Genomic DNA, 57,671 nt, shown 5'->3' with positions numbered 1-57,671 from the left:
CTTAGACTTCACTCCAAAGAAAAATAAGGAGCAAATAAGAACAAATTAGGTAAAATTATATAAACTGTAGAAGGTGGTCTAAAAGGTGGTCTGAAAATGGCTATTTAAAGAAAAAATCTATATATTTCAATATGTTTAAGAAATAAAATGGTGCCCCCAGAGAGACTCGAACTCCCGACCCCCTGATTACAAATCAGGTGCTCTACCAACTGAGCTATAAGGGCGTAACCATGTAGGAGTTAGCACAAACTAACAAAAAGGAAAACAGAAAATTATTAAATTTTATACATATTAAAAGAAAACTATATAAAAAATAACCAATTTATTTCCTTTTTTCCACTTTTTACAGCAAGGTTGGAACTATCCTTATGTTGATATCTTATAGAATCTTTTATAAGAATGCACCGTTTTGCTATCGAATTACGAATCTGAAGACTTTGATTGATGAGCAAGGTAATTTTCTAGCCAGTGAATATTATAATTACCATCAGCAACATCTTGATTATTAATAAGATCGCGAAAAAGAGGCAGTGTAGTTTTTATCCCATCGACGACAAATTCATCTAAAGCACGCCGTAAACGCATCATACATTCTAAACGGGTACGTCCATGAACAATCAGCTTTCCAATCATGCTATCATAGTAAGGAGGAATACGGTAACCTGAATAAGCGCCTGAATCAACACGAATCCCTAAACCTCCAGGTGTATGAAAATGTGTAATGGTTCCAGGTGATGGCGTAAAGTTAATGGGATCTTCTGCATTAATACGGCATTCAATGGCATGACCAGAAAAACAGACTTCATCTTGTGTTACTGAAAGTTTACAGCCTGATGCAATATGGATTTGTTCGTGGACTAAATCTATACCTGTAATTGCTTCAGTTACAGGATGCTCGACTTGTAAACGTGTATTCATTTCAATAAAATAAAATTCGCCATTTTCATAAAGAAATTCAATAGTACCAGCTCCACGATATCCAAGTTGGGCACAGGCATTTGCAACAATATTTCCAATTTTTTTCCGTTCAGTTTCATTAAGTGCAGGTGACGTAGCTTCTTCCCATACTTTTTGATGCCGTCGTTGAAGTGAACAATCGCGTTCTCCTAAATGAATAGCATTTCCCGCACCATCACCGATGACTTGAATTTCAATATGACGGGGTTTTTCTAAATATTTTTCTATGTAAACAGCGTCATCACCAAAAGCAGCTTTCGCTTCTGAACGCGTTGTTTTGAGAGCTATAGAAAATTCTTGTTCAGAATGAACGACTTTCATACCACGTCCGCCACCACCGGCAGAAGCTTTTATAATAACTGGATAACCAATTTCACGAGCAGTGCGTAAAGCATCTGATTCTTCAGTGACTGCTCCATCTGAACCTGGAACTACAGGAATACCAAGTTTTTTGGCGGTTTTCTTTGCTTCGATTTTATCGCCCATGATGCGGATATGAGTAGCTGTTGGACCGATGAATGTAATATCATGGGCTTCTAGAACATCTGCAAATTTTGCATTTTCAGAAAGAAAGCCATAACCTGGATGAACAGCATCCGCTCCTGTAATTTCACAAGCAGCAATAATTTGCTGAATACTCAAATAAGAATCACGAGCGGGAGGAGGGCCAATACAAACACTTTCGTCAGCAAGACGAACATGCATTGCATCTGCATCAGCGGTAGAGTGAACAGCCACGGTTTTTATGCCAAGTTCTTTACATGCACGTAAAACGCGAAGAGCAATTTCTCCTCGATTAGCAATGAGGATTTTTCGAATCATGGTTGCCCCTCGCTTTATTCAACAATAATAAGTGGTTCACCAAATTCAACAGGTTGACCATCTTTGACAAGAACAGTGGTTACCGTACCGGAGCGCGGTGATGAAATTTGATTCATTGTTTTCATGGCTTCAATAATAAGTAATGTCTCCCCTTCAGAAACATTTTGTCCTACTTCTACAAAAGGCTGTGCGCCTGGTGAGGGTGCAAGATAAGCTGTTCCAACCATTGGAGAGGTTATTGTGTTTTTTGATTTATCTTCTTGGATAGATTGTATAGGAGATTCAGCTGTTGGAACTGGAGAAGATGTTACAGAAAAAGTAGGAGTAGAAACAGGGGCATAGATTGCTTGCTCAGAAGAAGTTAAGGTATTTTGGCGTGAGACACAAATACGAAGCTCCCCTTGTTCAACTTCAATGTTCGTTAAATTTGTATCATTCAAAATTTCAGCAAGATCACGAATAATTTTCGTATCAATTGCGGTTTTTGCCGAATCCATTTTTTTTGTTGCCATTTTATTTCTAACTCCTTGATCAATGAAGATCGTCATTATCTCATTTTATGACCGAATATCTCTAGATTAGGGATGACATCTTTTGAGGCTTTAAAGATTTTTATTTCCTTTAAATCATTATACTTTGCAATTTAAAACTTGTATCTGCTTTACGTAAAATTGCACTTATAAGCCTGTTATCAAAAAAGAGAAAGCATAAAATTACCTCATTTACAGTATTCTTCCTAAAACGGATCAGGTATTCACTGTGTATTATCTATCGCTTGTTTTAGAATATCTTGTCTGGCTGCGCCGATGAATATTTTATCACCAATGATGTAAGAAGGTGTTCCCGTAATATGAAGTGCAGAGGCAATTTGAATGTTTTCTTTAAAAGCATTTTGCAGAGTGGGATCTTTTATTGCATTATGTAGTTTTTTTTCATCTGCTCCTAATGAAACAGCTACTTTAATAGCTTTAGCTTCATTTGCACGACCCTGATACATTAAAAGCGTTTTGTGAAACTGAGGATATTTCTCTGGAAATTGTTTTCGAAATGCGTAGGCAACAGTATGGGCTGCCATAGAATCAGAGCTTAAAATTGGTAAGTCCTTGATAATAACCTTTAAATCTGGATATTCTTTTATCAAGTCTTCTATATTTGAATAGGAAATTTTACAATAACCACAGTTGTAATCAAAAAAATTGACAAGCACTCTTTTACCATTTGGGTTTCCCAAAACAGCGTCATGAGGAGAATGAAAAATCTCTTTTTCTAATGAATGAATGACAGAAGTTTGTTTTTGGCTTTCGTATTCATTCTGTTTTTCCAGCTTATCTTGAAGAATAAGCTGCATTTCAATCATAATTTCTGGATGAGTAAGAAGATACTCTCTGACGATTTGTTGAATATGATGAGAATCAGTATGTGGTATCATTTTTTCTTTAAGCTTAGATAAAAAGCTAGAATCTTCCAAAAGTTGTGATTTAAGCTTTTCTAAGCTTAAATCATTTGCTGTTTTTGAGTGTGATGTTGCGTTTGATAAAGAAGGTAAAAAGATTAAAATACTCGACATAACTATGACTAAAATTTTTGAAAAAAGTGTTATTTTCGAGTTTTGAGAGTGATAATTCATTTGTATACCTTCACATTTTTTAGGGTGTCATTGAGTGAACTATATGAAAAGCGCTATCTATGTGCAATGAAGCATTTAGTTATAGTGTATCTTTAAGAATGAGAAAAAACATCAATTTTTCTCTAAAAAGATTTCATATGATAAACCTTGGCTTGGTAAGGATTATGTTTTGTAAAAGATAAAAAAATTCTCTTTAATTTGTCAAATGTTGTTTTGATGTATAAGGGTATCAAAAGCTTTTTGTGCGTGTTTATTTTAGGAAAAAGTACGTTGATAATACAATGAAGAACATTTGTATTATTTTTTCCTGTTGCTTTATTGAGTACTGAGAAACAAAATTAAATAATGAAAAGTGAAATTATGAAAACCACAACACATTATGATCTGTTTATCATTGGAGGAGGGATAAACGGCTGTGGATTGGCAAGAGATGCAGCAGGACGCGGATTTAAAGTGGGATTGGCTGAAATGAACGATCTTGCATCTGGGACCTCAAGTGCGTCAACAAAGCTTATTCATGGTGGGCTTCGTTATCTTGAACACTATGAGTTCAAACTTGTTCGTGAAGCATTGAAAGAACGCGAGATTATTTTACGTATGGCTCCACATATTGTGCGTCCTTTGCGTTTTCTCCTTCCTTATCATAAAGAATTGCGCCCTGCTTGGATGTTGCGTTTTGGACTTTTTATTTATGATTATTTAGGGAATTGGAATCAGAAATTGTGGCGCAGTAAAACGATTAATTTTTCACAAAAATTTTGCTCTACACTGAAGAAAGAATATCAGAGAGGTTTTGAATATTCTGATGCAAGAGTAGATGATGCGCGTTTAGTTATTGGCAATGCTCGTGATGCAGAAAAGTGGGGAGCTGATATAAAAGTACGAACAGAAGTTCTCTCTTTAAAAAAAGAAGACAATAAATGGCGTATCTTTCTTCAAGACAAGTTAAGTAGCAAAGAATATAGTGTCACAGCTTCTTATGTCGCGAATATGACAGGTCCTTGGATTGATCATGTTTTAGCAAGCATATTAGATTGTAAAGAACATCCACCAGTACGGCTTGTTAGAGGTTCTCATATTTTGGTTCCCAAGCTTTATACTCATGATCGTGCTTATATTTTTCAAAATGGTGATGGGCGTATTATATTTGCTATTCCGTATCAAGAAGAGTTTACCTTACTTGGAACAACAGATTGTAATTATCAAGGAGATCCGGCTGACGTTCATATTACTGATACAGAAATTGATTATATTTGTGCAGCAGCCAGTGAATATTTCATACAACCAGTGTTGCCTGAAACGATTGTCTGGTCTTACTCGGGAGTTCGTCCACTCTATGATGATGGAGCTTCAAAAGCACAAGAAATTACGCGCGATTATGTTTTAAAAGAAATGGGAACAGGAACGACACCAAAGATACTTAATCTTTATGGTGGAAAGATTACAACTTATCGTAAGTTGGCTGAAGATGCGATGAAATTTGTTGAAAAAGAGCTTGGTAAAAAGGGAGCATCATGGACGGCTAAGGCAGTACTTCCAGGGGGTGATTTTCCCTATAACAAATTAGATACAATCGAAAATAGGATTGCTCTTTTAATGCCAGATTTAGATGCTTTTACACATCGCAGGCTTGCACGCTCCTACGGTACGGAAGCATTGGTGATCTTTGCACATGGTAAGGCAAATAAAGGAAAAAATTTTGGACATGGGCTTTATGAAGTAGAAGTAAAATGGTTGATGGAAAAAGAATGGGCTAAAGTATGTGAAGATGTGTTATGGCGTCGTTCAAAACTGGGGCTCCTATTTAATGAACAAGAGGTTGATACTCTTTCTTCCTATATGCAAAGCCAACAAGAGATTGAACAACGTTTATGATCATTTCATTTTACAGATTGTATCTGCAATATTGTAAAATATTTTCCTTCGAGAGATACTGATATTAGTTATAGATATTAAAAAGGCAATGGTTGTCTATACCCTGATTTTAGTTTTTTTTTGCAAGAATCACAAAATGGCAAAATTAGATAGAATATTTAAGATGAAATTTGTCTATCTTATAAAGTGAAATCTAAGAATATTACCAAAAAGAACTCATTGATAAAAAATAATTTATAATTAGATTCGTGTGAAATAAGGGTTTTTCCTTCTTTAAGAGAAGATAAAAGCTACTTTCTGTATCGTTTATTTACACAATGAGTTAAAAAAATCTAAAGAAAATTAAATCGATCATGAAAAATTCTATAATGTGTTAGTTTAGCATTTATTATCTTAAACGCTGTACTAAATCATGTAAGGGAAGAGGCTTGAAGAGCGTAAGAAGAACTTATAAATGAGTTTTTTATATTATAGTAAAAATCTTCTTTTTTCATGTTTATATACCTGAACACTAATCTATGAGAAATGCGATATTGTGTTGTGGCATGATTGATTGTAGTAAACCTTGATATCAATTGAAAATAATGAGCTGTTATTATACTCATGATAGTATAAGAGAATAAAATTTTCCGTAAACTAAAAGTAAGTATTTTTTTATGTATAAAGAGAGAGCTATAGGGACATGAGAGTAATACCCTCATGATATTTTACAACCTTCCATCGCCTATAAAATTTGCAGTAGCACCAATGTTGGACTGGACAGACCGACATTGCAGATTTTTTTATCGTCTTTTAACGAAAAAAGCTCTCCTTTATACGGAAATGATGGTAGCAGATGCTGTCATTCATGGTGTTCGTGAACAATTGTTGGCTTTTAGCGACAAAGAATGTCCAGTTGCATTACAATTAGGGGGCGCAGATCCGAAAAAGTTAGCAGAAGCTGCACGAATTGCTGAGGATTTTGGCTACAACGAAATAAATCTCAATGTTGGTTGCCCATCAAATCGTGTTCAAGCAGGTGTCTTTGGAGCTTGTTTGATGCTACATCCAGACATTGTGGCAAATGCCGTAGAAGCGATGAAACGAGAGGTTACTATACCTGTAACTGTCAAATGTCGGATTGGAGTGGACGAACAAGATGAAGAGTTAGCGTTAGATCTTTTGGCTAATCAGGTTTGGAATGCTGGATGTGATGCGCTCTGGATACATGCACGCAAGGCATGGCTACAAGGATTGAGTCCGAAAGAAAATCGCAATATTCCGCCCCTTAATTATGAAAGGGTTTACAAATTAAAACGTCTATATTCTCATAAATTCATTGGGATAAATGGTGGAATTAAATCGATTGATGAGATCAAAGAACACTTAACTTTCTGTGATGCTGTCATGGTTGGTCGCCAAGTTTATCATGATCCAACTTTGTTAAAACATATTGATTTTGAACTCTATGGTGAGTCGCAGAATAGTCTAAGTGAGAGTGATCTTATTGAGGTTATGTGTGATTATGCGGCTCGACATATTGCATCGGGGGGGCGGCTTTCTCATGTGACGCGTCACATGATTGGTTTATTTCATGGGCGGGGTGGGGCACGTCGATGGCGGCAAATACTATCAAATGATGCGACAAAACCAAACGCAGATATATGTACTTTAAAAGAAGCTTTTTATGCTCTCATTTAATAACAGTCAGACAATTAACATATATTAAAGTTGAGATCCTTTGCGTTTTGATTTCTTTGCGATAATTTTGATCCCTTCAATTTTATAAGTTTTTGAAAGTTTATAACTTTTATTATGAATAAGAATGTTAGAATTTATATATTAAACGGCATGCTGATTATGCCTATTAAATAAAAAATAGTTTAAGGGTATCACTGTAAAGGTAGTCATAAGATATTAATAACATTTTGAATCTTGCACGTTTGTTATTGGGGTAGAAAATAGAATATAGAAATTATTGCCTTCATAGTATTTAACTTTTTTAAAGCACTGTTAAAAAAACAATAAATTATTTATATCCTGTATATATGACGTGATTTTCATAAATATTGTAGATTTTAAAAGGTATCCTTATGATCGCTAGTCCATTTGATGATTTTCGTGCTTTGCTTACAAATTTACCTGTTGCTGATGAGTTTTCTATAATTTTGGCAAAAAAACGGCAAAAAAACTTAACAAAAGAGCAAGGAACATTGGGAAAACTAGGAGATATTGCTGTTTGGTATGCGGGGTGGAGGGGTACAGAAAAACCTATCGTAACGCGACCTTTGGTTGCTATTTTTTCTGGAAACCATGGTATTGTAGAGGAGAATATTACACCATTTCCACAATCTATGACACAAAAAATGGTAGAAAATTTTGCATCTGGTGGAGCTGCTATCAATCAAATTTGTATTGCTTATGATCTTGGATTAAAAATTTTTGATTTAGCATTGGAATATCCAACAATGAATATTACGAAGGATGCCGCAATGGATGAGCGGAGTGCGGCTGCTACAATGGCATTTGGAATGGAATCCATTGCGGGTGGGACAGATCTTTTATGTATTGGAGAAATGGGAATTGGAAACACAACAATAGCTTCAGCTTTATGCTTAGCATTGTTTGGAGGGGAAGTGGAAGAATGGACAGGAAATGGTATGGAATCAGAAGGTGATTTTTATCAGCGTAAAATTGCAGCGGTTAAGACAGCCATTTCTTTGCATAAGGATTATTTTAATGATCCTTTTGAGATAATGCGTCGCTTAGGAGGACGTGAGATTGCTGCTATGGTTGGTGCTATTTTAGCAGCAAGAATAGAAAAAATACCCGTTATTTTAGATGGTTTTGTGGCAACAGCAGCTGCAGCGGTTCTTTATAAAATGCATCCAAAAGCTCTTGATCATACCCTTGTTGGACATGTTTCTTCTGAGACAGCTCATCGTAAACTTTTAAAAAAAATTGGCAAAGAACCACTTCTAGATTTAGGGATGCGTCTTGGTGAAGGGACAGGAGCAGCTATGGCAGCTGGTATTGTCAAAGCTGCTGTTTTAACACATGCACAAATGGTGGTTTTTTAACAAGAAAGTTTGAATGCCTAAAAGATCATAAGACGGATATAAAAAATCTTAAGAGCTTTGTTCATGCGTCTTGTCGTGTAATTTAATATAATTAAGTGGAAGTTCTGTTGTATATTTAATCTGTTCCATTGCGAAAGAAGAAGAGACATCACGGATGTCAATTTTAGAAATTAATTTTTTATAAAAAAGATCATAAGCTTCAATGTTGGGCACAACAACACGCAATAAATAGTCAATATCTCCACTCATTCGATAAAATTCAATGACTTCACGGAATTCTTGCACAATTTTTGAAAAACGCTTAAACCATTCATGACTATGTGTATTTGTGCGAATAGACACAAAAACAGTGACGTGTGCGTTTACTTTTTCTGGAGAAAGAACAGCAACACGACGCTGAATGACGCCATCTTCTTCAAGTTTTTGAATTCTACGCCAGCAAGGAGTGGTCGAAAGTCCCACTTTTTTAGCAATATCAGCAACAGAAAGTGTCGCATTTTCTTGCAAAAGATGTAAAATTTTTCGGTCAAGACGATCCATATTTTTTCTCAATATTTTAATTTATAAAAATTTACGCACTAAACAACGCAGATATACAATAAGCTCATCGTTAAACCATGGGTTTTTCTGTAACCAAGAAGTATTTCGCCATGACGGATGAGGCAAAGGCATAACATTATAGCCTCGAGGTTGAGGAATGGAAAGAATATTTCTCCAATCACCAACAGTTGCAGAAACGGTTTTATGTTTTAATTCTGTAATGTGCCACTTTTGCGCATAACTGCCAATAGCAAGAACAAGCTTTATTTGAGGCATTGCCTGAAATATCTTTTCATGCCATATTTCTCGACATTCACGTCTTGGTGGTAAATCAGCTTTATTTTTGTCATAACCTGGAAAACAAAATCCCATAGGAACAATAGCAAAGAGAGATTTATTATAAAATTCTTCTTTCGTGACACCCAGCCAATTACGCAATTTTTCACCAGAGCGATCATTAAAAGGGATAGAAGTTTCATGGACACGCAACCCTGGTGCTTGGCCTGCAATTGCAATCGAAGCAGTATCGGATAAATAAACGACAGGGTTTGGTTCATGAGGAAGAGGAGGAAAATAATGGGGTTGTTGGATGCAAACACGACAGGAATAGATCTCTTTTTCAAGTTTGATAATTGGGCTACATTGTTTCATTAGTAAATAAAATTTAAAAATATTTTTTTATTCTGTGCGAGGATTTGCTTTGCGCCATTCTTTTGGTCGTTGAAAACTTGATGCCCATATTCCTTTCTTTTTCTTTCTAGCTTCTTGCTCTTCTTTGGGGTATTCATAATAATTTACAGCCCAACCATTATGTACAAGTGTTGCGTTGATATTGCTAACTTGTTTTGTTTTACATGTTGCAAGAATACGGCGATATTTATCTGTTTTTTTCCAGTGACATGTAACAGTTTGATTTTTTAATAGTTGTTCTAAATATTTTTTTGCCTCAAGCCCACAAGGGTAGCGCGCTTCCTTTTTTCCACAAAATTGGTGGAGTTCAGGAGCATCAATTCCAGCTAGTCGAATCTTAATTGAAGAAATCATAATGGTATCGCCATCAATGATTAATGCATTTCCTTCAACAGAGTTTTGAGAAGAAAATTTTTCTTTTTGAGGCAACCGCTGAGTTTTCTTAAAATAAGTTGACATAATGATAAGAATGCTAGCAGCGACAAAAATACTGAAACCGATTACTTTTAGATTAAAGCTTCTTAGATTAAAATGAGAAAAAGATTTTTTCATGAAATAAAGAAACTGCTAACATTATTATAACTCTATTTTAGTATTGTTTATAATTCACCCGAGAAACTTTATTCATATGACGAAACAATGTCTCGTTTTAATGACAAAATTTTCGTTAGATATCACAATAATCAAATACTCATGCAGAATATATGTAAGCAACTTAAATAATAATTCAACTTATCCAAATCCGTACAAAAACAAATTTTAAAGTAAACTTTTTAAACTTAAGGAAATAAAAAATAGCCCTCAAAAAATAACTTTGAAGAGCAATACTCCCACATTTCTTTTGGAGTATAAAATCTATCAATTCAATGATAATTTTATTTATTTAATTTTTGTTTCTTTAAATTCAACGTGCTTTTTTACAACTGGATCATATTTACGCTTGCTCATTTTATCTGTCATTGTACGGCTGTTTTTCTTTGTTACATAGAAAAAACCAGTATCTGCAGTTGATAAAAGCTTGATCTTAATGGTTGCTGCTTTAGCCATAATGTAAGTACCCTATTTATACTGAAAAAATATTATTGCTGTCAAAACTTATTTCCGACATCATCAGATTTTCCCGCAACACTACGGATGTTCTCAAAAAAGTCAAGAGCGGATTAATTTTCTCATAAGTTGGACAAACACCAAAATGACATATAAACCGAAAAAAACAGCCATGGCTATTGAAAAACCAAAGGGTTTAAAGATATCCATGGATTTTCCGATAAAGGTCGGTCCGATGAGCATACCAATTCCATAACAAAAAATAAAAGCAGAATTAGCAGCAGCAAGCTCTTGCCCCTTGAGACGGGCTCCTAAATGTGCAAGACTAATTGTATAAAGGCTCGCTGATACACCACCCAGAAAAAACAAATCAAGCATCAGAATCCATGGATATTGAAGAATCCATGGTACTATAAAAGTTCCTATAAAACCTAAAATAGCGCAACTCATCAGCGGGTAGCGTCGATCTTTGGCGTAGTCGCTTATAATGCTGATAGGAATTAAGAGGAAAATATTCCCAAGTGCAAGGGTTGCCATAAAATGTGCTGCTTCATTCTCATTATAACCAATGGATAAACTAAAGGGTATTATAAGAGTTAATACGCCCATTTGAATGGCTCCGTAAACAAGGACCGCCATCATTGCACTTGGAACGTGAAAAAGATAACGAAAAAATGGCATATATTGATTTTTTTGAAATTCTGGACTTAATTTCCAAGCGGTAAGAATTGGTATAGTAGCAAGTATAATAAGGCTATATCCAACAGCAAAAGGAATAAATCCTTGTGTTCCCACTTTTGCTAGCAGCGTTAGACCTATTATAAACCCTAATCCTAAGACAATAGCATAAATAGAAAGGATCAAACCGCGTTTTTTTGGGGGAGCATAACTGTTGATCCAAAACTCTGACAGGATAAACATAACTGTCATGCTGAAATGTAATATAAACTTTAAAATAAACCAAACCCATATGGGATCAAAAAAATAGAATCCTAAAAAACTTAAAGATCCTATCGCCATCATAAGCAATATTGTTTGAGCGATTCCTAAGTATAAGGCAATTCGAGACGTAAAAATAGCTGCAATAATTGTGGCGATTCCACCAACTGTTCCACTATAGCCGATTGTACTGTTGGAAAGTCCTTTCTCTGCCATAAGAAGAGAGACAAGTTGTGTTCCCATTGCCAATGCTGTTCCAACAGTGCCAATGGTTGCAATAGCGGCAATAATTGCACGCAAAGAATTATTTTGAGAGTCAAAAGGTTTTTTTTTCATGAGAATGGCTTAAGGTACTCTTGTTTATTTAAACAATGAAAAGATGAGCTGAAATGAAAGGGAGCCAAAACTATCCTTTGCAGTTTCTCTCATTTTCTAAGTATAAAAAACTGCAAGATTTTTATATGGTTATTATAGACTTAACAATAAAATTTATCCTCTTGTATACTAAAGAAATAAGATTGTATATATAAATATTATATAATATAAGTCATTTCTTAAATTGAATTTATTATTCATATATATTCAATGGAGGGCAAGAAGATTAATTTTTTCTTTTCCCATAAAAAGTATACTTTTGTTTTTTTAATTTGTTTTTATGGTAGGATGTCGGTGAAAATTTTATTGGACGAGGTTTTGTTAACAGTTCAAAGCATAAAGCGCCAGCAAAAGGTTGTACCGTTATAAGTTTTACTTCTACAACATCACTGAGCTGATAGCCTTTATGGCTACGCTGTCCTACAAGAACATGTTGTGCTTCATCAAAATGATAATAATCATTTTTAAGTGTAGAAATATGGACAAAACCATCTGTATTGAGTTTATCAAGTGAGATAAAAAGACCTGCTTTTGTAACTCCGGAAATGCGGCCTGTAAAAATACGACCGATTTTATTCGTTAAATAGTGAGCAACAAGCCGATCAATCGTTTCTCTTTCAGCCATCATTGCACGGCGTTCGTATAAAGAAACTTGCGTAGCAATTTCTGCAAGATTTTGTTCTTGTGTATCTGTTAATTGATCATTTCCTAATTTGAGAGCTTTAATGAGTGCTCGATGAATAATGAGATCAGCATAACGACGGATTGGTGATGTAAAATGTGTATAGTTCTGCAAATTTAAACCAAAATGGCCACTATTTTTAGGGTTGTACTCTGCTTGTGATTGTGAACGCAAAATAACTTGATTGACTAGTTCTTGTTGTTGAGTATGAGCGACCTTTTCTAAAATTCTATTAAGGCGCGCTGAGGTAAGTTCGCTTCCGCGGGAGAGTGGTATCCCCAAACTTTGAAGAAAGCTCCGAAGTATTTCTTGCTTAGCAAGAGAAGGTTTTTCATGAATACGATAAATGAGCGGCTGGTGATGTTGTTTTAATGTTTCAGAAGCTGCAATATTAGCTTGTATCATAAACTCTTCAATTAAACGATGCGCTTCTAGTTGTGGTTCACTCACAACATCTTTTATGCATCCATTTTGATCAAGAATAATCTTTTTTTCTGCAATTTCTAATTCTAGTGGTTGGCGACGATTTCGCGCAGCTTTAAGGCATGCATAGGCTTCCCATAAGGGGTGCAAAATGCTCTCAAAAAGAGGGGTTATTTTTTCATTTATATTACCTTCAATTGCCAATTGTACTTCTTGATAAGAAAGTTTGGCTCTTACACGAATCATAGTACGATGAAAACTATGTTTTCGTTTATTACCGTTTGCATCAAAAATCATACGAACGGCTAAAGCTGGTCTTTCTTTTCCTTCACGCAGAGAACATAAATCATGAGAAAGGCGTTCAGGTAACATTGGCACAACGGTATCGGGAAAATAAACAGAATTTCCACGTTTCAATGCTTCTTTATCTAAAGCACTTCCTGTTTTGATATAATAAGAAACATCTGCAATGGCTACAATAATAATCCAACCATCATTATTTGCTGGATCCTTATCCTTGGTTGCATAAACTGCATCATCATGGTCTTTTGCATCTGGTGGATCAATTGTAATAAAGGGTAATTGTCGCCAATCTTCACGATTATCCATATTGGCAGCTTTGATATGTTTGGCTTGCTCAAGAACACTTTCAGGAAAAATATAAGGAATTCCTTTCGAAAGAAGCGCTATCATTGAGAGTGTTTTCTCACTCTTAATGTGCCCTAAAACATTCTTTATTTTTGCGCTCTTTAATCCGTAACCAGTATTTTTTTTTATTTCGACTTCAACGAGATCACCAATTTGAATCTTCATTTCTGGAGACATTTCAACAATGAGTTCATTGGTTTTGCGGTCTATAGGATCAAGGCGCCATTGATTATTTTCCAATTTTCGTACAATAGCAAATGCGCTTTTGGGAGATACATCAATTTTACGAATAATTCGTCCCGTATAAGGATGGCTTGAGCTTTCAGAATTTTTATTTCGAAAAACTTTTACAAGAATATGATCTCCAACACCAATATTACTTCCTGTTATGTGATGAAAAGAGTGTATTTCAATATTGGGCTTTGGAGAATCTTCCCATTCAAGAGGTTGTGCAATAAAACTTCCATCTTTATCACGTCCACTAATTTTTACTAAAGAAACAGGGGGTAATTTTCCTTTGTTTATTGCTCTTTTGTGGTGTTTAGATATGAGATTTTGATCCTTTAACTCACGTAACATATCTCTAAGCCAGATACGAGAATCGCCTTTTAAGTTAAAAGCTTTAGCGATTTCTCGTTTACTTGAGTGGTTAGGATTCTCAATTATAAAGGAAAGGATTGCTTCCTTATTGGGAAAAGTTTTCCCCTTGAATGAAGAGAGATATTTTATGTTTTTTTCACCTTTAGCCAAAATTTATGTCTCTTTTATTTTGCTTTTGTTTTAGAAGAAGCTCTTTTTGAAGTTGTTTTTTTACTCGATGCTTTAGCCGATATAAGTTCTAGTGCCTCTGGAAGTGTTACACTAATGGGATCTTTATCTTTTGGCAATGTTGCATTAATTTTACCCCAATTGACATAAGGACCATAACGCCCGTTGCGCACGGTAATGGTTCCTCCTTCGGGATGCTCTCCTAATGTTGCCAATGCTTCAGGTGTTGTTCTGCTTTGCCTGGTTTTGTTTTCTTGTTGTTCTGCTAATACTGTAACAGCACGATTGATACCAATATCAAAAACTTCATCTGTATGAAGAAGGCGCGCAGATTTTCCATTATGGCTAAGATAGGGACCATATCGTCCAATCGTAGCCGTGATTGTTTTTCCGGTTTCAGGATGAATGCCAATTTCACGGGGAAGGGATAGTAAAGCCAAGGCTTTATCAAGGGTTACATTTTCTGCCTGCCATTCTTTTGGTAATCCTGCACGCTTAACTTCTTTGCTTTCACCAAGTTGAATATAGGGACCAAACCGGCCATTACGAAGAGAGATCTCTTTTCCTGTTTCAGGGTCAATACCAAGTATAACAGGTTCATCATTGCGTACAGCTTCATTCTCTTCTCCAGTATCTGTACCAAGTTGGTGTGTGTATTTACATTCGGGATAATTGGAACAGCCAACAAAAGCACCATAACGCCCAAGTTTTAATGATAATTGACCATTTTTACAAAGAGGACAGGAACGCACATCACTTCCATCTTCGCGTTCAGGAAAGGCGAGAGGTGCTAATGTTACATTTAAAGCATCAAGAACATTGGTTATACGGAGTTCTTGGATATTGCTAATAGATGCATTAAATCCATCCCAAAAATCTCGCAATACGTCTTTCCAAGAAAGTTTGCCGTCAGAGATAAGATCCAGCTTTTCTTCAAGATCTGCTGTGAAACCATATTCTACATAGCGATTAAAAAAATTTTCAAGAAAGGCCGTAACAATACGTCCCTTGGCATCGGGAATAAGCTTTCGTTTATCAATGACAATATATCCACGGTCACACAATGTCGCCAATGTGGATGCATAAGTTGAAGGACGACCAATTCCTAACTCCTCAAGCTTTTTAATTAATGAAGCTTCAGAATAACGAGAAGGGGGTTCTGTGGTATGTTGTACAGATTCAACTTTTTCTTTTGTAAGTGCTTCACCAGTGTTTATTTGTGGTAAACGTGTTGTTTCATTTTCTTCATTATTTTCTTCGTCTCGTTGATCCGTGTAGACGGAAATAAAGCCATCAAAGCGAATAACAGATCCTGTTGCCCGTAGATTTGCACAGTTTTCTCCTGTCTGTGCTTCAATTTCAACAGTTGTACGTTCAATTTCAGCAGAGCGCATTTGGCTGGCAATGGCACGCTTCCATATCAGATCATAGAGCTTTGCTTGATCGCTATCGAGAAAATTACGGACTTGACTAGGATTGCGTTGAAAATCTGTTGGGCGGATCGCTTCATGTGCTTCCTGTGCATTTTTTGCCTTTGTTGAATAAAAACGTGGCTTTTCAGGAATATAGTCTTTTCCGAAAGTTTCATGAATAACTTTTCGTGCTGAATCAATAGCCTCTGGTGCTATCTGCACACCATCGGTACGCATATAAGTAATAAGCCCTGCCGTTTCACCATTAATTTCAATGCCTTCATAAAGCTTTTGGGCAATTTGCATAGTGCGAGAAGCTGAAAAACCTAGTTTTGAAGAAGCTGCTTGTTGTAGTGTAGAGGTTGTAAATGGAGGAAAAGGATTTCTCTTTGTAGGTTTTGCTTCAACACTGAGTGTATGATATTGAGCTTTCTCCAGCATAAAGCGAATTTGGTCTGCTTGTTCTTGAGATTGAATATCAAGCTTGCCTATTTTTCTTTGATTAAACATTGTCAATCTTGCTTGGAAACTATCATTTCGGATGGTTTTTAACTGTGTTGTAATGGACCAATAATCTTCTTTGATAAAATGTTCTATTTCTGATTCACGATCACAAATAATACGCAAAGCAACCGATTGAACCCGTCCTGCTGAACGCGCACCAGGGAGTTTACGCCATAAAACAGGTGAAAGTGTAAAACCAACGAGATAATCAAGAGCGCGACGTGCAAGATAAGCATCTACAAGTGATGTATCAATATCACGTGGATTGTTCATAGCATCAAGCACAGACTTTTTGGTGATGGCATTGAAGACAACTCTTTTAATAGGTTTATCTTTTAAAACTTTTTTTTGACGGAGAACATCCAGAATATGCCATGAAATAGCTTCCCCTTCACGATCAGGGTCTGTTGCTAATATAAGGCTATCGGCTTCTTTAACGGCTTTTGCTATTTCATTTAAACGTTTAGCGGCAGCAGAATCTATATCCCATTTCATAGAAAAATCTTGATCCGGTAAAACAGAACCATCTTTTGCAGGCAAATCACGAACATGTCCAAATGATGCGACAACTTTGTATTGAGACCCAAGATATTTATTAATTGTTTTTGCTTTTGCTGGAGATTCAACGATAACGATATTCATAATTTTACCCAAATATTGAAATAAAAATTTTTTTATAAACGCCTTTTACGCGAATAGCTAATGCCAATTGCTTAAGAGCACATAAAAAAATATTAGCCATATAAAAAACATGAATATTGTACAACTTATGATTGTCATTATTAGAGTACACCCTATATAGAATTACACGATTTATTTTCCACTGTTATTACAAAAACATACGGCGAAATACTAAGATAACGTCTATTGAGAGGTAGGAGGGGAAATGCTCAAGGATAGAGGATTATGTTTATAAATCATTTAAAAGTTATCCAATATATTACAGACATGTCAAAGCAAATGAATCAGATGGCACGTCAGGCGCACAGTCCGCTTTTAGCATTGCTTTTGGATATGGTTGCCAAAGAAGGGCAAAGCATTATTAATAGTGCTGAAGCTCTTGGGGAAGATCAAGATTCGACAATGACACACAACCACCAGAGTGTCGAATAAGCTTTCCAGCAAGGTCGAGTTCTACCAACAAGAGGTAGAGAGCTGGGAGTGAAACACCTGAGTGGATACTGAGTGTGTCTAAATCGATTGGCGTTGTTGAAAGAGCGGAGAGAACTGCTGCACGTGCTGCATCATCATCTGCTAAAGAGAGATCGCTGTTTTTTTCATCTGCTAAATTAAAATTCTCCTTTTCAAGTTGTAAGGAGGATGGTTCCTCAAAAAAATTGAGTTGCGAATTTGGAAGCGGTGAAATTAATGGCGTAAGTGTTTCTATAATGTCAGAAGGATGTGTGGTGAGTAGAGCACCGTCTTTGATAAGATTGTTTGTACCAACAGATCTTGGATCAAGTGGAGAACCGGGAATGGCAAAAATTAGCCGTCCCATTTCAGCTGCTTGACGTGCGGTAATTAAGGACCCTGAGCGCAGGGCTGCCTCTACAACCAAGAGACCAAGTGATAGAGCTGCAATAATACGGTTTCTTCTTGGAAAATCGATAGCACGCGGCTTCCAAGAAATGGGCATTTCGCTGATGATGGCTCCACCGTTGGCAATAATATCTTCATGCAACTTTTTATTTTCAGGAGGATAGATATGATCAATTCCTCCCGCCATGACTGCAACAGTTCCTGTTTTTAAACTTGCTTGATGCGCAACGCTATCAATTCCACGAGCGAGCCCAGAAATTGTTACAAAGTCTGCTTCTCCGAGAAAACGCGCAAATTGAGCTGTAAGCTTTTTTCCCGCAGCTGAAGCATTTCGAGAACCTATAATTCCAATAGAAGTTTTTTGAAAAATTGAAACATTACCTTTGATAGCAATAAGCGGCGGAGGGGCTTCTGTAACCTTAAGAAATGCTGGATAATCTGGTTCTCCCATACCGATAAACCGGACACCTAATCTTTCAGCTTCTTGCATTTCTTTTTCTGCATCTTCTAAGCTTGCTATTTTAATAGATACAGAACCACCACCTTTTCTACTAAGCTCTGGCAGTGCTGCCAGAGCATTTTCTGCTGTTTTATAATGATCAATGAGATTGCGAAAACTAACAGCTCCAATATTTTCACTGCGCAATAACCGTAACCAGCTTAGACGTTGATGATCAGTAAGCAGGATTCCTTTATTTATCTCCGTGTTGCGTACCAATCTTACTTTCTTCCCCAATTAATAATCTACCGATATTTGCAGAATGTTTTATAAACACAAATACGCTCATCACAATCAGCATACAATAGAAATAAGAAGCGGAAAAATAAAAAACAAATATCGGTGTGATCGTAACAGCAATAAGCGCAGATAATGAAGAATAACGCATGAGGAGAAAAATCGCACTCCATACAATAATAAAAATAATTGCTGCAGGCCAATAGATTCCTAAGCAGACTCCTAGATAGGTAGCAACACCTTTGCCACCTTTAAATTTAAGCCATACGGGGAAAAGATGTCCTAAGAAAACAAAAAAGCCTGCTAGAGAAACAAGGATACTATTGTCTAGCGGATCACTAAAAAACTTTATAACGAAAACAACGATAGTTCCTTTCAACATATCACAAAGAAGTGTTAGAGCAGCAAGCTTTTTATTTCCTGTTCGTAAAACATTTGTTGCTCCAATATTGCCTGAACCGATTGTTCTTATATCACCAATTTTGAACAATTTCGTAAAAAGAAGCCCAAATGGAATCGAGCCAATGAGATAAGATATGAGGAAAATAAACCATGGAGTGGATTGAAAAAATATTTCTGCTTCATTCATTAAGAATCTCATTAAATTTGTTGATCAAGTTTAAAAACGTTTTTCCCTTTCACAAAGGTCTGGAGCACGCGTCCTTGAAAACGTGCATTCTCAAAAGGGGTATTTTTTGAACGTGAATAGAGCTTCTCTTTCGAAACAACCCATGGTTCTTCAAGATCAACCACAATAAGGTCTGCATGAGCCCCTTTTTTGAGTGTTCCTGCATTGAGTCCAAAGAGCTTTGCAGGCGCCGTTGACAAAAGTTCCGTTATCCGTAGAAGGGATAGGCTCTCATTATGATAAAGACGTAAGGCTGCGCTCAATAAGGTCTCCATACCAATAGCGCCAATTGCCGCGTCATTAAATGGTAAATGTTTTGTGTCGATACTCTGAGGATCATGAGAAGAGACAATAACATCTATAATCCCATCCTTTATTGCTTCAATCATTGCTACACGGTCTTCTTCTGTACGCAATGGGGGCATTAAGCGAAAAGAAGTGCGATATTGTCCAATGTCATTTTCATTGAAAGATAAATGATTAATAGATACACCCGCTGAAATTTTCTCACTGCGTTTTTTACCTAAACGAAGTGCATCAGCAGAGAGTGCTGTCGATATTTGAGCGGCATGATAGCGTGTTTGCGTTAATGCTGCTAAACGTAGATCTCTTTCAAGTGGGATAACTTCTGCTTCGCGAGGGATGCCAGAAAGACCAAGCCAACTGGCAAGCAGTCCTTCATTCATCACACCTTGCCCTGTAAGATCTTTATCTTGCGTTTCATGCATCAATGGAACATCAAAATCGCGTGCATAAGTCATTGCACGCCGCATAACAGATGAATTTTGAAGTGTTTTTTTTCCTTCACTAAAGGCAACGGCTCCAGCATCTTTGAGCAAACCAAATTCGGTTATTTCTTGTCCGTTGAAACCTTGTGTGATTGAAGCAACGGGATAAATATTGACCAATGAGATTTCCTGTGCTGTATGCGTAATAAATTTAACGAGTGCTACATTATCAATAACTGGATGCGTGTTTGGCATCATAAGAAAGGAAGTAATACCACCTGCTGCGGCCGCGTAACTTGCTGATGTAATTGTTTCACAATGTTCATTCCCTAATTCTTCAACAAAAACGCGCGCATCAACAAGTCCAGGGAGAATTGCTTTGTTTTGTGCGTTAATAACTTCTGCTTCTTCAGGGAATCCCTGATTCAGAGCTTCTTTTCCAGCGGCTATAATTCGTCCATTTTCAACAATAACTGTACCAATTTCATCGATTGCGCGCGAAGGATCAATAATACGAGCATTTTGAAAAACAACTGGTTTTATCATTTTTTTTCTCCACTGATCTTTGCGCGTGAATCTAATAGAGCCTCCATGACAGCCATACGCACTGCAATTCCCATTTCTACTTGCGTATGAATCATACTTTGTGGTCCATCTGCTATATCGGATGCAATCTCTACACCACGGTTTAATGGGCCAGGATGCAGAATAATAGAATCATTTTTGGCATAGGCTAAATTTTCTTTATGTAAGCCAAAATAATGGAAATATTCACGCGTAGAGGGAATAAAAGAGCCTGTCATCCGTTCATGCTGTAAGCGCAACATCATGATAACGTCAGCATTTTTAAGACCTTCTTTCATCGTGTTAAAAACCTCAACACTCATATGAGCGATTTCTGCGGGTAAGAGTGTTGAGGGAGCAACAGCACGAACACGAGCACCCAAAGCATTGAGACACAGGATATTGGAACGGGCAACACGTGAGTGTAAGATATCTCCGCAAATCGCAACAGTTAATCCTTCAATACGACCTTTTGCCCTTTTAATGGTTAGAGCATCTAATAAAGCTTGGGTTGGATGTTCATGAGCACCATCACCTGCATTAATAACACAACAATCAACTTTTTGTGCTAATAAAGCTGCCGCTCCTGCACTGTTATGGCGAAAAACCAGTATATCTGGCTTCATCGCATTGAGAGTTATAGCTGTATCAAGTAATGTTTCTCCTTTTTTTACAGATGAGTTGCCGATCGCAAGACTCATCACGTGTGCACCTAGCCTTTTACCCGCTAATTCAAAAGAAGATTGTGTTCGCGTAGAGGCTTCAAAAAAGAGATTAATTTGAGTCCGTCCATGCAAAGTAGATTTTATTTTATCAATTTTGTTAGAAAGGATAATATTTGCTTCTGCACGATCAAGCAATGTATTAAGATCTTGTACACTCAGATCTTTAATAGCTAAAAGATGTTGATGAGGGAAAAGTGGGAAAAAATTATCTTGCATCATAGCATTCTTCTTTATCTCTCTCTAAACAGGTTAAACAAGCATTTGTTTGAATATGATAAATGTTTCTTAACTCTAAAAAGACAAATAGTCTATGATATGAATGATTTGAATGTAGGAATATACCTATGAGTGCTGTATCTGCGCAAAATACTCGTCGAAAAAATACATTTCTTAGCGATACGCTTATGTTTCGTATTGCTTCTACTTTGCCTAAGTTTTTGTTAGCAAGTTTTGAAGAAATAGGGGATTTTGCCGCGAGTCGAGAAGCATGGAAACTTTCTTGCTTAGCGAATCATTATAAGCCTTTACTATGCTATAATGATGAATGGGGGCAACCAACAGAAAGATTAGAGATCCATTCTTCCTATCAAGCTCTTCAACAATATTCTAGACAAGCAGGTTTGGTTACCTCGCTTTGGGAAAATACGAGCTCAGAAAATGGAGTACGCTATCAAGCGCGTGCGATTCGTTTAGCTTTATCTGCTGGTTTAGAAACAGGACATTTGAATGAAGTTATCATAACGAGTGCAGCTATTGCTGTTTTAATTAGTGATATTGAGCTCTTCAAAAAATGGCAAAATGTACTTTTATCACGCCAATATGATTCCTCATCAAAGCCTATTCATCATAAAAAGGCTGCTTCTCTAACTTGTGCATTTGACGATATTGAAAAATACGCTTTCAATTTTCCAAGTGTTAAGAAAATTTCTTTCGATGAAAGTATGGAACGTGATCTATATCGTTTAAATGTTCTAAAAACCAACGTTATTAATCCTACCGCTGACGGATATCTTGTTAGTGCAGATTTAGATGGTCATTTAAGTTGTTTTTTTATTCCACGCATACAAGAAAATGGCGCATTAAATGGATCTATATCGATTCGTCATTTAATTCAGCGATCTGGAGAACTTTTAACACCAGAGGGGGTTGTCGACTTCCAAGGCAGTTATGGCTGGCTTTTGGGAAATGCTGGAGAAGGGCTTAAAGTTATTAAAGATATCGAGACGATGATGCGTTTCGATCAATCTGTCATATCGGCAGGTGTTTTACGAGCGGCTCTTCAATTTGGTATGGATTTTTTCCGGAAAAAAATGCCCAATCAGCCGTTACCTCCACTGACAGAACGTATTTTTGCAGATATTGCATTAGATATAGCTGCCTCACAAGCATTGGTTTTGCGTTTAGCGAGAGCATTTGACAATGCAGCAAATGACCGTTCTGAAGCGGCTTTTGCCCGCATTATGACACCTATTATTGCTTATCATGTAAGTCAATTGGTTGTGCCTATTGTTGGTGAAATTATTGCACAACTTGGTATTGAAAGTTTTATAGAGAATAATCCATTATCACAAATGTTGCATAATGGGCCTGCGCGAATTGTGAGAAATAGTTCTGCTAATCAATTGGTAAAGGATGCCATTCTTATTGCTGAAAAAGCACCGGGATTGTTTCAGAAATTGTTGGAAAAAATTGCTCTTGATATTGGACCAGCGGGACCCCGAGCAATTGAAATTATTAAGTCAGCAGGTGATATGGCATCAGCAAATGAAGGTGCAGGAAGATTTTTTGTTGAACAAGTAGCTTATGCAGCAGCAGCAGCAGCATTACGTTCTACAGACATAGAACATGTTGCGAATGCCTATATGGAAAGCCGCCTTGGGGGACAATGGAGATCTTCTTACGGGATGCTCATTGCACGATATAATGCAGGGCATTTGCTCAATGTTCTCTATCCTTCCATATGATGAAAGTTTTGAATTCTATTGAGAGCACCTTGCAATATAAAAGCGGCGGCTGCCGAATCAATACGGCTTGCTCTTTTAGCGCGCGATACATTCATTTCTAAAAGAGACCGTTCCGCAGCAATTGTTGATAAACGTTCGTCCCAAAAAACAAATGGAATTTTTGTATAAGCTTTCATATTGCTCACAAAAGCTCTGGTTGCTTGAACACGAGAGCCACTGCTTCCATTCATGTTAAGAGGTAAGCCAATGATAATAACGCCTACATTTTCACGGTCAAAAATTTTAATAAGTGTGTAAGCATCTTCTGTAAATTTTTTTCGCTGTAGTACAGGACGCGGATTTGAGACAGTCAGCCCCATATCAGAAATCGCAATTCCGATAGTTTTTGTCCCTAAATCTAAGCCTGCTATTGTTTGTCTAGGCAAAAGATGTTTTATAACTTCATCTATATTAATAACAGTCATAAAGGTATAATACGTTTTTTAATGTTTCAGATCTATAGTTATATTCTTTATTCATGTTATCTAATATTCTTGCACTTACAAGTGCAGCCTTGTATAGCCAGAATAAAGATCAAATAAATAAACAAAAAAGCAGAAAGGCGTAAAGAGTATGTCTGTTGATCAAGAGACAGTCAAGCGGATAGCACATTTAGCAAGGATTGCCCTCCACGATGATGAGATAGAACCTGTGACAAAAAAATTCAATGCTATTTTAGGTTTTGTAGAGCAATTGAATGAAGTTGATGTCAGTGGAGTTGAGCCATTAACATCTGTGATACCGATGACTCTACGAATGCGTGAAGATAGTGTTACAGATGGCGATAAAGCAGCAGATATTGTAGCCAATGCCCCTGTTACAGAAGAAAATTTTTTTCTTGTCTCAAAAATTGTTGAGTAACTTTTTATATTTTTGAAATTTGAGAACCAATATGACTGATTTAACAACTCTCACAATTGCGCAAGCTCGTGATGCTCTAACAAAGAAAAATCTCAAAGCAACAGAATTAACGGAAGCTTATTTACAAGCAATAGAGTTGGCGAATCCAACTTTGAATGCTTATGTAACAATAACAGCAGAACAGGCAATGAAAATGGCTGCTGAATCAGACAGTCGCTTAGCGAAAGGGCAGGGAGGGCTTTTGGAAGGAATTCCCTTGGGGATTAAAGATCTTTTTGCAACCTATGGTGTTCATACTCAAGCCTGTTCAAATATCCTTGATGGTTTTAAACCGCACTATGAATCAACTGTCACGGCTAATTTATGGCAAGATGGTGCTGTGATGTTAGGAAAACTTAATATGGATGAGTTTGCTATGGGCTCATCCAACGAAACATCATATTATGGTCCCGTTATTAGTCCATGGAGAAAAAAAGGCTCAAATGAAAAACTCGTACCCGGTGGTTCTTCGGGGGGATCCGCAGCCGCTGTTGCTGCACAAATTTGTGCTGGTGCAACTGCAACCGATACAGGTGGCTCAATACGTCAACCAGCAGCTTTTACTGGAACTGTGGGAATAAAGCCAACTTATGGACGTTGTTCGCGATGGGGCGTTGTCGCGTTTGCTTCATCTCTTGATCAAGCTGGACCTGTTGCTAGAGATGTTCGTGATTGTGCTATCTTACTCAGATCAATGGCCTCTTTTGATGAAAAAGATTCTACTTCCGTCAATTTACCAGTTCCTGATTATGAAAGTTATCTTGGTCAATCAATCAAAGGAATGAAAATCGGTATTCCAAAAGAATATCATGTGGATGGAATGTCTCCAGAAATTATTGAGCTTTGGCAAAAAGGAATAAATTGGTTAAAAGAAGCAGGTGCTGAGATTAAAGATATTTCTTTGCCCCATACAAAATATGCTCTACCTTCTTATTACATTATAGCTCCTGCAGAAGCCTCTTCTAATTTAGCGCGTTATGATGGTGTGCGTTTTGGTTTGCGCATGCCTGGGAAAGACATCATTGAGATGTATGAAAATACGCGTTCTGTTGGTTTTGGTGATGAAGTCAAACGGCGCATTTTGGTTGGGACTTATGTTCTTTCATCAGGTTATTATGATGCCTGTTATTTAAGAGCTCAAAAAGTAAGAACACTCGTAAAACGTGATTTTGATCAATGTTTTGCTTCAGGCATTGATGCTATTTTGACACCAGCAACACCAACATCTGCTTTTGGTATTGCTGATGAAAAAATAAAAAATGATGCTGTAGCAATGTATCTTAATGATATTTTTACTGTACCAGTTAATATGGCTGGATTACCAGGAATTTCTGTTCCTGCTGGTCTGTCATCAAATGGTTTACCTCTAGGATTGCAATTGATTGGTAAACCTTTTTCTGAAGAAGTCATTTTTCAGATAGCGCACATTATTGAACAAGAAGCAGGAATATTCAGTGCAGAAAAATGGTGGATGTAATAGTCAAAATTCACAAAGGAGCATTTCTCATCCTTAATGAGAAATGCTCTTTTAAATGGTGGAGGGATGAGCTCTATTTCCTTAATTCGTAGTCTTACCCACCAAGATAGGCTTCTTTAACACGCGAATCAGAGAGCATAGTTTTTCCTTCACCGTGAAATAAAATATGTCCTACCTCTAAAATATAAGCATAGTCAGCTATGGAAAGTGCAGCAAATGCATTTTGTTCAATAAGAAGAACAGTTTTCCCCATATCATTAATTTTTCGAATAATCGAAAAAATTTCTCGAACGAGAAGTGGTGCTAACCCCAACGAGGGTTCATCTAATATGACCATATCAGGATTGCTCATGAGTGCACGGCCCACAGCAACCATCTGTTGTTCACCACCTGACATTGTTCCTCCCAACTGTTTTGCTCTTTCACGTAGGCGTGGAAAAAGGTCAAATATCCATTCAATATCACGGGAAATTCCCTGCTTATCGTGACGAATATAAGCGCCTAGATGAAGATTCTCTAAAACAGTGAGATGGGGCATGATACGTCGTCCTTCAGGGCTTAGAGCAATCCCTAATCGCAAAATCTCTTCTGGTGATTTTTTAATAATAGATTTGCCATTATAGGTAATTTCTCCATAAACAGAGCGATTAAGCCCTGTAATAGAACGTACAATACTGCTTTTTCCTGCACCATTGGCTCCAATTAAAGTGACAATACTGCCCCGCTTTATGGACATAGAAAGATTTTGGACAGCTTTAATGGCGCCATAATGAACGTAAAGATTTTTTATTTTAAGAATATCCATAAACATCTCCGCCAAGATAAGCTTCAATAACTTTAGGGTTATTACGAATTTCATCTGGTGTACCACTGGCAATGCAACAGCCATATTCCATAACCAAAATATGTTGGCAAAGCCCCATAACCACTTTCATATCGTGCTCAATAAGAAGAATTGTAAGATCAAAGTCTTTTTGCACTTTTGCTATGAATTTTCTAAGATCTTCACTTTCTTGTGGATTCATGCCAGCAACAGGTTCATCAAGAAGAAGCAATTTGGGCTTTGTGGCTAACGCACGTGCAATTTCTAGACGTCGTTGCACACCATAAGGTAAAGCTGTTGCCGATTGATTGGCAAGATGATCAAGTTGTAGCTGTTCAAGGAGCTCCAAGGAATTTTTATAAACTTCCTTCTTTTCTTTTATTGCTTTTGAAAAAAAGAGAGCTGAAGAAAACCAAGGATATTTTTGTCGAACATGCGCTCCTACCATAACATTCTGCAAAACCGTTAACCCTGAGAAAAGACGAATATTTTGAAATGTTCTGGCAATATGGCTTCTACAGATAATATAAGGAGACGCTCCAGAAATTTTTTTCTCATCAAAAAGAATGATGCCGCTTGTAGGAGCATAAAATCCAGAAATCATATTGAAAACTGTTGTTTTTCCAGCACCATTGGGACCAATTAATCCAGTAATACTTCCTCGTTTAATTGCCATATTAACATTATTTACAGCAACTAATCCGCCAAAACGCATTACAATATTATTGAGTGAAAGGATATTGTCGCTCATAGCTTTCCCTCAGTATTAGAAAGCTTTTTGCGTGTCAAAAAGCTATAAATTCCATTCCATGAAAATTCTCGTTGTCCCATTAACCCTTTTCTCCAAAACAAGATAATTACCAGCAATAAAAGAGAAAAAACAACCATACGAAGCCCTGGGGTTTCTGGAATATGTATAAAACCTAAGTCAAATGGACTTTCAATAATACGAAGCCATTCAAGCATGACTGTAATAATAATGCTGCCAATAATGCTCCCTGTAATTGAACCGAGACCACCAGCAACAACAATCATTAAAATATTAAAAGTCAGAAGAAAATTAAACATTTTTGGATCAATGGTTGAAATAAGAGCCGCCATTAATGCGCCACCTATACCTGCAAAAAATGCTCCAACAGTAAAGGAAAAACTACGGTAGAAAAAAGCATTAATTCCCATAGTTTTCGCAGCTATTTCATCATCACGGATAGCACGTAATACGTTACCAGTATTGCTTTGCAGTAAGAGGACAATAAAGAGAACTGTAAATGCTAGCCAACCATAGTTCCACCATAATGTTGCATTTTGAGGTATTCCTTTGATTCCCAAAGAGCCATTTGTGAGCGATGTTGCGTTCGTAATGACAATGCGAATAATTTCCGCAAAACCTAATGTTGCAATTCCAAGATAATCGCCACCAAGACGCAATATTGGTAAAGCAATTAATAAACCTACAACAGCAGCACACAAACCACTTACGACAACAGCGATAAAAAAAGGTAACTGCAAATGATATAATGGTTCAGCAATAGGCTCAAGAATCCACATCATTTCTTTTTGTTCAGGGGAAAGAAGTAAAATTGCGCAAACATAAGCACCAATAGCCATAAATCCAGCATGTCCAAGAGAAAACATACCTGTGAAACCGTAAATCAAATTAAGCGAAATTGCCAATATCGCATTAATAGCAATCAGATTGATGATACGAAGCGTATAGTCATTAAAATGGCTATCAGCATAAAATAAAAAACCTATGAGAACTAAAACACTTATACACGATAAAACAGTTGTCGCTGACTTTGCCATTAGATTTTCTCCTGATTTCTTTTACCCATTAATCCTGTGGGCAATATCAATAGAATCAGAATCAATAAAATGAAAGCGAAGGCATCTCGATATCCAGATAGCGCGGGGAAAAATGCGATAATCATAATTTCAATAAACCCTAATAATAATCCTCCCAACATTGCACCTGGTATCGAACCAATACCTCCGATAACAGCAGCGATAAATGCTTTGAGACCAGGAAGAACACCCATATAAGGCTGAATTTGAGGATAACGTAAAGACCACATAATGCCAGCTATGGCGGCAAGAGCTGAGCCTATTCCAAATGTAAACGCAATAACTTTATTGACAGACACACCCATCAAACGTGTTGTTTCAATATCATGGGAGATTGCGCGCATAGCAAGACCCGGTTTTGTTTTATGGATAATCCATAACAGTAATAAAATAAGAATTAATGACACAAAGGGAACGATCAGAGACATGGGAGCAATTCTGATGATACCATCTGCTCCTGATCCTAGATGCCATAAAAATGGTGTTACAAGAAAGTCTGGCTGTTGTACACCTTTCGGAACACCACTAAAGAGTACAGTAGCAAGATTTTCAATAAAAAAAGAAACACCAATTGCACCGATAAGTGCCGAAATACGCGGAGCATGGCGTAGAGGTTTATAAGCAAATTGATCAACAGCAACACCCACAGCACTTGTAATAAAAATGGAAAAACAAAGAGCTAAAACCCAAATCGGTGTAAAGTCTTGCGGGGAAATTTTAAAATAATAAACAAATCCTAGCGCAAGAATTAAAAAAGCAGCAATCCAATAAATTGGAGGACGCCTTTTAAAGCCTATAAAGACCGAATAATAAACAAGAGCAGCAAGGAACAAAAGAAGAAAAGCTGCCCAAGCAGGCATAAAGCCAATTGTGGAAAAGAAAACAAAATATGCTCCCAGCATAAAGATATCACCGTGAGCAAAATTAATGAGTCTCAGTATACCGTAGACCATGGTGTAGCCAATAGCAATAAGCCCATAAAGAGATCCCAATGCCAGTGCATTAAAAAAGTACTGGATGAACATTTCAGTGCTCATCTCTCATCCTTCCACATTTGTTAATTTACATAGGACAATAAGAAATTTCTAAATTTGGTTGAGAAAAAAATCCTCAACCAATTCTTGCATTTTAGTAAGTAAAACTTTTTAATTAAAAAGCAGGTTTAACTTCTTCTAAATAAACACGTTTTCCATCCTGTATTTTAATGATACCAATAGGAATTTTAGGGTTATGATTTTCATCCATTGACATATCCCCAAAGGGGGTAGGAAAATCTTTTAATTGGCTAAGTGCGATAGTAATTTTTTCACGATCAGTGCTACCAGCATTTTCAATAGCCTTCATGAACATCATATAACTCGTGTATCCCAAAACAGAATTGATATTTGGCTCTTTGTCTGGGTAAGCTTTTTTCCATTCTTTTGTGAATTCTTGCGCAGCTACTGACATATTTGGCATATCCTCACTATAGGGAAGTGTCGTATGTAAGAAACCTTCTGCAGCTTTTCCTGCAATCGTAATGGTTTCTGGATTATCCATAGCATCTCCACCCATAATTTGAAATTTAGCCCCTAATTCTCGTGCTTGTTTCATGATGATAGCACCTTCAGAAAAGTAAGATGGAATGAATAAGATATCAGGTTTCTGGGCGATAATTTGCGTGAGAACAGCTGAAAAGTCCTGATCTCCAGAATTATAATTTAAATTTGAGATAACTTCACCACCTAATTTTTTGAAAGCACGCGTAAAATAACTTGCAAGACCAATAGCATAATCGCTTGAAATATCTTTAAGGATAGCAGCCTTTTTTGCGTGTAAAGTTTGGCTTACATAAGTTGCGATTCCTACTCCTTGATAGGAATCAATAAAGCAAGCACGAAAGTAATATTTTTTACCCTGTGTAACAAGGGGACTTGTTGAGGACGTTGCAATGGTTGGAGTCTTTGCCTTTTCAGATATTTCACCACCTGCTAACGAAAGTGAAGAACCATAGCTACCAATGATTCCCCTCACTTTTTCACTTGCTGTTAAACGCATAACAGCATTAGCCGCTTCTACTTTATCAGATTTATTATCAATAATAACAAGTTCCACTTTACGTCCTAAAATTTCTGGAACTTTTTTATGGGCTAATTCTATACCTCTAATTTCAAGCTGACCTCCAAATGCATTTTGACCACTTAATGGAAGATAAACACCAATCTTAATAGGTTCACTCGCATAAACATTTGCTGTAAATGCCATAAATGCTGCGATTATCGTAAGGATTTTCTTCAATTGCATTGCGCATTTTCCTTAATTGAATTGTCGTTTTTTCACCTTATATTGAACTTCTTCATCATGCAAGTTACACATTAATCAAAATATCATTATGTAAAAAAACTTTTATATGACCTCTTTTGTAGGGCACTTCTTGTAAGGTATGTAAAGTGTACAATCAAATAGTTTTATAAATATTCATGTTGATATTCTCTGACATTAACATGGAAGATACGACAATGTGGGGAAATCTTATCTTGGGGCTTGCGTGTTGATACAAGAGCAATGTTTACTTAAACCTAGAGAATCAATATCGTACAATTTACAAGCTACAGGATCACGTTATTATGACGAGTAAGGATGCATTAAAGGATTGTTCCCCATCTGAGGATAGTATAGGTGCTTGTGGGGAGATTATCGAAATCAGTGGTGTCATTAAGTGGTTTGATGGTAGTAAGGGGTATGGATTTATTGTACCTGATTTACCTCATTTTCCAGATATATTATTGCATGTTACGGTAATGCGAAGGGATGGTTTTCAAACAGCTTTAGAGGGAGCTAAAGTCATTTGTGCTGTGGAAAAAACTGAACGAGGGTTAAAGTGCGTTCAGGTGAAATCCATAGATTGTTCTTCAGCAATTCATCCATCAGAAGTTCCTGCCCGTACCCATGTTGTTGTTACTCCAGAAAGTGGACTAGAACGAGCAATTGTTAAATGGTTTAATCGTGACAAAGGATACGGTTTTCTTAGCCGAGGGCAAGGAACAGAAGATATTTTTATTCATATGGAAACATTGCGCCGTTTTGGTTTAGCAGAGCTTCGTTCCGGTCAAGTTGTTCTTGTACGTTTTGGTAAAGGAGAAAAAGGTTTAATGACAGCAGAGATTTATCCGGACATAGGCATTCCTTTAGCTACGCATTGAATTTCACGAGTGAAATCAGTGTGTTTTCTATATTTTTAAAGATGGTTATTCCGTAAATTGCTATAGAGGTAGATTTTTAAAGAAAATATGGCTCTCGTTAATCCATAAACCAAATGAAGAAAATTTCGCATATTACGTTGAAAAAAACTAGAAAATAACAAGGAAGCAATCCTCTTTTTTTTGACTTTTAAACTCTGGTACTTTTTATTTTAGAAACAAAATTTAAAATTTTTCTGTGGTGGAGACAAGAATGTTAAAGCCTTTTAAAAAGGGGTATATTGTTTTATTGGTGATGCTTTTTATGTTAGATATGCGTGTTGTTGTAGCAAAGGAGCCCATAGAGATTCCTGTGCATCCGATTCCTTTAGAAATACATACAAAGCAAGGTCCGGTTTTTTATAAGGTAGAGATTGCTTTTACGCCATCTCAAGCAGCAGCTGGTTTAATGTATCGAACTGATTTTCCACGCGATCGTGCAATGCTCTTTAAGCAGCAAAAAAGTTATCCATCGGGAGATGAGCAGAAAATTTTTATGTGGATGGCAAATACGCCTTTACCTTTAGATATGATTTTCTTAAACTCTGAGGGAATTATTGTATCGATTATTGAAAATACTTCTCCATTTTCAACAAATACCATTTCATCAGAAGTTCCTGCAGCTTTTGCACTTGAAATTAATGCTGGTGAAGTTTCTGAAAAACAGATACAAAAAGGACAACGTGTTATTCATCCTGTACTTTGTGGAAAGTGCAATAAAAAATGACCGCTGAAGATATTCGTTTTTTTGAATATAATGGTTTGCGATTTGCTTATCGAGAAGAAGGGCAGGGCGCGCCTATTTTGTTGATCCATGGTTTTGGATCTTCTGCACGGGTGAATTGGTATGCAACGGGTTGGTTTCGTATTCTCACTGAAGCAGGATATCGTGTTATTGCTCTTGATAATCGCGGTCACGGAGATTCAGTTAAAAGTTATGATCCTATCTTTTATACACCTCAAGCTATGGCTGGCGACGCAGTAAAGTTACTGCAGCATTTAGAGTTATCTAAAGCCCATGTTATGGGATATTCTATGGGGGCTCGTATTAGTGCTTTCATGGCTCTTTTGCATCCAACATATGTACACAGTGTTATTTTTGGTGGTTTAGGTATTGGTATGGTGACGGGAGCAGGAAATTGGGAGCCCGTTGCTGAGGCCCTTTTAGCAGAAGATATTTCCACTATTACCAATACGCGCGGTTTAATGTTCCGTAAATTTGCAGATCAAACGAAAAGCGATAGGCGTGCTCTTGCTGCTTGTATCATTACATCAAAACAGGAGTTAACGGCGTCTGAAGTTTACAAAATCAAACAACCAGCACTTGTTGCCGTTGGTTCATTAGATGAAATTGGCGGTGATGCAGAGCCATTGGCAGCCTTGTTGCCTTGTGGTGAAGCTTTATCAATTCCTGATCGAGATCATATGCTTGCTGTAGGCGATAAAGTTTATAAAAAAGGCGTTATCGATTTTCTTTCTCGTTATCCTATAAAATAAGAACTCTTCATAGCTTTTAGAATTTACAGAAATACCCAATATTTTTATTTCGTATAAATTGAAAAAAGCTTATTAAAAAATCTTTCTGTTATGACGTAAGTTTTTATAAAAAATGAAAAGAAAAATAAACTCTTATTAGCTTATTTTGTATATTTTCCAGAGAGGTAATTCTTCTAAGATTAGATAATTATACTTTAAAGGTTATTAAAAAGAATTATTTTCGAATGATGTAATAAATATTTTTTGCTAAAAAATGTAGTTTTAAATAAAAAAATATTTTTATTTGTATTTTTTATAAAATAAACAAACTTATAAATTATTGATCAATTTATTCTTACGAATATGCATTTTAAATACAGATGCTAAAATTGGAGATAAAGTAAAATTATTAAAAATATACAGTTTTTTTTGCCATTTTTTAATCTATACGGGTATATTTAATAATGATAGACTCCTTTTGTAAACGTTCTTTATGAATGTATAAAGAACGTTGTGAATATATGTAATATTAAGTAAATATTCAGATTATGCTTTTTTACTGACTTTACAGAATCATAAGAGTGTCTTATTTGCATGACACGCAATTGTTTTAATTGTCTCAAAAAATAGGAGAGTATAGTGAATGCTGATGAAATAAAAAAACTTAATAATTATTTAAAAAATATATTCCAAAACTCAGCATTGCACGTCAAAGCACGGCCTAAGAAGGATGATTCTTGTGAGGTTTATATGGGGGATGAGTTTTTAGGTATTATTTATCGAGATGAAGATGAAGATGAGCTGTCCTATAATTTTTCAATGGCTATATTAGATATTGACTTAGAAAATTGATTCGTTATTCATCGTTGAATGAAGCCTTTTTTCATCCTATAAGGTTTATATAAGGTTTATATAAGCTTTAATGCTTTAAAGCTCGTGTGGTTATTTCGTGCGATAATAAGGTGATCGTGGATAGTAATGCCTAATGCATTTGCTGCGTCTTTTAATCTGTATGTCATTGTTATATCTGCGTCAGATGGTGTGGAATCGCCAGAAGGGTGATTGTGGACTAAAATCAGTCCTGATGCGGATAACTCTAAAGCTCGAGAAATAACTTCACGAGGATAAACAGGGGTATGATCAATGGTTCCAGTTTGTTGCACCTCATCAGCAAGTAAGCCGTTTTTCTTATCAAGAAACAAAATACGAAACTGTTCACGTGTTTCGTGAGCCATAACAGCTTTACAATAAGCTAACACTTTATCCCATGATGAAAAAATATCGCGTTTAAATAATTGTGCACGAGCAAGACGTCCAGCAACATCTGAGATAATTTTTAAATCAATTGCAGTTGCGGGACCACATCCTTGAACTTCTTGAAGCCGGTGAATATCAGCTCCCAATACATCAGCTAATGAACCAAAACGTGCTATCAAATTTTTAGCTATGGGTTTTGTATTTGCGCGGGGGATTGTGCGAAAAAGCAATAATTCAAGATATTCATAATCTTCGATTGCATTTCCTTTTGACTTTAAATAGCGCTTCCGAAGACGTTCACGATGTCCTTGATAATGTTTATGAAGCTGTGCGTTTTTCTGAGGCTCTTCACTTTTTCTTTCTGATACTGGGGTGAGTGGAGAACTCGATGTTAATGCAAAGTGATTACTTTGAGTATCTTCCTTTTGATTTAATTTTTTAGCCATAACATCTCTACATTGCGTTAGGTATGGGAATTTGGAATATAAAAAATATTTTTAGGAGATTGTGTAAATATTTCATACCCTTCATTTGTAACACCAATTGTATGTTCATATTGTGCTGTCAGAGAGCGGTCACGGGTAACAGCAGTCCAACCGTCAGATAAAATCTTAACTTGTGGTTTACCAAGGTTAATCATAGGCTCAATTGTAAACATCATACCTTGTTTTAATTCAACTCCTTCTCCAGGATTTCCATAATGGAGAATATTGGGAGCATCATGAAAAAGCTGGCCGATACCATGTCCGCAAAAATCTCTCACAATTGAACAGCGTTCAGATTCTGCATACTGTTGAATGGCTGCCCCAATATCACCTGTCGTTGCTCCAGGCTTAACGACAGCGATTCCTTGCATAAGACTTTCATAGGTTATTTTTAGCAAGCGTTCTGCGGCACGCCTAATTTTTCCAACAGGATACATTCGGCTTGAATCCCCATGCCAACCATTAAGGATAAAGGTTACATCAACATTTACAATATCACCTTCTTGCAAAGGCCTTTTATTGGGAATGCCATGGCAGACAACGTGATTGATAGATGTACAGCATGAATGGCTGTATCCATGATAATTTAGATCAGCAGGAAGTGCTCCTCGCTTAGCTCCAAAAATAAATACAAAATCATCTATTTCTTGCGTAGTAACGCCCGGCTTAATAATATCTGTAAGCGCATCAAGGCATTCTGCAGCAATACGACCAACTTCACGCATTTTAGCAAAAGCATAATCATCGAAAATGCGGATTTTTCCATTAAATTTTAAAGGGATTTTATTATATTCGATATACTCAGTCATTGTTTCTTCTATTTTCTATTTTTACTCTCTGAATCGGAAAAATGCCTTCTACACTTACATGACACTTTACAGCATAACATTCTACTCCTGATTTTAATGCTAAATCAAACTTACGTCCATAGAGTGGATCAAGATCATGACAAATTGTAAAAGCTGAGCAATCTTCTCGTTGAATAATATAAAGCATAGCAGCTCGTTTTCCTTGTTGTACAACTCCTATGAGCTCATCAAGGTGACGTGCACCACGTTTTGTTTCGCTATCAGGAAATTCTGCTAATCCTTTCTGACGAATAAAATGAACATTTTTGACTTCTAGGTAACAATCAGGAAGAATGTCATCACGTAAAAGAAAGTCAATTCGTGATTGTGTCCCATAGCGTTGTTCTTTTAAAATTGTTTTATATCCATTTAATTCTGGTAGTAATCCGTTTTGAATTGCTTCTAACGCAAGTTTATTGGGTAAAGAAGTATTAATACCAACCAAAGTATTATCGGCTTCAATAATTTCTAATTGATAGGCATATTTTCGTTTGATGTTGTTATGATAAGAAAGCCAAATATTGGTGTTGAAAGCTGTTAATCCAAGCATTGATCCTGTATTAGGTACAGACACGGTGAGGACATGCTGATCATCTTGTTGAACATCTGCAAGGAAACGTTTATAACGACGGATAAGCTTTGCAGGAAAAAGTTTGGGAATAAAGTGCATATCCCTTTTTAGGATTTATGATTTCATAATTCAACTGAGATTATGATTTGCAGGGGCTGTTTCCTATTAAAAGTAGATAAAATTGATGTAAAAAACGCTACGATATCGTTCACTTTAATGGCTTTTAAAATTTATTATTAGGTTTAGAAACTATTATCTTTGAATGAAAAGATAACATTGTCTATAATTTATTATTAAACAGCATTAGAGTATTGTGAAAAAGGTTTCGTAAAAAATAGTGGAGAGGGAGATAGTTTAAGTGAAACTAGGTAAGATTGATGGCAGGAACGAATAAGAATCGTGAAAATTTAACAAATGGTCCCATTATTATTTTAGTTGAACCGCAGCTTCCTGAAAACATTGGTATGGTCGCAAGGGCAATGGCAAATTTTGGGCTTTCTAAGCTTCGATTAGTCAATCCTCGAGAAATGTTTCCAAATGAAAAAGCTAGAGCTGCTGCAAGTAAAGCTGATCATGTCATTAACAATGCTGTGATTTTTAACACATTGCGTGATTCAATTGCAGATTTACACTATGTTTTTGCCACAACAGCACGTGAAAGATGTGGATTTAAAACTGTAAAAAGTGCTGTCGAAGCAGCAAGCGTATTACGTCAGCGTGAAAGTATCGGACATAAGACCGGGATTGTCTTTGGAAGAGAGAGATGGGGACTAGAAAATGATGAAATCAGCCTTGTTGATGAAATTATTACTTTTCCAGTTAATCCTGCTTTTGCGTCACTTAATATTGCGCAAGCGGTTCTTTTAATGTCTTACGAATGGATGAAAACTGGTTTAGAGAATGTCAGCGATACAGCATTTCGTGCCGCAGAGATGGAACCTGCAAATAAAACAATATTTCATGGTTTTTTATCTCAGTTAGAAGAGGCTTTGAATATCCGTGGGTATTTTAGACCCCCAGAACGCAAAGAAGTAATGCTTGCAAATTTGCGCTCTGTTTTTACGCGCGCTAACTTTAGTGAACCTGAGGTTCGTTTATTGCGAGGCATTATATCTTCTTTGGATCATTTTTCGCCACAATATCCACGGGGGAGTAGAGCACCTGAAGAACGTGATCGTAAAAAAATTAAAAATAAGTGTGAAAACTAATGGATGAACGACCTGTTCTTTTTTTTGATAGCGGTATTGGTGGTTTAACAGTGTTTAGGGAAGCGCGTATTCTTATTCCTGAAATGCAATTTATCTATGTTGCTGATGATGCAGGATTTCCTTATGGAAATTGGAAAGAAAATATTTTGAAAGAGCGTATTTTGAAGATTTTTACAAATCTTTTAACACGTTACAATCCAGCTTTATGTGTAATTGCTTGCAACACTGTTTCTACACTGATGATAGCAGATTTACGACAGAATTTTCCTCATGTCCCTTTTGTAGGAACGGTTCCTGCAATTAAATCAGCTGCTGAACAAACAAAATCTGGTTTTATTTCCGTATTAGCGACTCCTGGAACAGTTAAACGTGCTTATACAAATGAATTAATTAACTCTTTTGCTGGACAGTGTCATGTTCAGCTTGTGGGAAGTAAAAAGCTGGCTGGACTTGCTGAAGATTATTTACGGGGAAAATCTATCGATTCAGAAGAGTTAAGAAAAGAAATCCTGCCATGTTTTGTGGAAAAAAATGGACAATATACGGATGTTATTGTTTTAGCCTGCACACATTATCCTTTTTTGATTAATTTCTTTCGTGAACATGCTTTATGGTCCGTTGAGTGGATTGATCCGGCGAAAGCGATCGCCAAACATATCAGATCTTTATTACCATTGTCGGGAAAGATACACCATCAATATATAAAGAAATATCAAGATTTTGCGTTGTTGACATCGAAAAATATCACTTCTTTAACGGAGAATTTGTTTAAAGGATTTGGCTTAAAACTCATGAAAGGAGTTGACTTTGGGTTACGAGACCAATAATGGTGATCTAGCTATTTTTTCAAGAAAATAGCATTAATTGACGTGTCCCGTGGATAACTTTGCATATTGATATGTTAAGGTGTTCTGTCAGTCTTTAGTATTTAAAGGCAGAGGAGGGCGCGTTTCCTTGGGGTCTTAAGATCTCGTGTTTTATTTTATAAGGAAATGCGATGAGTAAACGCGAAACAACAAAGTATAAAATTGACCGTCGTATGGGAGAAAATATTTGGGGGCGTCCAAAATCTCCTGTCAATCGTCGTGATTATGGTCCAGGTCAGCATGGACAGCGTCGTAAAGGAAAACTTTCTGACTATGGGGTTCAGTTGCGCGCTAAACAGAAATTGAAAGGGTTTTATGGAGATATTTCAGAAAAACAATTTCATAAAACCTATGAAGAAGCAGCTCGTCGACGGGGCGATACTGGTGAAAATCTTATCGGTCTGTTAGAATCACGTTTGGATGCTGTTGTTTATCGTGCAAAATTCGTACCTACGATTTTTGCTTCTCGCCAATTTATCAATCACGGTCATGTTAATGTCAATGGGCGGCGCACAAACATTCAATCTTATCGTTGTAAACCAGGTGATGTTATTGAGGTTCGGGAAAAATCGAAACAACTTGTTTTAGTGTTAGAATCAGTGCAATTGGCAGAACGTGATGTCCCTGATTATATTGAAGCAGATCATAAACAGATGAAAGCAACCTTTACACGTATTCCTGCTTTTGCAGATGTTCCTTATGCTGTGCAAATGGAACCTAATCTGGTTGTTGAATTTTATTCTCGATAATTTTTCTGTAAGAGAAATTGTTTCTCTCTTCTATTATGATAACTTCAAAATATTGTGTTATTCTTACAGTATTTGAAGTTAATAAGTTCTTTTTGTAAATGGTTCTATATTAAGTTTATTGCTATGTTTTATAGTCATAAATTTGTATAGTTCCATTTCTTTTTTGTGTATCTAATTTATAAATTCAAAAAACATAAATGTAAGCTTGCTTTAATATTTGTTTTTATCTTTGCAAAACGAGCCGTTTATTGTGCAGGATATGGTATTATGAATGATGTTTCAGTTGAATATCAGGCAATAGAAGAAAACAAAGGGAGAGATGATCCTTTAATAAGCGAAGCAGATAATTGTCATCCAATGTTTCGTGTTGCTCCTTCAAGCGTAGAATTTAATAAATTGCGCAAACGACTTTTACGTCATATGCGACAAGCTTTGGATGATTTTTCTATGCTCTCTACAGGGAAAAAATGGCTTGTTGCTTTATCGGGTGGAAAAGACTCTTATGGTTTATTAGCGCTTCTTTTAGACTTAAAGTGGCGAGGTCTTTTATCCGTTGAAATTCTAGCCTGTAATCTTGATCAAGGGCAACCAGGATTTCCTAAGCATATTCTTCCAGACTTTTTAAGTTCTTATAAAATTCCATATCGTATTGAATATCAGGATACTTATTCCATTGTTACAGATAAATTGGCAGAGTCGCAGACATATTGTTCACTTTGTTCTCGATTACGACGTGGTAATCTCTATCGTATTGCACGTGAAGAGGGATGTTCTGCATTAGTTTTAGGTCATCATCGTGATGATGTTTTAGAAACATTTTTTATGAATTTGTTTCACGGTGGCCGATTAGCTGCCATGCCTGGAAAACTTAAAAATGATGAAGGAGATCTTTTTGTGTTACGTCCTCTTGTTTATGCTGCTGAGGAAGATATGGAAAAATTTTCTCAAGAAATGCAATTTCCAATTATTCCTTGTAATCTTTGCGGTAGTCAAGATGGATTACAACGTAATGCAATGAAAGAAATGCTGAAAAATATAGAAAGACAAATGCCAGGACGTAAAGATACGATGATTCGCGCTTTAACAAATGTACGCCCAAGTCATTTGCTTGATAAGAAATTCTTTGATTTTAAAACGTGTTAATAAAAATTAGATATTTTAAAAATAAGTTTAAAGAGTTTAAGATAAGATACTTATTTATAATGATAATTTATTTTTTTTCATTTAAATATCGTCAGATTGTTTTGTTTCAAATTCTCTTATATTGCAACCATAAAAAACATCCGTTTGCATATCACAAAGGAAATTCTTGTGTGCATAAAACACTCTTGAAAAAAGTTTCCTTTCACTAACCAATGACTGTCGTAATATGAAAAATGGGAAAATAGTACGGTTGTCGATTTGCTCTTTTGTTAATTAAAAATGGTGAGCCTTGTGTGGATTTTATTCTTTTTCGCCGCCGTCACCGCCATTTAAAGCTCATTTAAGGCATTAAATTAAGAGAATATATAACTGCTTGGTATTTTGGGAGTGTATAGCAAACATTCAGAGTAAGGATTGCTCGTAAATTCTCATGAAGTAAGTCACATGATCGGTTCTTGTTATGAAAAGTCGCTTTTTTATAAACCAATGCTGAAGAAATCTTCATCATTGAGGACAGGGAAGGAGTTAAATTTTTAAACTGCTATACCATAAAGGTCATAGGCATCCGATTGTTCGATTTTAACGGTGACAAATTCACCAACACGCAGTGGGCGTCGTGATGATATATGGACAACACCATCTATTTCTGGAGCATCGTACTGACTACGTCCTTTGGCAACTTTTCCTTGACTTTCATCGATAAGCACTCGGAGTCTTTTTCCAATTTTTTTCTTTAAAAGATGTGTAGAAATTTGTTGTTGTTTTGCCATAAAACGATGCCAGCGGTTTTCTTTCACCTCTTCAGGAATATTTTCTAATCCCAAATCATTTGCGGCAGCTCCTTTTACTTCTTCATATTTAAAGCACCCCGCGCGTTCAATTTTTGCTTCTTCTAGCCATTCTAGAAGTATATTAAAATCTTCATTCGTTTCACCAGGAAAACCAACGATAAATGTTGATCGCAAAGTAAGATCTGGACATATTTTCCGCCATTTTTCAATTCTACGGTTTGTTTTTTCCATAAGTGCGGGACGCTTCATGTGACGCAAAACAGTTGGTGATGCATGCTGAAAAGGTATATCCAGATAAGGAAGAATTTTTTTTGCAGCCATAAGTTCGATAACTTCATCAACATGGGGATAAGGATAAACGTAATGCATACGTACCCAAATACCCATATCGCCTAGTTCGCGACAAAGATCAAAGAATTTAGTTTTGATTGTACGATCTTTCCAAGAATTTTCGAGATATTTAAGATCAACACCATAAGCACTCGTATCCTGTGAAATAACCAAAAGTTCTTTTACACCCGCTTGCACGAGTTTTTCAGCTTCACGAAGAACATCGCTGATGGGACGTGAAGTGAGATCACCACGCAAAGTAGGGATGATACAAAAACTACACCGATTAGAGCATCCTTCAGAAATCTTTAAGTAGGCGTAATGGCGAGGTGTTAAACGAATACCTTGGGGAGGAACTAAATCAAGAAAAGGATCATGAACAGGAGGAATTGCTGTATGAACAGCTTCTATAACGCTTTCATAAGCTTGCGGTTTTGTAATAGCCAATACATTAGGATATGTTTGGCGAATAGCATCAGGATCAGCACCAAGACACCCTGTTACAATAACTTTTCCATTTTTTTTAAGAGCTTCATCAATATTGGCTAATGATTCTCTCCTTGCCGAGTCAAGAAAACCACAGGTATTCACAATAACGACATCAGCTCCTTGATGTTGACGTGAAATCTCATACCCTTCAGAGCGAAGGCGTGTAATAATTCGCTCAGAATCTACGAGTGCTTTTGGGCATCCGAGGGAGACAAAACTAATACGAGGTGCTACCATGATGATCCTACAATTACTATGAATGATTGAGTTACGCTTTTATTAATTTAAAAATAATGTTCTTTATTTTTATACCTATGCAATACAATCTGTTACAAAGTTATTTGATTTTTTTCTACAAAATTTTATGTGTTTGTATGCATGCATACAATTTTGTCTTATTATATCGTAAAATTCCGTTATTGAGGATGATGATATAAGACAGCTTCCTTCAAAGCATTTAAGTTCTTTTCAAAGTACGTGGTGAATATTTTAAAACTTACTTGTCAAGCCTTGCATTAAGTGAAGAACATGGAGGGAAAGGAAAGTGAAACCCGCTCGATAAGGATCTGGATTGTTTATAAACCGAATTGGGGGCATCCTTTGGCTGTGGAGAAGAAGTCAATTGCGTGTGGCACAATAAAAAAATACTCAATAGCTTCTTATTGCGATATATATCGCGTACTATAAGGTTTATTTTTTAATATTTGCGAATAAGTCCGGTAAGTTTGCCTTGTATTTCTACACGCTCAGATTCGTATGTCCGTACTTCATAATGAGGATTTGCAGCTTCTAATGCAATAGAAGCTCCTTTGCGTCGATAACGTTTTAATGTGGCTTCTTTTTTATCAATAAACGCAACAATAATTTCACCTGTTATTGCTGTATTTTGACGTTTCACAATGATCGTATCTTTATCAAAGATACCAGCCTCCATCATAGAATCATCTTTAACTTCTAATGCGTAGTGCTCACCTGTATTAACCATATCGAGTGGAAGAGAAAGGCTGTTTATTTGTTGCAGTATAGCAGAGGCGGGTACGCTCGCAGAAATACGTCCCATAATAGGAATGGTGATATTTTTTTTTTCTTCTTCATCAAAGGGACTCAAGCTTTTTGATATTTCCCTTTTCTTTCTTTCTATCATACTGGGAGAAATTTTACGTGCTAAAGAAAGGTTAAATGTTATTTTTTCAGGGAGTCGAATCACCTCCACAGCACGAGCACGATTGGGCAAGCGACGTATAAAACCTCGTTGTTCTAAGGCTATAATGAGCTTATGAATACCAGACTTTGAAGAAAGTTCTAATGCATTTTTCATTTCTTCAAAAGAAGGAGGAACACCAGTTTCTTTTATATGGTTATGAATAAACAAGAGTAGCTCATATTGTTTACATGTTAACATTCAATATTCCAATCAAAATAATAAAAATTAGTAAAGTAAAAATACATGTATATATAGCACTTTTACAATTTTTATCGCCAAATAAAAATTATTTTCTTTGTTTTTGATCTTATCATTTAATAAATCAATATGTTTATTTATAGATATATTTAAATTATTATTTATATACTATATATATTAATATTAAATAAAGTATATATATATATATATATACTTTATAGTTCTGACTGAATTATCTAACACCAAATTTTATGACCAGTATTATCCTTTTCTTCTAAAAATATATCTACATGTTTTCTAATTTCTGATATAAAAAAGTTAAATAGAAGGCATTCTATATATTTAGAACTCTCTATGGGTATTTAAAATCATTTTACATACTGCATATTATTTCTGCTTTTTTATTCTTAGTAAAATTATCTACAGCTCTAATAGTGAACACAATTTATAGTCATTCGAGATATTTTCAATGAGACTAAATTTTGCTTCATATCTACTTTATTCTATAGGATAAACTGGCTTTCGTTATATATTCATTATGCATAAATAAAATTATACTCTCAAAATGCCATTGTTGCTCATTGTTCCATTTTCAGGTCTAACGTGTCAACTGCTATATACTATTTTCATGAACCCTAATGTTGCGATAAATTTTGATTATTGAAAGGAGGCATAAAAGGTATTTTCATTTCTTTTTTATAGTTTTATTCTCTCACTTATATTGGTTAAGAAAATCCTTTTTATTGTTTCAATATAAAAAAGGTTTGAAATGAGATAAGCTTACAGTATTTGAGACTTCTCACTCAAGTGAAAAAAATGATAAATTATTATAAATCAATATATTATCTTATAAATCTGTATTTATATTTAAAAATTGAACACTAAGATATAAAAATAATATTATAATAAAAGGTATTTTTTCTTCTCTACCCATTATGCTCAACAACCCATGTGAGGGGAAGGGGGGTAATTTCTCATAATTTTAACGCTTCGAATCTATGCAATATTTTGCAGTAAAATTTTTCCTTTATTGAAACTTCAAAAATAAGATTAAAGAGTACTTATACAATGATGAAGTAAAGGGGCGAAAACGGAAAATTATTGATAACTGAAGAAAATAATAATATTTTTTTCCAAAAGGTGTTGACCAAATGGAAAGTCAACCGTATGTTCCCTTCACTTTCTGCAAACTAGATAGTATGCAAACTAGATAGCTTGTGTGAGAGCGCGTAGCTCAGCTGGTAGAGCAACTGACTTTTAATCAGTAGGTCCAGGGTTCGAATCCCTGCGCGCTCACCAAATTTAAGTAATATCAATAGGCTATAAAAAATTTAAGAATCTTTTTTTGATTCTTTTTGAAGTTTTTATTGATTCTATAGTCTGTCATTTTTTTATCAGCTGTTTTGGAATAGAGCGATGCTATGCTGTCTCCTTTCCAACAAAAAAGAGTTTTAAGCTTACGGATAGGGTTGTACCTGCGTTGGCAGCATATGCGGTTTCTAATTTTCTCAATCCATAGGTGGTATTTTAAATACCTACTGCATTACATGATTCGCAAAACAGTTGCTAAAATCACCACTTATTCACACTTATATTATGAAATGAATTTTCTATAAGATGTTGATTTATTTAACTTTTAATCTTTTTAACATCTACTATATTACATTTATTTCGTATGAAAACCATAAAAAGGTTAACAATACGTTAATTTTTTGATAAAAGGGGCCAATTCAAGAGTGGTATATACGCGAGGGGAATCATTTAAAAACGTAAATTCTTCCGTTGCGTACAAAAAGCGTGACGTGGTTTTACAAGTAGTACTTAACAGAAATAAGTGGACTGAATAGATGCCTTCAAATAGAAAAAAGAAAATTACTTTTATGATTAAACCAACACTTCAATTGTTTTCTATGATCGTCATTTCTCAGTCACTGGTATCTTGTTGCGCAAGCCAAACTATGAATTTTTCAATAAAAGATTCCTATCATAATAAACCAATTAACGTAAACACTTCTGTACTACCTCAACAAGTATCCAATAAGAAGAATCAATCGGAAGAAAAAAAGCGTGGACGAGCGATTGTTGGTAAACCTTATCAAATAAAAGGAAAGTGGTATTATCCTCAAAGTGATCCAACTTATAAACGTGTTGGCGAAGCATCATGGTATGGTTCAGATTTTCATGGACGTTTAACTGCCAACGGTGAAATTTATGACATGAATCTTTTGACTGCTGCTCATCCTACAATGCCTTTACCTAGCTATGCTCGTGTTACTAATTTGAAAAATGGGTCTTCAATCGTTGTTAGAGTGAATGATCGCGGACCTTTTATGAAAGACAGAATCATTGATTTATCAAGGCAAGCTGCGGCAATATTGGGGTATGTAGATAGGGGGGTCGCAGATGTTAAAGTAGAATATATTGCTGAAGCACCTGTTGGCTATTATGATGCTGCATATTTAATGTCCTCTTATACTCCTGGAAATGCTGCCCCATATTCATTAGCGTCGGAAAATGTTGCGAAAAAAAGAGAAACTGTTTTGTTAAAAGAGCAGCGCAATACAAGGAACAAAAAAGAATTAGCTAAAGCAGCTGCTGTTGAACAAGAACAACGTAATAAAACTGTTGCAGTTAAATTGCCAGAAATTGGTCCTATCATGGTTGATAAGCCGATACCATTCGATCAAGTTGCTTCTATAAATAAGCTAAACAAAAAAACAAAGGTTAATTGGCTACAACTGTTTTAAGAAAAAATGCATTGATTTTTTATCTATATAATTTTCTAGTAAAAAAGGTAAGAAATTACGGATTTAGTGTAGGATTTTTATCTTAAAGCGCTTTGTCCTTTTCAAAAAGCGTGGTTGGGTTCTATTATTATAAATTCAGTACGGCCTTTCCACTCCATTGCTGGTCTATTCGTCGTTATTATGATATTGCTTGCTTAATAAAGCGTGTACTTTTCTTGCTGTAATAGCTTTTGCTAGACGAAGGTAAATTATTGTGTCAGTCTGTTTGTGTAATCTCTAAAACAACTTGTACAATCGATTTGAGAGGAATAAAAAGCTTAACAAGTAAAAAAATATTTTCTTTTGATTCGGCCTTGCATCTTTCTAAAGTATCTACGGTAATATCTTATGAAAAGATTATGCATTATCTCATGCTTTTGTTTATCATGTTCTTTAATGGAGTAAGTTCCCTCACGAAAAACAGAGCGTCTCAAACAAAATACACTTACATTGCCAATTCATGGACTTATTTAAAAGAGACATACTTTAACATGCTACAAGTCTATTTTGCGACAGCGCCTGTGAATGGTATAACTGTTAACGCCTTTAGACATCAGCATCTTTACACTTATGAAGATATAAATCGACACCATCATACACTTTGCAAATCCCCAATGTTTTATGCGATAATTCTTAACACTTGAGAGGTTTATAAGAAGTATTTTTACTCTCTTTTTTAATAACTTTATCCATATACGAACCCTACTTATGACGCGTAAGTAAGCGATTGTATTGAATTAAATATGAGAGGAAATATAACGAAAAAATCTTACAGTATTTTTAATCAGATCCACGTTAAAATATTATAATTTATCATAAAAAATCAATGTACTATCAATATAAAACAATAAATAAAAAAATCTTTTTGTCTCTCACACTTTAAAAGATTAAAATGAATCTACGTGGAAGATAAAAAGTGCAGCATATTACTTTTGTTAACGCTGAATAAAAATAAAATCTTTTCTTGAGTTGTCAATAATTCCTTAATTTGCGGAAATAAAAAAGTTTTTTCCTATATAAGATTCTTTATGTTGATCTTTGGGATGGGAGGAGCAGCTATGTATACAGCATTAAGGATCTTATTGATATTATGGGGAGTATTGGCATTTGATACGTGGGGGAGAGCACAAGATTTTCAAACTCCCGCATCACAACTGTTATTACTCGATGATGATACAGAGACAATACTTTATGAAAAACAAAGTGATATTCCTTTTTTTCCTGCTTCATTAGTAAAATTGATGACAGCAGAAGTTGTATTTCATCAATTAAAAAAAGGATTATTAAAAAGTACGCAGAAATTCAAGGTCAGTGAAAATGCTTGGCGCAAAGGTGGAGCACCTTCCGGTACAACCACTATGTTTGCAAAGATAAAGACAGAAATCAGTGTTTCTGATCTTTTACGTGGTTTAATTATTGTGAATGGAAATGATGCTGCTATTATTCTTGCTGAAGGAATATCAGGACATGAAGATCATTTTGTAAAACTGATGAATCAGCGCGCAAAAATAATCGGATTATCTCAGAGTCATTTTGTTAATGCTACAGGGCTACCCGAAGAGGGACAATTTGTAACTGTGCGTGATATGATTATATTAGCACGTCATATTGTTCAGGAATATCCGGATTATTATGCACTTTATTGTGAGCCTCATTTTACATGGAATAATATTTTTCAACGTAATAAAAATCCTCTTATTTCTAAGGAAATTGGTGTAGAAGGATTTGGTTTTGGCTACAGTGAAAAAGAAGGTTTTTCAATGGTTGCCACCATTTCTAAAAATCATCGACGGCTTTTTTTAGCAATCAATGGTTTGCAAGATGGTAAAAAATATACAAAAGAAATAGAACGCATTCTTCAATGGGGGATGACGGCATTTGATCTCAAAACAATTTTCACAAAAGAAGAAACGGTTGGTCGTGCTTCTGTTTACGGTGGTAAGAAAAATTTTGTTCCACTCATTGTTAAAACACCAATAAGTTTTATGCTTTCGAATGAAAAAAAAGTAAATGTTAAAGCAAAAATTAAATATCATGGTCCATTGAAAGCCCCCATCGTTTCTGGGCAATCAGTTGGTGTTATTCAAATTTTAGAAGATAAAAAGGTTCTTCTGGAAAAACTAGTTTTTGCCGGAATGAATATTCAGGAAGGAAGTTTCTTTGCAAAAGTAAAAAATGCATTCTATGAAATAACAATTGGATGGTTACGGAAATATTTGTAGTTACGCGCTAATAAGGTTAAGGTCATACGTGTCAGGTTATTTTATTACATTCGAAGGAGGGGAGGGGGTAGGAAAAACGGTGCAGATTTCTTTACTTGCTGAGTCTCTCTCTCACCAAGGTTATGATGTTGTTACAACACGAGAACCAGGAGGAACGCCAGGAGCAGAAGCAATCCGGCATATTTTGTTGTCGGGGCAGGCGCAACAGTATGGACCGTTGATTGAAGCTGTTTTGTTTACAGCTGCACGCGCTGACCATTTTCATGAAGTTATTGCACCTTCTTTGCAAAAAGGTAAAATCGTTTTATGTGACCGCTTTATTGATTCTACACGCGTTTATCAAGGACTCAATAATAGAGTCAGTTCTTCTCTTCTTTCTGTTTTAGAGTGTATTGCGCTCAATGGTATTTTGCCTCATTTAACATTTTTATTAGATATGCCAGCAATGTGTGGTATGAAGCGTGCAAATTTACGAAGAAAAAAAACAGAAGAAATTGATTATTTTGAAAAAGATCAGTTGGAAATTCAAGAACAAAGACGTCAGGCTTTTCTTCAATTGGCCAAACAAGAACCCCATAGATTTCGAGTCATTGATGCCACTGGCTCAGTGGAAGCTATTGCTCATCAAATAAAAAATATTTGTCATCAGGTATTGTTGGATCAGCTTTCATGAGTAATTTAAATACCTTACGCCAATATGATGATATTGATACAATTTTATCACCATCCCAGAACAATGTTATCTTTGGTCATGAGGATGTGCGTCATTTTTTGACACAAATGCTTAAAGAAGAGCGTTTGCATCATGCATTATTATTTGAAGGAGAATACGGGATTGGAAAGGCTACATTAGCCTTTCATCTTGCTTGGAACATTTTAAGTTTTCAACAGAGTTCTTTCTTGAAACCCGATCCTTATTCTACCCCATGGCGCCAAATTACACAAGGAAGTCACCCTGGTCTTTTGTATATTTCACGTCGATTTGATGTGAAAACACAAAAGTTTAAAACAGGAATACTCGTTGATGATATCCGTGATATTATGCATTTTTTAAGTCGAACATCGCAAGATAATGGATGGCGTATTGTTATTATTGATTCTGCAGATGATATGAATAGAAATGCAGCAAATGCAATTCTCAAAATACTTGAAGAACCACCTACAAAAACGTTATTTGTTATTATCGCACATTCTTCAGGAAAATTGCTTCCAACAATCCATTCACGGTGTCAAAAAATTTCTTTTCGTCCGTTGAATAACGATGAAATGAAAAAAGTTATTATACATATTTTCGCCGATCAGGATTTACCTGATGGAAAAACAATTGAAATGATTATTAAAAAATCTAAAGGAAGTCCTCGAAAAGCCGCTTTACTTATTTGCCATGGCGGTCTTGAAGTTATTAAAACAATTGATGCTCTCCTAGAGAAACCTGTTTGTAACGCAACAATTGTACATACTCTTGCACAAACATTTTCATCTGCTTCTTCTACATTCCAATTTCAACAATTTTGTGATGAAATTCTTAATAAAATTCAAAAAAAAGCTATCATGCTCGTTGAAAAGGGAGACTTATTTCTCTCAAAAAAATATGCGGAAAAATGGCAGGAGATTCATCAAGAAATAGAGGAAATACAACTGTTTAATCTCGATAAAAAGCAGTTTGTTATTAACTTACTTTTTAAAGTTCATAAGATCATTCATGAGAATTAGTTTTTCCGTGACAATGCGATGAACAAGCGTTATGTCATTATATCTTCTATTTATAGCGTTTTACAACGAGTATGACATGCGTGACACATATTACATAACAACTCCCATTTTTTATCCTAATGGTGCTCCACATATTGGACATGCTTATAGTGCCATTGCAAGCGATGTTTTAGCCCGCTTTCAACGGTTAAATGGAAAAAATGTATTTTTTCTTTCTGGTACAGATGAGCATGGTCTCAAGATGCAACAAACCGCAGCTGCATTAGGCATGACACCTCAGCAACTTGCAGATCGTAATAGTGCGGTGTTTCAAAAAATGCTTGCAGTATTAAATTGTTCTAACGATGATTTTATCCGTACGACAGAAGAACGCCATTATCAAGCTTGTCAAGAAATTTGGAAAAAGATGGAAGCAAATGGCGATATTTATCTCGGTCGTTATACGGGGTGGTATTCGGTTCGCCAAGAAGCCTATTATGAAGAAAAAGATACGGAAATTGGAGCAGACAACATCCGTCGTGAGAAAGAATTAGGCTCTCCAGTTGAATGGAATGAAGAAGAAAGTTATTTTTTTAGACTTTCTCATTATGAAAAGGCTCTTCTTGAATATTATGAAAAACATCCTGATTTTATTGCTCCATTTGAGCGGCGTAATGAAATTATAAGTTTTATCAAATCAGGTTTAAAAGATATCTCTATTTCACGCGCAAGTTTTAACTGGGGAATTGCTGTTCCTGAGAATCCAAAGCACGTGATGTATGTCTGGGTTGATGCGCTTACAAATTATCTATCAGCAATAGGTTTTTTCAATGAAAATTCAAAAAAACGTGATTTTTGGCCTGCAAATACGCATATTATTGGTAAGGATATTATTCGTTTTCATGCAGTCTATTGGCCGGCATTTTTAATGTCTGCTGGAATTGAATTGCCTAAAAATATTTTTGCACATGGTTTTTTACTTAATCGTGGTGCAAAAATGTCAAAATCTATTGGAAATGTCGTTGATCCTTTTGAAATGGTTGATCATTATGGTCTTGATCAGGTCCGTTATTTCCTTCTCCGTGAAGTGCCATTCGGACAAGATGGTAGTTATAGTCATGAAAGCCTTGTGAACCGTATTAATGCTGATCTTGCTAACGATCTTGGTAATTTAGCACAGCGCTGTTTGTCTATGATTGCCAAAAATTGTAATGCACAAGTCCCGAAACCAGCTTCATTTTTAGCTCAAGATAAACAGCTTTTAGAACAATCTCTTCAAGTACTTGAAACTGTACACCAAGCTATGTCTTCTTATAGTATGCATTTAGCACTTTCAGCTATTTTTTCAATTGTAGCAGATGCCAATCGCTATTTTGCCAACGAACAACCTTGGAGTTTACGTAAAAACGATCGAGAACGATTTTCTACAGTTCTTTATATAACTGTAGAAATCTTGCGGAGAATAGGAATTATGCTTTTGCCTTTCATACCCCAATCAGCAGCGAAACTTCTTGATAGCCTTGCGGTTGCTGAAGATGATCGGTTATTGTATCATATAAGTCATTCAAAAATTCAAGAAGGGCTTGATCTTCCACCACCAGAACCAATTTTTCCTCGTTATATCTTGAAGAAAGAAGATACTCATCATGTTGATTGATACACATTGTCATCTTGATTTTGAAGACTTTTCACAAGATTTGGATAATGTTATCCAACGGGCTTTAGATGCTGACGTTAAACGTATGATAACAATTTCAACCCATGTTCATAAGTTAGATAAACTGTTAGCCATTGCGCAAAGCTATGATCAAGTCTTTTGTTCCGTTGGAACACACCCCAATCACGCGCATGAAGAACAAAATATTACAGCGGAAGAGCTTATACAGCTCTCGAATCACCCTAAAATTGTTGCGTTTGGGGAAGGGGGCCTTGATTATCATTATGATTACTCTACACCAGAAGAGCAAAAGAAAGTTTTTCAAGAACATATCATTGCTTCTCGAGAAACACAGATTCCTCTTGTTATACATTCACGCAATGCCGATATCGATATGGAGAAAATATTACGTGAACAGACAAAAGAAGGAGCTTTTCCCTTTATCCTCCATTGTTATTCGTCTGGAATGCAACTTGCTCGTGCTGGAATTGAACTTGGTGGTTATATTTCTTTTTCGGGTATTCTTACTTTTAAAAACGCACTTGAAATCCGTGAAATAGCAAAAATTGTGCCCCATGAGCATTTGTTAGTGGAAACAGATGCTCCATTTTTAGCACCTAGTCCCCATCGGGGCAAAACAAATGAACCATCTTTTGTATGTTATACAGCAGCTGTTTTGGCTGAAACAATTGGCTTAAGCATTGAAGAAACAGCTCAAATAACAACGCGTAATGCTTTTCGTTTATTTAGCAAAATGAAATAAGGCAAAAGATATGTGTGATCAATACCGATTTACAATATTAGGTTGTGGTCCTTCTCCAGGAGTGCCAAGACCTAATGGTGATTGGGGAACATGTGATCCGAATAACCCTAAAAATAAACGCTACAGAAGTTCTTTATTAGTTGAACGTATTAAACCTTCAGGAGGCAAAACAACGATCGTTATTGATACAGGTCCAGATTTTCGCTCACAAATGATCGATGCGCGTGTAAGCCATCTTGATGCTGCTCTTTACACGCATTCTCATGCAGACCATATCCACGGTATTGATGATTTACGCAGCTATGCACTTGCACAAAAATGTTTAATAGATATCTATGCCGACAGATTTACACTAGAGCATCTCAAAAGTGCTTTCGGATATTGTTTTCAAACTCCAAAAGATTCATCTTATTCTCCCATTTTAAAAGAGCATCTTATCAATGAAGATAGCCAATTTATTATTCAGGGGCAGGGCGGAGAAATAAGCGTCAATACACATTTACAACACCACGGAAACATTCATTCCTTAGGTTTTCGGATTGGGAATGTTGCCTATTGTACGGATGTTAGTGAATTTCCTGAAAAAACTTTATCCAAATTAATGGATTTGGATGTTCTCATCATTGAAGCTCTTCAATTTAAATCCCATCCGAGTCATTTTTCTGTTGATCAAGCATTACAGTGGATAGAATATTTAAAGCCGAAACAAGCAATACTCACACATATGGACAGATCGCTGGATTACAATAAGGTTATAAATTACGTTCCATCCTATGTAAAACCTGCATATCAAGGTCTTACTTTCGAAACAACTGCATAAGCTTATTCATACAATATTTTACGTTAAATAAAGTTTTTTGAACATTATCCTTTATTTTGTTTTATTTTTGACATAAATGTTACTTTTTTATGTTTAAAATGAGGTTTTTATGTATAAGAATTTTAAGCGGGGTGTATGTATTGCCGTTTTAGCAGTTTCCTTGACAGCATGTGGGGGGCGTTTAGAAAAAAATATTGCAACGACAACATTACATGATGGATCAATGAGTTGCACCGATATTCAACGGGAGTTTTTTGCTAATAAACGACAGATTAATGATACAATTAGAGAGCGTTCTACAGCAAGAAATAAAAATGTAGCTTTAGCAGCGGCAGGTGTTGTATTTTTACCTGCTCTATTTTTTATGGATCCTAAATCCAGTGAAAGCAATGAAATTTCGGCTTTAAATAATCGTAATGCTGTTTTGAGTGATCTTGCACGTATGAAACGTTGTAAAATAGTACAGTAATTTTTCTTATTTATCATATGTAATTTCATTTTTTGGTCTTTAAGGAATATACCTTAAAGACCAAATCGAAATTAATGGATTTGGATGTTCTCATCATTGAAGCTCTACTCACACATAATTACAATGTGGTCGTAAATTACGTCCCATCCTATGTAAAACCTGCATATCAAGGTCTTACTTTTTAAACAGATGCGTGAACTTATTAACGAAATATATTTTTGTTGATAGTATATTTGTTAAAATTTTAATCTTACTTTTGCTCTATTTAAATCTCATTAAAAACATTTTGTGTTAAAAGTGAGGTTTTTATGTATAAAGAAAATTTTAAATGGGGTGTATGTATTGTCGTTTTAGCGTTTTTTTTGACAGCATGTGGGGGGCGTTTAGAAAAAAATATTCCAGTTACCACATTACATGATGGAACAATGAGTTGTTCTGATATTCAACGGGAATTTTTTGCTAATAAGCGCCAAATCGATGCTACAATTAGAGAGCGTTATAAAGCAAGAAATAAAAATGCGGCTTTAGCAGCAACAAGTCTTGTATTTCTTCCTGCTTTGTTTTTTATAGATCCTAAATCCAGTGAAAGTAATGAAATTTCAGCTTTAAATAACCGTAATGCTGTTTTGAGTGATCTTGCACGTACGAAACGTTGTCAAATAGCACAATAATTTTTCTTAGTTTTATTATACGTAATTTCATTATCACTATCACTATTTTTGGTCTTTAAGGAATGTACTTTAAAGACCAAATTTTATTTTAAAAGTAAATTGTATGATATAAATATGATGATGTTTTAAAGGAGGGTTTTCTTTTTGGATAAAGGATTTATCTTCTGCATCATATTATCGCATAATATATATTATGGAACTTTATGGAAAAGTATAGCTAGCATCAGCGTTTTGAGGAACGAAGCTTTAAAATGAGCTACTTAAGTTAACTAAGATCGAAAATCGAGCCTGTTATTCTGGCTCGAAAATTTTAATCACAATGTTTTTTTATTTTTTACTCTTTTAAAAAAAATAATTACAATTTGTAGTACTATAAAAGCTAAAAACAATATTCCATGAAATAATGGTACAAATGGCTGATAAATAAAATCGGAATAATATATTGTTATTGCTTCAATCAACGCTGCAATACACCACACAATGATACCCCATAGTGAATACATCCAAAGTCCAACTAAGGCAATAGGATAGAGAATAGCCAATATAGCTGATGCAAATTGCCACTGCCAAGGCATAAGATCAAAACGCCATAGAATACCTGGAAAAACCCCAACAAGGCGTATCCAATAACAAATACCTAGAACTAAGCAAATAAATGCCAAAAACCGTAAGTAACAGTTATAGATTAAATTGATTTTTGAAATCTGTTTGTGAGAATTATTTTTCACAATAATAACTCTTGTTCAACAGGTTGGAAGTAAGAATCTACCATTTCATCTGTCACATTTGAAAGTTTATCTGGTTGCCATTGAGGTCTTTTATCCTTATCGATTAACATAGCACGTATACCTTCATAAAAATCATGTGAATGAATCATATGATACGCTATGCGGTTTTCAATTTTCATACAATCTTCCAACATTTGAGATGAATTTTGTTTCATTTGTTTCCAGATAACTTTTAAACTTGTCGGAGAACGTGACTGCAAAATATCATAACATTCTTTAGCAAATAAAACATCTTCATTGCTTTTTTTATGTAGCAACTCGAGACATTCTTCTAAGGTATGGGCACTAAAACAAGTGTTAATAATACAACGTATTTCATGACTTGTTTCATAGTCTTTTGTAATTGTTCGCTCGTTTAAAGCTAAAGTAGGATCTCCTTGCTCAATAACAGCTTTTCTAATCATATCGAATTCAGTTTCAGCAACGGCGTGTGTTGCTAATCCTAAATTTAAGCAATCTCCCCACTTTATACGTGCGCCCGTTAATGCAAGATAGATACCAAAATGATTGGGAAGAGATGGTAAGAAAAAACTTGCACCTACATCTGGGAAAAATCCAATCGCACCTTCTGGCATAGCAAAAACTGTATTTTCTGTAACAATTCGATGCGAGCCGTAGAGAGAAATACCTACCCCTCCTCCCATCCAAATACCGTTTAAGAAAGAAATGTAGGGCTTTGAAAAATGTTTGATATAAGCATTTAAACTATATTCATTTCTAAAGTATTGACAAGCAGCAGCACTTTTCCCCATATGATAGATTTCTACAACATCTCCACCAGCACAAAAAGCACGCCCCTCCCCTTCAATTAAGACACAAGAAACATTATCATCTGTTTCCCATGTTCTGAGAGCTTTTTTTAAAGCTGAAACCATTCGTTGATTAAGAGCGTTTAATGCTGAAGGACGTGTGAGCTTTATAATACCAGCACGCCCTTCTTTCGTAAAAGAAATATCATCATCTGCTCCAAAATTAATTTGCATCTCACACCCTTCTTAAAACAATTATTTCATTGTTTTTTTATACTTTTTGCCCCAAGTTTAGGAAATATTTGCATGATTGCGCCAATACAATATATATAAATTCCTGTTACCGAAATTCCTATTTTAACCCAATAGGGAGCCTCTAGTTGATAAAAGAAGGCAGAAACACCAAAAAAACACCATAAGAGAAAAATGGGAAAATTAATTCTACGTAAACGAAGGACTCTTACTGGATGAATAAAATAAATTGGCAAAAAAGATATAATCGCCGATAAAACAATAATGATAAAAGTAATCCACTCTCCTGGTCTGACGACAAAAAGCGTAAAAATCATCATATTCCAAACAACAGGAAATCCTTTAAAAAAGTTTTCTTTGGTTTTCATACTAGTATCTGCATAATAAATAGCAGATGAAATAACAATAATTGCACTCAATGAAAATGATAACCCTACCCCCATGAAACCACTTTGATAGAGTGCAAAGGCAGGAATTAAGACATAAGTCACGTAATCAATAATATTATCTAACAGCTCTCCAGACCATGTTGGAAGAACGTACTTAACATCAAGTTTGCGTGCAATTGGTCCATCTATACCATCAACGAGAAGAGCAAGCCCAAGCCAACAGAACATAGCTGTCCATTCTTTTTGAGAGGCTGATATAAGAGAAAGAAACGCTAAAAATGATCCCGAAGCTGTTAGTAAATGAACGGAAAAGGCCTTTGCTTGTGGCATTGTTACTTTTTTATGGCGTAATAATTTAGCATTTGTTTTGATTTTCTTTGTTAATTTACGTTTCAAGGTTTTCTTATCCTCGTTTTTAAAGTCTTCAACCATCTATCAATACGCCATTTTTTAACGATGATATAACTCAGCATTTAAAAAAATCATAAAAAGGTTACTTTTTTATATCGCATTATTTATTACATACTATAATAATAGAAGAGCTTCATATAATAAAAAGAGAGAGATCATTTGGAAATGTTAAAATATTTTCTCAATGAATAAAGGTTCAAATCGTTGTGATATTTGAAAAGGAAGAGCATAAAGATATTGCTGTTATTGGTGCAGGTCCTGTCGGAATGTTAGCCGCGCTGAGTCTTGCACAGAAGGGGCTTTCTGTTTTTCTTGTTGGGCCCCCTGCTCATACAGATGAGTTACGGACAACGGCTCTTATGATGCCTGCAATACGCATGCTTCAAAAACTCAATATTTGGGATAATCTTCAAAAACATGCAGCTGCTTTATCGTCCATGAGAATTATAGATATAACTTCTAGAATTGTGCATGCTCCTACGGTGCATTTTTCTTCTACTGAAATTGGCGAAAAAGCTTTTGGCTATAATATACCTAATGTAAAATTGAACAGTGCTTTAGTCGACGCTGTTACACATACGCCCAATATTACAAGATTTGTTTCTGCAGCCAAATCTGTTCATCACACAAAAAACCATGTATGCATTATTCTTGCTAATCATAGAATTATTCAAGCACCACTTGTTGTTGCAGCTGATGGACGTCACTCTCTTACACGTGCCGCAGCAGGGATAAGTGTCAAACAGTGGAATTATCCCCAAAAAGCACTTGTTCTCAACTTTTCTCATGAGTTTTCTCATCAAAATACATCAACTGAATTTCATACAGAACAC

53 protein-coding genes, 2 tRNA genes and 2 pseudogenes (2 of these 57 cut by a window edge) are annotated in these 57,671 nt (G+C 35.7%); 28 read left to right on the top strand and 29 right to left on the bottom strand.

Annotated features, from left to right (window positions below; all coding sequences use genetic code 11):
* Positions 1–49: the final stretch of a helix-turn-helix transcriptional regulator gene (locus ACFIMA_RS04655; protein WP_375693128.1), read on the top strand. It extends 155 nt beyond the left edge of the window; 49 of the gene's 204 nt are visible here — the last part of the coding sequence; the start codon falls outside the window, past its left edge; its stop codon occupies positions 47–49.
* A gap of 99 nt (positions 50–148) precedes the next feature.
* Here ACFIMA_RS04655 and ACFIMA_RS04650 read toward each other — a convergent pair.
* The 4 genes from ACFIMA_RS04650 to ACFIMA_RS04635 form a co-directional block, all read right to left on the bottom strand.
* A tRNA-Thr gene (locus ACFIMA_RS04650) sits at positions 149–224 on the bottom strand.
* Between the two features lie 196 nt (positions 225–420).
* A complete protein-coding gene (accC, locus tag ACFIMA_RS04645; RefSeq protein WP_375613402.1) occupies positions 421–1,779 on the bottom strand; it encodes an acetyl-CoA carboxylase biotin carboxylase subunit in 1,359 nt (452 codons plus the stop codon).
* 14 nt (positions 1,780–1,793) lie between these two features.
* Positions 1,794–2,291, bottom strand: a complete 498-nt coding sequence (gene accB / locus ACFIMA_RS04640; RefSeq protein WP_375613403.1) for an acetyl-CoA carboxylase biotin carboxyl carrier protein — start codon at positions 2,289–2,291, stop codon at positions 1,794–1,796.
* Positions 2,292–2,533: 242 nt separating this feature from the next.
* The gene (locus ACFIMA_RS04635) at positions 2,534–3,406 is read right to left on the bottom strand and encodes a DsbA family protein (RefSeq protein ID WP_375632206.1); all 873 of its coding nucleotides are present in this window, start codon (positions 3,404–3,406) and stop codon (positions 2,534–2,536) included.
* Positions 3,407–3,751: 345 nt separating this feature from the next.
* On the opposite strand from ACFIMA_RS04635, the gene glpD reads away from it, so the two are divergent.
* From glpD to cobT, 3 genes are all read left to right on the top strand, one after another.
* Positions 3,752–5,281: a glycerol-3-phosphate dehydrogenase gene (gene glpD / locus ACFIMA_RS04630; RefSeq protein WP_375621286.1), complete on the top strand. Its 1,530-nt coding sequence runs from the start codon at positions 3,752–3,754 to the stop codon at positions 5,279–5,281.
* A 699-nt stretch (positions 5,282–5,980) separates the two neighbouring features.
* On the top strand, positions 5,981–6,961 hold the full coding sequence (gene dusA / locus ACFIMA_RS04625) for a tRNA dihydrouridine(20/20a) synthase DusA (protein ID WP_375632207.1): 981 nt from the start codon (positions 5,981–5,983) through the stop codon (positions 6,959–6,961).
* Positions 6,962–7,353: 392 nt separating this feature from the next.
* On the top strand, positions 7,354–8,340 hold the full coding sequence (cobT, locus tag ACFIMA_RS04620) for a nicotinate-nucleotide--dimethylbenzimidazole phosphoribosyltransferase (protein ID WP_375632208.1): 987 nt from the start codon (positions 7,354–7,356) through the stop codon (positions 8,338–8,340).
* A gap of 48 nt (positions 8,341–8,388) precedes the next feature.
* Here cobT and ACFIMA_RS04615 read toward each other — a convergent pair whose 3' ends face one another.
* The 7 genes from ACFIMA_RS04615 to topA form a co-directional block, all read right to left on the bottom strand.
* Positions 8,389–8,880 carry an Lrp/AsnC family transcriptional regulator gene (locus ACFIMA_RS04615; protein WP_375608344.1) on the bottom strand — a complete coding sequence of 164 codons (492 nt, stop codon included), beginning with the start codon at positions 8,878–8,880 and terminating at the stop codon, positions 8,389–8,391.
* Positions 8,881–8,901: 21 nt separating this feature from the next.
* On the bottom strand, positions 8,902–9,531 hold the full coding sequence (locus ACFIMA_RS04610; protein ID WP_375632209.1) for a uracil-DNA glycosylase family protein: 630 nt from the start codon (positions 9,529–9,531) through the stop codon (positions 8,902–8,904).
* Positions 9,532–9,558: 27 nt separating this feature from the next.
* Positions 9,559–10,122: a thermonuclease family protein gene (locus ACFIMA_RS04605; RefSeq protein ID WP_375628149.1), complete on the bottom strand. Its 564-nt coding sequence runs from the start codon at positions 10,120–10,122 to the stop codon at positions 9,559–9,561.
* Between the two features lie 327 nt (positions 10,123–10,449).
* Positions 10,450–10,617 (bottom strand): 50S ribosomal protein L33, encoded by a 168-nt coding sequence (rpmG, locus tag ACFIMA_RS04600; protein ID WP_004864083.1) that lies wholly within the window; start codon positions 10,615–10,617, stop codon positions 10,450–10,452.
* A 102-nt stretch (positions 10,618–10,719) separates the two neighbouring features.
* Positions 10,720–11,892 carry an MFS transporter gene (locus ACFIMA_RS04595; RefSeq protein ID WP_375652648.1) on the bottom strand — a complete coding sequence of 391 codons (1,173 nt, stop codon included), beginning with the start codon at positions 11,890–11,892 and terminating at the stop codon, positions 10,720–10,722.
* 265 nt (positions 11,893–12,157) lie between these two features.
* Positions 12,158–14,434, bottom strand: coding sequence for a ribonuclease R (gene rnr, locus ACFIMA_RS04590; protein WP_375650382.1), 2,277 nt, complete (start codon positions 14,432–14,434; stop codon positions 12,158–12,160).
* A gap of 14 nt (positions 14,435–14,448) precedes the next feature.
* Complete coding sequence (gene topA, locus ACFIMA_RS04585; protein WP_375693129.1) at positions 14,449–17,010, bottom strand: type I DNA topoisomerase; 2,562 nt, start codon at positions 17,008–17,010, stop codon at positions 14,449–14,451.
* Positions 17,011–17,274: 264 nt separating this feature from the next.
* On the opposite strand from topA, the gene ACFIMA_RS04580 reads away from it, so the two are divergent.
* The gene (locus ACFIMA_RS04580) at positions 17,275–17,481 is read left to right on the top strand and encodes a hypothetical protein (protein ID WP_005773510.1); all 207 of its coding nucleotides are present in this window, start codon (positions 17,275–17,277) and stop codon (positions 17,479–17,481) included.
* On the opposite strand, the gene dprA is transcribed toward ACFIMA_RS04580, so the two are convergent.
* Genes dprA through ACFIMA_RS04560 form a run of 4 tightly spaced genes read right to left on the bottom strand, consistent with a single transcriptional unit; the run spans position 17,411 to position 21,507 of the window.
* Positions 17,411–18,643 (bottom strand): DNA-processing protein DprA, encoded by a 1,233-nt coding sequence (gene dprA / locus ACFIMA_RS04575; protein ID WP_375632214.1) that lies wholly within the window; start codon positions 18,641–18,643, stop codon positions 17,411–17,413. The two genes, ACFIMA_RS04580 and dprA, sit on opposite strands and share 71 nt — an antisense overlap.
* Positions 18,600–19,232: a glycerol-3-phosphate 1-O-acyltransferase PlsY gene (gene plsY / locus ACFIMA_RS04570; protein ID WP_375613412.1), complete on the bottom strand. Its 633-nt coding sequence runs from the start codon at positions 19,230–19,232 to the stop codon at positions 18,600–18,602. Before plsY ends, dprA begins: the two co-directional genes overlap by 44 nt.
* A gap of 11 nt (positions 19,233–19,243) precedes the next feature.
* A complete protein-coding gene (locus tag ACFIMA_RS04565; RefSeq protein WP_375693130.1) occupies positions 19,244–20,545 on the bottom strand; it encodes a dihydroorotase in 1,302 nt (433 codons plus the stop codon).
* Entirely contained in the window at positions 20,542–21,507 is a 966-nt protein-coding gene (locus ACFIMA_RS04560; RefSeq protein ID WP_375632216.1) for an aspartate carbamoyltransferase catalytic subunit, read from the bottom strand. The genes ACFIMA_RS04565 and ACFIMA_RS04560 overlap by 4 nt, the downstream gene beginning before the upstream one ends.
* Positions 21,508–21,632: 125 nt before the next feature.
* Here ACFIMA_RS04560 and ACFIMA_RS04555 point away from each other — a divergent pair, with 125 nt between their 5' ends.
* Positions 21,633–23,252, top strand: coding sequence for an acyl-CoA dehydrogenase family protein (locus tag ACFIMA_RS04555; RefSeq protein ID WP_375693131.1), 1,620 nt, complete (start codon positions 21,633–21,635; stop codon positions 23,250–23,252).
* Here ACFIMA_RS04555 and ruvX read toward each other — a convergent pair.
* Positions 23,237–23,716, bottom strand: a complete 480-nt coding sequence (gene ruvX / locus ACFIMA_RS04550; protein WP_375611932.1) for a Holliday junction resolvase RuvX — start codon at positions 23,714–23,716, stop codon at positions 23,237–23,239. The two genes, ACFIMA_RS04555 and ruvX, sit on opposite strands and share 16 nt — an antisense overlap.
* Before the next feature lie 148 nt (positions 23,717–23,864).
* Here ruvX and gatC point away from each other — a divergent pair, with 148 nt between their 5' ends.
* The gene (gene gatC / locus ACFIMA_RS04545) at positions 23,865–24,152 is read left to right on the top strand and encodes an Asp-tRNA(Asn)/Glu-tRNA(Gln) amidotransferase subunit GatC (RefSeq protein WP_375693132.1); all 288 of its coding nucleotides are present in this window, start codon (positions 23,865–23,867) and stop codon (positions 24,150–24,152) included.
* Positions 24,153–24,183: 31 nt separating this feature from the next.
* Positions 24,184–25,668: an Asp-tRNA(Asn)/Glu-tRNA(Gln) amidotransferase subunit GatA gene (gatA, locus tag ACFIMA_RS04540; protein ID WP_375611931.1), complete on the top strand. Its 1,485-nt coding sequence runs from the start codon at positions 24,184–24,186 to the stop codon at positions 25,666–25,668.
* Between the two features lie 94 nt (positions 25,669–25,762).
* On the opposite strand, the gene ACFIMA_RS04535 is transcribed toward gatA, so the two are convergent.
* The 5 genes from ACFIMA_RS04535 to ACFIMA_RS04515 form a co-directional block, all read right to left on the bottom strand.
* Positions 25,763–26,473 (bottom strand): ABC transporter ATP-binding protein, encoded by a 711-nt coding sequence (locus ACFIMA_RS04535; protein ID WP_273791026.1) that lies wholly within the window; start codon positions 26,471–26,473, stop codon positions 25,763–25,765.
* The gene (locus ACFIMA_RS04530) at positions 26,460–27,242 is read right to left on the bottom strand and encodes an ABC transporter ATP-binding protein (protein WP_375652635.1); all 783 of its coding nucleotides are present in this window, start codon (positions 27,240–27,242) and stop codon (positions 26,460–26,462) included. The genes ACFIMA_RS04535 and ACFIMA_RS04530 overlap by 14 nt, the downstream gene beginning before the upstream one ends.
* The gene (locus ACFIMA_RS04525) at positions 27,239–28,297 is read right to left on the bottom strand and encodes a branched-chain amino acid ABC transporter permease (protein WP_375613416.1); all 1,059 of its coding nucleotides are present in this window, start codon (positions 28,295–28,297) and stop codon (positions 27,239–27,241) included. The genes ACFIMA_RS04530 and ACFIMA_RS04525 overlap by 4 nt, the downstream gene beginning before the upstream one ends.
* Complete coding sequence (locus ACFIMA_RS04520; protein WP_375611928.1) at positions 28,297–29,373, bottom strand: branched-chain amino acid ABC transporter permease; 1,077 nt, start codon at positions 29,371–29,373, stop codon at positions 28,297–28,299. The genes ACFIMA_RS04525 and ACFIMA_RS04520 overlap by 1 nt, the downstream gene beginning before the upstream one ends.
* Positions 29,374–29,485: 112 nt before the next feature.
* The gene (locus ACFIMA_RS04515; RefSeq protein WP_375693133.1) at positions 29,486–30,619 is read right to left on the bottom strand and encodes an ABC transporter substrate-binding protein; all 1,134 of its coding nucleotides are present in this window, start codon (positions 30,617–30,619) and stop codon (positions 29,486–29,488) included.
* 323 nt (positions 30,620–30,942) lie between these two features.
* On the opposite strand from ACFIMA_RS04515, the gene ACFIMA_RS04510 reads away from it, so the two are divergent.
* The 4 genes from ACFIMA_RS04510 to ACFIMA_RS04495 all read left to right on the top strand — a co-directional run bounded on the left by ACFIMA_RS04510 (position 30,943) and on the right by ACFIMA_RS04495 (position 33,882).
* Positions 30,943–31,518 (top strand): cold-shock protein, encoded by a 576-nt coding sequence (locus ACFIMA_RS04510; protein ID WP_273791031.1) that lies wholly within the window; start codon positions 30,943–30,945, stop codon positions 31,516–31,518.
* Between the two features lie 250 nt (positions 31,519–31,768).
* Complete coding sequence (locus ACFIMA_RS04505) at positions 31,769–32,281, top strand: DUF192 domain-containing protein (RefSeq protein ID WP_375632220.1); 513 nt, start codon at positions 31,769–31,771, stop codon at positions 32,279–32,281.
* A complete protein-coding gene (locus ACFIMA_RS04500) occupies positions 32,278–33,051 on the top strand; it encodes an alpha/beta fold hydrolase (protein ID WP_375611926.1) in 774 nt (257 codons plus the stop codon). Before ACFIMA_RS04505 ends, ACFIMA_RS04500 begins: the two co-directional genes overlap by 4 nt.
* A gap of 618 nt (positions 33,052–33,669) precedes the next feature.
* On the top strand, positions 33,670–33,882 hold the full coding sequence (locus ACFIMA_RS04495; RefSeq protein ID WP_375606888.1) for a DUF3126 family protein: 213 nt from the start codon (positions 33,670–33,672) through the stop codon (positions 33,880–33,882).
* A gap of 56 nt (positions 33,883–33,938) precedes the next feature.
* Here ACFIMA_RS04495 and radC read toward each other — a convergent pair whose 3' ends face one another.
* Genes radC through sfsA form a run of 3 tightly spaced genes read right to left on the bottom strand, consistent with a single transcriptional unit; the run spans position 33,939 to position 36,290 of the window.
* Positions 33,939–34,733, bottom strand: a complete 795-nt coding sequence (radC, locus tag ACFIMA_RS04490; protein WP_375693134.1) for a DNA repair protein RadC — start codon at positions 34,731–34,733, stop codon at positions 33,939–33,941.
* A 17-nt stretch (positions 34,734–34,750) separates the two neighbouring features.
* Positions 34,751–35,581, bottom strand: coding sequence for a type I methionyl aminopeptidase (gene map, locus ACFIMA_RS04485; protein WP_375693135.1), 831 nt, complete (start codon positions 35,579–35,581; stop codon positions 34,751–34,753).
* The gene (gene sfsA, locus ACFIMA_RS04480) at positions 35,574–36,290 is read right to left on the bottom strand and encodes a DNA/RNA nuclease SfsA (RefSeq protein ID WP_375611922.1); all 717 of its coding nucleotides are present in this window, start codon (positions 36,288–36,290) and stop codon (positions 35,574–35,576) included. The genes map and sfsA overlap by 8 nt, the downstream gene beginning before the upstream one ends.
* A 278-nt stretch (positions 36,291–36,568) precedes the next feature.
* Between sfsA and ACFIMA_RS04475 the strand changes: the two are divergent.
* The 4 genes and pseudogenes from ACFIMA_RS04475 (at position 36,569) to ttcA (ending at position 40,157) form a co-directional block, all read left to right on the top strand.
* Positions 36,569–37,406, top strand: a pseudogene (locus ACFIMA_RS04475) (RNA methyltransferase).
* On the top strand, positions 37,399–38,226 hold the full coding sequence (gene murI, locus ACFIMA_RS04470) for a glutamate racemase (RefSeq protein WP_375664666.1): 828 nt from the start codon (positions 37,399–37,401) through the stop codon (positions 38,224–38,226). The pseudogene ACFIMA_RS04475 and the gene murI overlap by 8 nt, the downstream one beginning before the upstream one ends.
* Positions 38,227–38,396: 170 nt before the next feature.
* Complete coding sequence (rpsD, locus tag ACFIMA_RS04465) at positions 38,397–39,014, top strand: 30S ribosomal protein S4 (RefSeq protein ID WP_273722651.1); 618 nt, start codon at positions 38,397–38,399, stop codon at positions 39,012–39,014.
* Between the two features lie 267 nt (positions 39,015–39,281).
* Complete coding sequence (gene ttcA / locus ACFIMA_RS04460) at positions 39,282–40,157, top strand: tRNA 2-thiocytidine(32) synthetase TtcA (protein ID WP_375634106.1); 876 nt, start codon at positions 39,282–39,284, stop codon at positions 40,155–40,157.
* A gap of 533 nt (positions 40,158–40,690) precedes the next feature.
* On the opposite strand, the gene rimO is transcribed toward ttcA, so the two are convergent.
* Both rimO and lexA read right to left on the bottom strand, forming a co-directional pair.
* A complete protein-coding gene (gene rimO / locus ACFIMA_RS04455; protein ID WP_375629851.1) occupies positions 40,691–42,004 on the bottom strand; it encodes a 30S ribosomal protein S12 methylthiotransferase RimO in 1,314 nt (437 codons plus the stop codon).
* 460 nt (positions 42,005–42,464) lie between these two features.
* On the bottom strand, positions 42,465–43,169 hold the full coding sequence (lexA, locus tag ACFIMA_RS04450; RefSeq protein WP_375693136.1) for a transcriptional repressor LexA: 705 nt from the start codon (positions 43,167–43,169) through the stop codon (positions 42,465–42,467).
* 1,223 nt (positions 43,170–44,392) lie between these two features.
* On the opposite strand from lexA, the gene ACFIMA_RS04445 reads away from it, so the two are divergent.
* From ACFIMA_RS04445 to ACFIMA_RS04395, 11 genes and pseudogenes are all read left to right on the top strand, one after another.
* Positions 44,393–44,468 (top strand) — tRNA-Lys (locus ACFIMA_RS04445).
* A gap of 548 nt (positions 44,469–45,016) precedes the next feature.
* Positions 45,017–45,916, top strand: coding sequence for a septal ring lytic transglycosylase RlpA family protein (locus tag ACFIMA_RS04440; protein WP_375610370.1), 900 nt, complete (start codon positions 45,017–45,019; stop codon positions 45,914–45,916).
* 1,097 nt (positions 45,917–47,013) lie between these two features.
* Positions 47,014–48,177, top strand: a complete 1,164-nt coding sequence (locus ACFIMA_RS04435; RefSeq protein ID WP_375632224.1) for a D-alanyl-D-alanine carboxypeptidase family protein — start codon at positions 47,014–47,016, stop codon at positions 48,175–48,177.
* 28 nt (positions 48,178–48,205) lie between these two features.
* Positions 48,206–48,850 carry a dTMP kinase gene (gene tmk, locus ACFIMA_RS04430; RefSeq protein WP_375632225.1) on the top strand — a complete coding sequence of 215 codons (645 nt, stop codon included), beginning with the start codon at positions 48,206–48,208 and terminating at the stop codon, positions 48,848–48,850.
* The gene (locus tag ACFIMA_RS04425) at positions 48,847–49,890 is read left to right on the top strand and encodes a DNA polymerase III subunit delta' (RefSeq protein ID WP_375693137.1); all 1,044 of its coding nucleotides are present in this window, start codon (positions 48,847–48,849) and stop codon (positions 49,888–49,890) included. The genes tmk and ACFIMA_RS04425 overlap by 4 nt, the downstream gene beginning before the upstream one ends.
* Before the next feature lie 76 nt (positions 49,891–49,966).
* Positions 49,967–51,526 carry a methionine--tRNA ligase gene (gene metG, locus ACFIMA_RS04420; RefSeq protein WP_375629838.1) on the top strand — a complete coding sequence of 520 codons (1,560 nt, stop codon included), beginning with the start codon at positions 49,967–49,969 and terminating at the stop codon, positions 51,524–51,526.
* On the top strand, positions 51,516–52,289 hold the full coding sequence (locus ACFIMA_RS04415; RefSeq protein WP_375652615.1) for a TatD family hydrolase: 774 nt from the start codon (positions 51,516–51,518) through the stop codon (positions 52,287–52,289). The genes metG and ACFIMA_RS04415 overlap by 11 nt, the downstream gene beginning before the upstream one ends.
* Before the next feature lie 10 nt (positions 52,290–52,299).
* Complete coding sequence (locus tag ACFIMA_RS04410) at positions 52,300–53,109, top strand: MBL fold metallo-hydrolase (protein WP_375632228.1); 810 nt, start codon at positions 52,300–52,302, stop codon at positions 53,107–53,109.
* A gap of 109 nt (positions 53,110–53,218) precedes the next feature.
* Positions 53,219–53,578 (top strand): hypothetical protein, encoded by a 360-nt coding sequence (locus ACFIMA_RS04405; protein ID WP_375606871.1) that lies wholly within the window; start codon positions 53,219–53,221, stop codon positions 53,576–53,578.
* A gap of 56 nt (positions 53,579–53,634) precedes the next feature.
* A pseudogene (locus tag ACFIMA_RS04400) lies at positions 53,635–53,763 on the top strand (MBL fold metallo-hydrolase); the annotation flags it as partial.
* A gap of 123 nt (positions 53,764–53,886) precedes the next feature.
* Positions 53,887–54,249, top strand: a complete 363-nt coding sequence (locus tag ACFIMA_RS04395; protein ID WP_375618144.1) for a hypothetical protein — start codon at positions 53,887–53,889, stop codon at positions 54,247–54,249.
* Between the two features lie 314 nt (positions 54,250–54,563).
* Here ACFIMA_RS04395 and ACFIMA_RS04390 read toward each other — a convergent pair whose 3' ends face one another.
* Genes ACFIMA_RS04390 through pcsA form a run of 3 tightly spaced genes read right to left on the bottom strand, consistent with a single transcriptional unit; the run spans position 54,564 to position 56,859 of the window.
* Positions 54,564–54,977, bottom strand: a complete 414-nt coding sequence (locus ACFIMA_RS04390) for a DUF6163 family protein (RefSeq protein ID WP_375613429.1) — start codon at positions 54,975–54,977, stop codon at positions 54,564–54,566.
* Positions 54,974–56,020, bottom strand: a complete 1,047-nt coding sequence (locus ACFIMA_RS04385) for an enoyl-CoA hydratase/isomerase family protein (protein ID WP_375613430.1) — start codon at positions 56,018–56,020, stop codon at positions 54,974–54,976. The genes ACFIMA_RS04390 and ACFIMA_RS04385 overlap by 4 nt, the downstream gene beginning before the upstream one ends.
* Positions 56,021–56,046: 26 nt before the next feature.
* On the bottom strand, positions 56,047–56,859 hold the full coding sequence (gene pcsA / locus ACFIMA_RS04380) for a phosphatidylcholine synthase (protein WP_375621252.1): 813 nt from the start codon (positions 56,857–56,859) through the stop codon (positions 56,047–56,049).
* Between the two features lie 185 nt (positions 56,860–57,044).
* Between pcsA and ACFIMA_RS04375 the strand changes: the two genes are divergently transcribed.
* Positions 57,045–57,671 carry the 5' portion of a UbiH/UbiF family hydroxylase gene (locus tag ACFIMA_RS04375; RefSeq protein ID WP_375613432.1) on the top strand. 600 nt of this gene lie beyond the right edge of the window, so 627 of the gene's 1,227 nt are visible here — the first part of the coding sequence; it begins with the start codon at positions 57,045–57,047; its stop codon lies off the right edge, out of view.

It is taken from the genome of Bartonella sp. AP88HLJMH (genome assembly GCF_042195605.1).
GTDB lineage: Bacteria > Pseudomonadota > Alphaproteobacteria > Rhizobiales > Rhizobiaceae > Bartonella.
This window is presented reverse-complemented; position numbering and strand designations above follow the sequence as displayed.

What these genes read in the sequence shown, in the direction of transcription:
- accC (WP_375613402.1), bottom strand. Translation starts at nt 1,779, where the DNA reads ATGATTCGAAAAATCCTCATTGCTAATCGAGGAGAAATTGCTCTTCGC.
- accB (WP_375613403.1), bottom strand. Translation starts at nt 2,291, where the DNA reads ATGGCAACAAAAAAAATGGATTCGGCAAAAACCGCAATTGATACGAAA.
- ACFIMA_RS04635 (WP_375632206.1), bottom strand. Translation starts at nt 3,406, where the DNA reads ATGAATTATCACTCTCAAAACTCGAAAATAACACTTTTTTCAAAAATT.
- glpD (WP_375621286.1), top strand. Translation starts at nt 3,752, where the DNA reads ATGAAAAGTGAAATTATGAAAACCACAACACATTATGATCTGTTTATC.
- dusA (WP_375632207.1), top strand. Translation starts at nt 5,981, where the DNA reads ATGATATTTTACAACCTTCCATCGCCTATAAAATTTGCAGTAGCACCA.
- cobT (WP_375632208.1), top strand. Translation starts at nt 7,354, where the DNA reads ATGATCGCTAGTCCATTTGATGATTTTCGTGCTTTGCTTACAAATTTA.
- ACFIMA_RS04615 (WP_375608344.1), bottom strand. Translation starts at nt 8,880, where the DNA reads ATGGATCGTCTTGACCGAAAAATTTTACATCTTTTGCAAGAAAATGCG.
- ACFIMA_RS04610 (WP_375632209.1), bottom strand. Translation starts at nt 9,531, where the DNA reads ATGAAACAATGTAGCCCAATTATCAAACTTGAAAAAGAGATCTATTCC.
- ACFIMA_RS04605 (WP_375628149.1), bottom strand. Translation starts at nt 10,122, where the DNA reads ATGAAAAAATCTTTTTCTCATTTTAATCTAAGAAGCTTTAATCTAAAA.
- rpmG (WP_004864083.1), bottom strand. Translation starts at nt 10,617, where the DNA reads ATGGCTAAAGCAGCAACCATTAAGATCAAGCTTTTATCAACTGCAGAT.
- ACFIMA_RS04595 (WP_375652648.1), bottom strand. Translation starts at nt 11,892, where the DNA reads ATGAAAAAAAAACCTTTTGACTCTCAAAATAATTCTTTGCGTGCAATT.
- topA (WP_375693129.1), bottom strand. Translation starts at nt 17,010, where the DNA reads ATGAATATCGTTATCGTTGAATCTCCAGCAAAAGCAAAAACAATTAAT.
- ACFIMA_RS04580 (WP_005773510.1), top strand. Translation starts at nt 17,275, where the DNA reads ATGTTTATAAATCATTTAAAAGTTATCCAATATATTACAGACATGTCA.
- plsY (WP_375613412.1), bottom strand. Translation starts at nt 19,232, where the DNA reads ATGAATGAAGCAGAAATATTTTTTCAATCCACTCCATGGTTTATTTTC.
- ACFIMA_RS04565 (WP_375693130.1), bottom strand. Translation starts at nt 20,545, where the DNA reads ATGATAAAACCAGTTGTTTTTCAAAATGCTCGTATTATTGATCCTTCG.
- ACFIMA_RS04560 (WP_375632216.1), bottom strand. Translation starts at nt 21,507, where the DNA reads ATGATGCAAGATAATTTTTTCCCACTTTTCCCTCATCAACATCTTTTA.
- ACFIMA_RS04555 (WP_375693131.1), top strand. Translation starts at nt 21,633, where the DNA reads ATGAGTGCTGTATCTGCGCAAAATACTCGTCGAAAAAATACATTTCTT.
- ruvX (WP_375611932.1), bottom strand. Translation starts at nt 23,716, where the DNA reads ATGACTGTTATTAATATAGATGAAGTTATAAAACATCTTTTGCCTAGA.
- gatC (WP_375693132.1), top strand. Translation starts at nt 23,865, where the DNA reads ATGTCTGTTGATCAAGAGACAGTCAAGCGGATAGCACATTTAGCAAGG.
- gatA (WP_375611931.1), top strand. Translation starts at nt 24,184, where the DNA reads ATGACTGATTTAACAACTCTCACAATTGCGCAAGCTCGTGATGCTCTA.
- ACFIMA_RS04535 (WP_273791026.1), bottom strand. Translation starts at nt 26,473, where the DNA reads ATGGATATTCTTAAAATAAAAAATCTTTACGTTCATTATGGCGCCATT.
- ACFIMA_RS04530 (WP_375652635.1), bottom strand. Translation starts at nt 27,242, where the DNA reads ATGAGCGACAATATCCTTTCACTCAATAATATTGTAATGCGTTTTGGC.
- ACFIMA_RS04525 (WP_375613416.1), bottom strand. Translation starts at nt 28,297, where the DNA reads ATGGCAAAGTCAGCGACAACTGTTTTATCGTGTATAAGTGTTTTAGTT.
- ACFIMA_RS04520 (WP_375611928.1), bottom strand. Translation starts at nt 29,373, where the DNA reads ATGAGCACTGAAATGTTCATCCAGTACTTTTTTAATGCACTGGCATTG.
- ACFIMA_RS04515 (WP_375693133.1), bottom strand. Translation starts at nt 30,619, where the DNA reads ATGCAATTGAAGAAAATCCTTACGATAATCGCAGCATTTATGGCATTT.
- ACFIMA_RS04510 (WP_273791031.1), top strand. Translation starts at nt 30,943, where the DNA reads ATGACGAGTAAGGATGCATTAAAGGATTGTTCCCCATCTGAGGATAGT.
- ACFIMA_RS04505 (WP_375632220.1), top strand. Translation starts at nt 31,769, where the DNA reads ATGTTAAAGCCTTTTAAAAAGGGGTATATTGTTTTATTGGTGATGCTT.
- ACFIMA_RS04500 (WP_375611926.1), top strand. Translation starts at nt 32,278, where the DNA reads ATGACCGCTGAAGATATTCGTTTTTTTGAATATAATGGTTTGCGATTT.
- radC (WP_375693134.1), bottom strand. Translation starts at nt 34,733, where the DNA reads ATGGCTAAAAAATTAAATCAAAAGGAAGATACTCAAAGTAATCACTTT.
- map (WP_375693135.1), bottom strand. Translation starts at nt 35,581, where the DNA reads ATGACTGAGTATATCGAATATAATAAAATCCCTTTAAAATTTAATGGA.
- sfsA (WP_375611922.1), bottom strand. Translation starts at nt 36,290, where the DNA reads ATGCACTTTATTCCCAAACTTTTTCCTGCAAAGCTTATCCGTCGTTAT.
- murI (WP_375664666.1), top strand. Translation starts at nt 37,399, where the DNA reads ATGGATGAACGACCTGTTCTTTTTTTTGATAGCGGTATTGGTGGTTTA.
- rpsD (WP_273722651.1), top strand. Translation starts at nt 38,397, where the DNA reads ATGAGTAAACGCGAAACAACAAAGTATAAAATTGACCGTCGTATGGGA.
- ttcA (WP_375634106.1), top strand. Translation starts at nt 39,282, where the DNA reads ATGAATGATGTTTCAGTTGAATATCAGGCAATAGAAGAAAACAAAGGG.
- rimO (WP_375629851.1), bottom strand. Translation starts at nt 42,004, where the DNA reads ATGGTAGCACCTCGTATTAGTTTTGTCTCCCTCGGATGCCCAAAAGCA.
- lexA (WP_375693136.1), bottom strand. Translation starts at nt 43,169, where the DNA reads ATGTTAACATGTAAACAATATGAGCTACTCTTGTTTATTCATAACCAT.
- ACFIMA_RS04440 (WP_375610370.1), top strand. Translation starts at nt 45,017, where the DNA reads ATGCCTTCAAATAGAAAAAAGAAAATTACTTTTATGATTAAACCAACA.
- ACFIMA_RS04435 (WP_375632224.1), top strand. Translation starts at nt 47,014, where the DNA reads ATGTATACAGCATTAAGGATCTTATTGATATTATGGGGAGTATTGGCA.
- ACFIMA_RS04425 (WP_375693137.1), top strand. Translation starts at nt 48,847, where the DNA reads ATGAGTAATTTAAATACCTTACGCCAATATGATGATATTGATACAATT.
- metG (WP_375629838.1), top strand. Translation starts at nt 49,967, where the DNA reads ATGCGTGACACATATTACATAACAACTCCCATTTTTTATCCTAATGGT.
- ACFIMA_RS04415 (WP_375652615.1), top strand. Translation starts at nt 51,516, where the DNA reads ATGTTGATTGATACACATTGTCATCTTGATTTTGAAGACTTTTCACAA.
- ACFIMA_RS04410 (WP_375632228.1), top strand. Translation starts at nt 52,300, where the DNA reads ATGTGTGATCAATACCGATTTACAATATTAGGTTGTGGTCCTTCTCCA.
- ACFIMA_RS04405 (WP_375606871.1), top strand. Translation starts at nt 53,219, where the DNA reads ATGTATAAGAATTTTAAGCGGGGTGTATGTATTGCCGTTTTAGCAGTT.
- ACFIMA_RS04395 (WP_375618144.1), top strand. Translation starts at nt 53,887, where the DNA reads ATGTATAAAGAAAATTTTAAATGGGGTGTATGTATTGTCGTTTTAGCG.
- ACFIMA_RS04385 (WP_375613430.1), bottom strand. Translation starts at nt 56,020, where the DNA reads ATGCAAATTAATTTTGGAGCAGATGATGATATTTCTTTTACGAAAGAA.
- pcsA (WP_375621252.1), bottom strand. Translation starts at nt 56,859, where the DNA reads ATGGTTGAAGACTTTAAAAACGAGGATAAGAAAACCTTGAAACGTAAA.